General features: G+C 70.6%; 54 protein-coding genes (1 of these 54 only partly in view). 28 read left to right on the top strand and 26 right to left on the bottom strand.

The window, feature by feature from the left end; translation table 11 throughout:
- Positions 1 to 12: 12 nt before the first annotated feature.
- Both OO71_RS02790 and OO71_RS02785 read right to left on the bottom strand, forming a co-directional pair.
- Positions 13 to 477, bottom strand: a complete 465-nt coding sequence (locus OO71_RS02790; RefSeq protein WP_033287979.1) for an SRPBCC family protein — start codon at positions 475 to 477, stop codon at positions 13 to 15.
- Positions 478 to 481: 4 nt separating this feature from the next.
- On the bottom strand, positions 482 to 1474 hold the full coding sequence (locus tag OO71_RS02785) for a tyrosine-type recombinase/integrase (RefSeq protein WP_033287978.1): 993 nt from the start codon (positions 1472 to 1474) through the stop codon (positions 482 to 484).
- A gap of 675 nt (positions 1475 to 2149) precedes the next feature.
- Between OO71_RS02785 and OO71_RS02780 the strand changes: the two genes are divergently transcribed.
- The 5 genes from OO71_RS02780 to OO71_RS02760 all read left to right on the top strand — a co-directional run bounded on the left by OO71_RS02780 (position 2150) and on the right by OO71_RS02760 (position 7344).
- On the top strand, positions 2150 to 2755 hold the full coding sequence (locus OO71_RS02780; protein ID WP_033288061.1) for a TetR/AcrR family transcriptional regulator: 606 nt from the start codon (positions 2150 to 2152) through the stop codon (positions 2753 to 2755).
- Complete coding sequence (locus OO71_RS02775; protein WP_033287977.1) at positions 2739 to 4355, top strand: acyl-CoA dehydrogenase family protein; 1617 nt, start codon at positions 2739 to 2741, stop codon at positions 4353 to 4355. The genes OO71_RS02780 and OO71_RS02775 overlap by 17 nt, the downstream gene beginning before the upstream one ends.
- Positions 4356 to 4397: 42 nt before the next feature.
- Complete coding sequence (locus tag OO71_RS02770) at positions 4398 to 5039, top strand: class I SAM-dependent DNA methyltransferase (protein ID WP_033287976.1); 642 nt, start codon at positions 4398 to 4400, stop codon at positions 5037 to 5039.
- A gap of 100 nt (positions 5040 to 5139) precedes the next feature.
- The gene (gene rox, locus OO71_RS02765) at positions 5140 to 6555 is read left to right on the top strand and encodes a rifampin monooxygenase (RefSeq protein WP_033287975.1); all 1416 of its coding nucleotides are present in this window, start codon (positions 5140 to 5142) and stop codon (positions 6553 to 6555) included.
- 27 nt (positions 6556 to 6582) lie between these two features.
- Positions 6583 to 7344 carry an SDR family NAD(P)-dependent oxidoreductase gene (locus tag OO71_RS02760; protein ID WP_033287974.1) on the top strand — a complete coding sequence of 254 codons (762 nt, stop codon included), beginning with the start codon at positions 6583 to 6585 and terminating at the stop codon, positions 7342 to 7344.
- A 772-nt stretch (positions 7345 to 8116) separates the two neighbouring features.
- Here OO71_RS02760 and OO71_RS02755 read toward each other — a convergent pair.
- Together OO71_RS02755 and OO71_RS02750 are read right to left on the bottom strand one after the other, a co-directional pair.
- Positions 8117 to 8764, bottom strand: a complete 648-nt coding sequence (locus OO71_RS02755; RefSeq protein WP_033287973.1) for an SWIM zinc finger family protein — start codon at positions 8762 to 8764, stop codon at positions 8117 to 8119.
- Positions 8761 to 11229 (bottom strand): DEAD/DEAH box helicase, encoded by a 2469-nt coding sequence (locus OO71_RS02750; protein WP_245633547.1) that lies wholly within the window; start codon positions 11227 to 11229, stop codon positions 8761 to 8763. The genes OO71_RS02755 and OO71_RS02750 overlap by 4 nt, the downstream gene beginning before the upstream one ends.
- 110 nt (positions 11230 to 11339) lie before the next feature.
- Between OO71_RS02750 and OO71_RS02745 the strand changes: the two genes are divergently transcribed.
- From OO71_RS02745 to OO71_RS02725, 5 genes are all read left to right on the top strand, one after another.
- Complete coding sequence (locus tag OO71_RS02745) at positions 11340 to 12089, top strand: TetR/AcrR family transcriptional regulator (protein WP_033287972.1); 750 nt, start codon at positions 11340 to 11342, stop codon at positions 12087 to 12089.
- 86 nt (positions 12090 to 12175) lie between these two features.
- Positions 12176 to 13483: an RNA polymerase sigma factor gene (locus OO71_RS02740; RefSeq protein WP_051790944.1), complete on the top strand. Its 1308-nt coding sequence runs from the start codon at positions 12176 to 12178 to the stop codon at positions 13481 to 13483.
- The gene (locus tag OO71_RS02735; protein WP_033287971.1) at positions 13480 to 14319 is read left to right on the top strand and encodes an alpha/beta fold hydrolase; all 840 of its coding nucleotides are present in this window, start codon (positions 13480 to 13482) and stop codon (positions 14317 to 14319) included. The genes OO71_RS02740 and OO71_RS02735 overlap by 4 nt, the downstream gene beginning before the upstream one ends.
- Entirely contained in the window at positions 14319 to 14639 is a 321-nt protein-coding gene (locus OO71_RS02730) for a YciI family protein (protein ID WP_033287970.1), read from the top strand. The genes OO71_RS02735 and OO71_RS02730 overlap by 1 nt, the downstream gene beginning before the upstream one ends.
- Positions 14640 to 14664: 25 nt before the next feature.
- Complete coding sequence (locus tag OO71_RS02725) at positions 14665 to 15153, top strand: GyrI-like domain-containing protein (RefSeq protein WP_033287969.1); 489 nt, start codon at positions 14665 to 14667, stop codon at positions 15151 to 15153.
- A gap of 746 nt (positions 15154 to 15899) precedes the next feature.
- On the opposite strand, the gene OO71_RS02720 is transcribed toward OO71_RS02725, so the two are convergent.
- Positions 15900 to 16376 carry an anthrone oxygenase family protein gene (locus OO71_RS02720; protein WP_033287968.1) on the bottom strand — a complete coding sequence of 159 codons (477 nt, stop codon included), beginning with the start codon at positions 16374 to 16376 and terminating at the stop codon, positions 15900 to 15902.
- Between the two features lie 137 nt (positions 16377 to 16513).
- On the opposite strand from OO71_RS02720, the gene OO71_RS02715 reads away from it, so the two are divergent.
- On the top strand, positions 16514 to 17359 hold the full coding sequence (locus tag OO71_RS02715; protein WP_033287967.1) for an alpha/beta fold hydrolase: 846 nt from the start codon (positions 16514 to 16516) through the stop codon (positions 17357 to 17359).
- A gap of 34 nt (positions 17360 to 17393) precedes the next feature.
- A complete protein-coding gene (locus tag OO71_RS02710) occupies positions 17394 to 18329 on the top strand; it encodes an AraC family transcriptional regulator (RefSeq protein ID WP_033287966.1) in 936 nt (311 codons plus the stop codon).
- 391 nt (positions 18330 to 18720) lie between these two features.
- On the opposite strand, the gene OO71_RS02705 is transcribed toward OO71_RS02710, so the two are convergent.
- Positions 18721 to 19878, bottom strand: a complete 1158-nt coding sequence (locus tag OO71_RS02705; RefSeq protein WP_033287965.1) for an FAD-dependent oxidoreductase — start codon at positions 19876 to 19878, stop codon at positions 18721 to 18723.
- 83 nt (positions 19879 to 19961) lie between these two features.
- Between OO71_RS02705 and OO71_RS02700 the strand changes: the two genes are divergently transcribed.
- On the top strand, positions 19962 to 20651 hold the full coding sequence (locus tag OO71_RS02700) for a TetR/AcrR family transcriptional regulator (protein ID WP_033287964.1): 690 nt from the start codon (positions 19962 to 19964) through the stop codon (positions 20649 to 20651).
- 16 nt (positions 20652 to 20667) lie between these two features.
- Positions 20668 to 21405: a hypothetical protein gene (locus OO71_RS02695; RefSeq protein WP_033287963.1), complete on the top strand. Its 738-nt coding sequence runs from the start codon at positions 20668 to 20670 to the stop codon at positions 21403 to 21405.
- On the opposite strand, the gene OO71_RS02690 is transcribed toward OO71_RS02695, so the two are convergent.
- Positions 21392 to 22549: a tyrosine-type recombinase/integrase gene (locus tag OO71_RS02690; protein ID WP_033287962.1), complete on the bottom strand. Its 1158-nt coding sequence runs from the start codon at positions 22547 to 22549 to the stop codon at positions 21392 to 21394. The genes OO71_RS02695 and OO71_RS02690 overlap by 14 nt on opposite strands.
- Positions 22546 to 23238, bottom strand: a complete 693-nt coding sequence (locus OO71_RS02685; RefSeq protein WP_033287961.1) for a TetR/AcrR family transcriptional regulator — start codon at positions 23236 to 23238, stop codon at positions 22546 to 22548. The genes OO71_RS02690 and OO71_RS02685 overlap by 4 nt, the downstream gene beginning before the upstream one ends.
- Positions 23239 to 23312: 74 nt before the next feature.
- On the opposite strand from OO71_RS02685, the gene OO71_RS02680 reads away from it, so the two are divergent.
- The 3 genes from OO71_RS02680 (at position 23313) to OO71_RS02670 (ending at position 28121) form a co-directional block, all read left to right on the top strand.
- Complete coding sequence (locus OO71_RS02680) at positions 23313 to 24134, top strand: FAD-dependent oxidoreductase (protein ID WP_033287960.1); 822 nt, start codon at positions 23313 to 23315, stop codon at positions 24132 to 24134.
- Positions 24135 to 24270: 136 nt separating this feature from the next.
- The gene (locus OO71_RS02675; RefSeq protein ID WP_033287959.1) at positions 24271 to 25386 is read left to right on the top strand and encodes an FAD-dependent oxidoreductase; all 1116 of its coding nucleotides are present in this window, start codon (positions 24271 to 24273) and stop codon (positions 25384 to 25386) included.
- Positions 25387 to 25484: 98 nt separating this feature from the next.
- Positions 25485 to 28121, top strand: coding sequence for a DUF6924 domain-containing protein (locus tag OO71_RS02670; RefSeq protein WP_033287958.1), 2637 nt, complete (start codon positions 25485 to 25487; stop codon positions 28119 to 28121).
- A 9-nt stretch (positions 28122 to 28130) separates the two neighbouring features.
- Here the strand turns inward: OO71_RS02670 and OO71_RS02665 are convergent, their stop codons facing one another.
- Genes OO71_RS02665 through OO71_RS02655 form a run of 3 tightly spaced genes read right to left on the bottom strand, consistent with a single transcriptional unit; the run spans position 28131 to position 31202 of the window.
- Complete coding sequence (locus tag OO71_RS02665; protein WP_033287957.1) at positions 28131 to 28454, bottom strand: YciI family protein; 324 nt, start codon at positions 28452 to 28454, stop codon at positions 28131 to 28133.
- Between the two features lie 28 nt (positions 28455 to 28482).
- Complete coding sequence (locus tag OO71_RS02660) at positions 28483 to 29094, bottom strand: dihydrofolate reductase family protein (protein ID WP_033287956.1); 612 nt, start codon at positions 29092 to 29094, stop codon at positions 28483 to 28485.
- 53 nt (positions 29095 to 29147) lie between these two features.
- Complete coding sequence (locus tag OO71_RS02655) at positions 29148 to 31202, bottom strand: toxin glutamine deamidase domain-containing protein (protein WP_162186017.1); 2055 nt, start codon at positions 31200 to 31202, stop codon at positions 29148 to 29150.
- 484 nt (positions 31203 to 31686) lie between these two features.
- Between OO71_RS02655 and OO71_RS02650 the strand changes: the two genes are divergently transcribed.
- Positions 31687 to 32754, top strand: coding sequence for a coiled-coil domain-containing protein (locus tag OO71_RS02650; RefSeq protein WP_051790943.1), 1068 nt, complete (start codon positions 31687 to 31689; stop codon positions 32752 to 32754).
- Positions 32751 to 33548, top strand: coding sequence for a pentapeptide repeat-containing protein (locus OO71_RS02645; RefSeq protein ID WP_033287954.1), 798 nt, complete (start codon positions 32751 to 32753; stop codon positions 33546 to 33548). The genes OO71_RS02650 and OO71_RS02645 overlap by 4 nt, the downstream gene beginning before the upstream one ends.
- A 457-nt stretch (positions 33549 to 34005) precedes the next feature.
- Here OO71_RS02645 and OO71_RS02640 read toward each other — a convergent pair whose 3' ends face one another.
- On the bottom strand, positions 34006 to 34578 hold the full coding sequence (locus OO71_RS02640) for a TetR/AcrR family transcriptional regulator (protein WP_033287953.1): 573 nt from the start codon (positions 34576 to 34578) through the stop codon (positions 34006 to 34008).
- An 82-nt stretch (positions 34579 to 34660) separates the two neighbouring features.
- Here OO71_RS02640 and OO71_RS02635 point away from each other — a divergent pair, with 82 nt between their 5' ends.
- The 3 genes from OO71_RS02635 to OO71_RS02625 all read left to right on the top strand — a co-directional run bounded on the left by OO71_RS02635 (position 34661) and on the right by OO71_RS02625 (position 36788).
- Entirely contained in the window at positions 34661 to 35611 is a 951-nt protein-coding gene (locus OO71_RS02635) for an NADP-dependent oxidoreductase (RefSeq protein ID WP_033287952.1), read from the top strand.
- Positions 35612 to 35623: 12 nt separating this feature from the next.
- Positions 35624 to 36151, top strand: coding sequence for a CGNR zinc finger domain-containing protein (locus tag OO71_RS02630; RefSeq protein ID WP_033287951.1), 528 nt, complete (start codon positions 35624 to 35626; stop codon positions 36149 to 36151).
- A gap of 64 nt (positions 36152 to 36215) precedes the next feature.
- The gene (locus tag OO71_RS02625) at positions 36216 to 36788 is read left to right on the top strand and encodes a hypothetical protein (RefSeq protein ID WP_033287950.1); all 573 of its coding nucleotides are present in this window, start codon (positions 36216 to 36218) and stop codon (positions 36786 to 36788) included.
- Here OO71_RS02625 and OO71_RS02620 read toward each other — a convergent pair.
- Both OO71_RS02620 and OO71_RS02615 read right to left on the bottom strand, forming a co-directional pair.
- Positions 36752 to 37546 carry an SGNH/GDSL hydrolase family protein gene (locus tag OO71_RS02620; protein ID WP_033287949.1) on the bottom strand — a complete coding sequence of 265 codons (795 nt, stop codon included), beginning with the start codon at positions 37544 to 37546 and terminating at the stop codon, positions 36752 to 36754. The genes OO71_RS02625 and OO71_RS02620 overlap by 37 nt on opposite strands.
- Before the next feature lie 10 nt (positions 37547 to 37556).
- Positions 37557 to 38144, bottom strand: coding sequence for a TetR/AcrR family transcriptional regulator (locus tag OO71_RS02615; protein ID WP_033287948.1), 588 nt, complete (start codon positions 38142 to 38144; stop codon positions 37557 to 37559).
- A 155-nt stretch (positions 38145 to 38299) separates the two neighbouring features.
- On the opposite strand from OO71_RS02615, the gene OO71_RS02610 reads away from it, so the two are divergent.
- On the top strand, positions 38300 to 39643 hold the full coding sequence (locus OO71_RS02610; protein ID WP_033288057.1) for an MFS transporter: 1344 nt from the start codon (positions 38300 to 38302) through the stop codon (positions 39641 to 39643).
- Positions 39644 to 39749: 106 nt separating this feature from the next.
- Here OO71_RS02610 and OO71_RS02605 read toward each other — a convergent pair whose 3' ends face one another.
- The 6 genes from OO71_RS02605 to OO71_RS02580 form a co-directional block, all read right to left on the bottom strand.
- Positions 39750 to 41093 carry an SPFH domain-containing protein gene (locus tag OO71_RS02605; RefSeq protein ID WP_425388645.1) on the bottom strand — a complete coding sequence of 448 codons (1344 nt, stop codon included), beginning with the start codon at positions 41091 to 41093 and terminating at the stop codon, positions 39750 to 39752.
- Positions 41094 to 41211: 118 nt separating this feature from the next.
- Positions 41212 to 41643: an NfeD family protein gene (locus OO71_RS02600; RefSeq protein ID WP_033287946.1), complete on the bottom strand. Its 432-nt coding sequence runs from the start codon at positions 41641 to 41643 to the stop codon at positions 41212 to 41214.
- 92 nt (positions 41644 to 41735) lie between these two features.
- Positions 41736 to 42542 (bottom strand): DUF3097 domain-containing protein, encoded by an 807-nt coding sequence (locus OO71_RS02595; RefSeq protein WP_033287945.1) that lies wholly within the window; start codon positions 42540 to 42542, stop codon positions 41736 to 41738.
- A 51-nt stretch (positions 42543 to 42593) separates the two neighbouring features.
- Entirely contained in the window at positions 42594 to 43472 is an 879-nt protein-coding gene (locus tag OO71_RS02590; protein ID WP_033287944.1) for an aminoglycoside phosphotransferase family protein, read from the bottom strand.
- Positions 43457 to 44263 carry an SCO1664 family protein gene (locus tag OO71_RS02585; RefSeq protein WP_033287943.1) on the bottom strand — a complete coding sequence of 269 codons (807 nt, stop codon included), beginning with the start codon at positions 44261 to 44263 and terminating at the stop codon, positions 43457 to 43459. Before OO71_RS02585 ends, OO71_RS02590 begins: the two co-directional genes overlap by 16 nt.
- 8 nt (positions 44264 to 44271) lie before the next feature.
- Complete coding sequence (locus tag OO71_RS02580; RefSeq protein ID WP_033287942.1) at positions 44272 to 44847, bottom strand: DUF3090 domain-containing protein; 576 nt, start codon at positions 44845 to 44847, stop codon at positions 44272 to 44274.
- Between the two features lie 119 nt (positions 44848 to 44966).
- On the opposite strand from OO71_RS02580, the gene OO71_RS02575 reads away from it, so the two are divergent.
- Genes OO71_RS02575 through OO71_RS02565 form a run of 3 tightly spaced genes read left to right on the top strand, consistent with a single transcriptional unit; the run spans position 44967 to position 48199 of the window.
- Positions 44967 to 46883 carry a S9 family peptidase gene (locus tag OO71_RS02575; RefSeq protein WP_033287941.1) on the top strand — a complete coding sequence of 639 codons (1917 nt, stop codon included), beginning with the start codon at positions 44967 to 44969 and terminating at the stop codon, positions 46881 to 46883.
- The gene (locus tag OO71_RS02570; RefSeq protein WP_033287940.1) at positions 46880 to 47782 is read left to right on the top strand and encodes a S66 peptidase family protein; all 903 of its coding nucleotides are present in this window, start codon (positions 46880 to 46882) and stop codon (positions 47780 to 47782) included. Before OO71_RS02575 ends, OO71_RS02570 begins: the two co-directional genes overlap by 4 nt.
- Positions 47783 to 47785: 3 nt before the next feature.
- Positions 47786 to 48199 carry a TIGR03668 family PPOX class F420-dependent oxidoreductase gene (locus OO71_RS02565; RefSeq protein WP_033287939.1) on the top strand — a complete coding sequence of 138 codons (414 nt, stop codon included), beginning with the start codon at positions 47786 to 47788 and terminating at the stop codon, positions 48197 to 48199.
- 30 nt (positions 48200 to 48229) lie between these two features.
- On the opposite strand, the gene OO71_RS02560 is transcribed toward OO71_RS02565, so the two are convergent.
- Positions 48230 to 49444 (bottom strand): M20 family metallo-hydrolase, encoded by a 1215-nt coding sequence (locus OO71_RS02560; RefSeq protein ID WP_033287938.1) that lies wholly within the window; start codon positions 49442 to 49444, stop codon positions 48230 to 48232.
- 131 nt (positions 49445 to 49575) lie between these two features.
- On the opposite strand from OO71_RS02560, the gene OO71_RS02555 reads away from it, so the two are divergent.
- The gene (locus OO71_RS02555; RefSeq protein WP_033287937.1) at positions 49576 to 50712 is read left to right on the top strand and encodes a PucR family transcriptional regulator; all 1137 of its coding nucleotides are present in this window, start codon (positions 49576 to 49578) and stop codon (positions 50710 to 50712) included.
- Here the strand turns inward: OO71_RS02555 and OO71_RS02550 are convergent.
- On the bottom strand, positions 50709 to 51473 hold the full coding sequence (locus OO71_RS02550) for a S1 family peptidase (protein WP_033287936.1): 765 nt from the start codon (positions 51471 to 51473) through the stop codon (positions 50709 to 50711). The two genes, OO71_RS02555 and OO71_RS02550, sit on opposite strands and share 4 nt — an antisense overlap.
- Before the next feature lie 116 nt (positions 51474 to 51589).
- On the opposite strand from OO71_RS02550, the gene OO71_RS02545 reads away from it, so the two are divergent.
- Entirely contained in the window at positions 51590 to 52453 is an 864-nt protein-coding gene (locus OO71_RS02545; RefSeq protein WP_051790941.1) for an alpha/beta fold hydrolase, read from the top strand.
- 28 nt (positions 52454 to 52481) lie between these two features.
- Here the strand turns inward: OO71_RS02545 and OO71_RS02540 are convergent, their stop codons facing one another.
- From OO71_RS02540 to OO71_RS02525, 4 genes are all read right to left on the bottom strand, one after another.
- Positions 52482 to 53273: a S1 family peptidase gene (locus tag OO71_RS02540; protein ID WP_051790940.1), complete on the bottom strand. Its 792-nt coding sequence runs from the start codon at positions 53271 to 53273 to the stop codon at positions 52482 to 52484.
- 108 nt (positions 53274 to 53381) lie between these two features.
- Positions 53382 to 54950 (bottom strand): polyprenol phosphomannose-dependent alpha 1,6 mannosyltransferase MptB, encoded by a 1569-nt coding sequence (gene mptB / locus OO71_RS02535; RefSeq protein ID WP_033287935.1) that lies wholly within the window; start codon positions 54948 to 54950, stop codon positions 53382 to 53384.
- Between the two features lie 65 nt (positions 54951 to 55015).
- The gene (gene nikE / locus OO71_RS02530) at positions 55016 to 56671 is read right to left on the bottom strand and encodes a nickel ABC transporter ATP-binding protein NikE (protein WP_033287934.1); all 1656 of its coding nucleotides are present in this window, start codon (positions 56669 to 56671) and stop codon (positions 55016 to 55018) included.
- Positions 56668 to 56779 carry the 3' end of an ABC transporter permease gene (locus OO71_RS02525; protein ID WP_033287933.1) on the bottom strand. The gene runs 800 nt beyond the window's last position, so the window shows 112 of its 912 coding nt (coding positions 801-912); the start codon falls outside the window, past its right edge; the stop codon is at positions 56668 to 56670. Before OO71_RS02525 ends, nikE begins: the two co-directional genes overlap by 4 nt.

Raw genomic sequence — 56779 nt, 5'->3', positions numbered from 1 at the left:
TTCCCGCTCGGGCTAGGTCTGCGCTTGTTCGGCGGCCCTAGCGAGATTGTCCAGTGATGCCTCCAACCGGTGCGTTGTCGTGGTGCGGGCTCGGGTGATCCGCATGGTGTCGTCGGGGTTGAGGTGGGTCCAGTCGTACGTGTGCGTCACCCGGGTGCGTGCCTCGGTGAGTGGCTCCAGTTCCCAGCCCCACAGGTGTCCCGGCTGGGGCTCGCCGGGTTCGGAGGGGCGCCAGGCCACCAAGCGACCTTCCTCGAACTCCACGACGTGGTTCTCCCGGACCGTGCCGACCGTGAGTTCTGTGGTGAACACATCGCCTACTGCTCGGATGCGCTGGCCGGGCGCGGCTTCGGCCAGGTTGTCGTTGCCGTCCCAGGTCGGCTGGAGGGACGGGTCGGCGATCAGTGCGAAGATCCGCTCGGCGGAAGCGGCGATCTCACGGCTGGCGCGAACCACGCGCGGGGTCTCGTCGGTCACCCAGTCATGCAATCACATTCGCCTCCCGTTCCTCGCGCTCGCGGGCCAGTCCGTTGAGGGCGCGGTAAGTGCGGTTGCTCGCGGCGGCGGCGCGCTGTTCGCGGCCGGTTGCCTCGATGTAGTTCTGGCTCGTGGCGAGGCTGGCGTGACCGAGCAGCGTCATGATCTCCGACGCCGTCGCGCCGTCCTCGGCCAGCCGGGTGGCGAACGTGTGGCGGAGCGCGTGCAGGTTCGCGCCGGTCGGGACCCGGTCGTGCAAGCCCGCCCACCGGTAGCACGACTTCACCAGGTACTCCAGCGCGCCACGGCCGATCGGCTCGCCGCCGCGGTCCCGGAGCAGCGGTTCGCTCGCCGGGAACCGCTGCCGGGGGAACCGCCGCCGACACGACGTCACGTACTCTTCGATCAGCCGCGCCATGGCCGGTTGCACCGGGATCGACCGGTCCCGGCTGCCCTTGCCGTGGACGTGCAACCGCAGTTCACCGTCGCGTCCCACCACCGAACGTGGCGTGAGCGCCCGCATTTCCGCCGCTCGCAGACCCGCCACGAGACCCAGCGCCAGTACCAGCACGTCCCGCTCCGGCCACGGATCCCTTGCGCGGCGGGCTCCTTCGGCAGCGGCGGCCAGCAGCTGTTCGGGAGTTTCCTCGCCTCGCAAGGGTTTCGGGGTGAGCGGGGGAGTCTTGGGTCGCGCGACCGCACCCATCGGATTGCCCGGCAACAACCCGTCCGACACACAGAACGTGAGGAACTGGTTCCACGTCGACCACGCCCGCAGCACCGAACTCTTGGCGTGACTGTCGGCGAACGCACCGAATGCCGAGCGCAGGACCGGCGCGGTCAGGTCCGCGACGTCCACGTCGTCGCGACCCAGTTCGGTGAGCAGGAGAGCGGTGATCCCCGCGAGATCGCGGCGATAGGCGGCGGTGGTGTGCGGCGAGTCCTTGCGCGGCCGCCGTGCCGCGAAGAACGCTTGCTGTGCCTCGGAAACGAGCATGGACAAGGTTTATCGCACCACACCGACAATTCCTGCGCCCCGGACGCCGGTCCGATTTCATGCATAATGGCGATTATGCATGAAACATTGCTCCGGACGTGTTCCAGCAGGGGCTGAGTCCCTTGGGGGACAACACCTTTCGGCCCCAACGACTACCGCAGGACGATCGTGTTTCCGGTCGCTCAAGTCGATGGGGTACGCGCAGGCGTTCATCTGTTCGAGTGGATCTCTGCGGGACTGGGCGCCAGGCGGACCCGTTGGGCCGGAAGTTGGTGCTATGGCGGTTGTTCTGCCTCATGTCCATCATCCCGTCAGCCGTGGTCAATTCGTCACCGTGACGAATTGACCACGGCTGACGGGACATCATGCTCGGGGATTCCGGGCCCGAACCTTGCGGGCACAGCGATGACCCGGCCAGGGTGGCCCAGGCGTCGGGTCATCCACCGATTGCAGCAGCCGCACCGTCAAGGCGGCGAGAACTGAACCAGCGCGACCGCACACAGACCCGAAATCCCGTAGAAAACCCCTCCTCGGCTCACGGATCAGCAGGTCGCCAAAACGCCGATAATTTACATTATGTCAAGTTATCGCTCCAGTGCCCTGAACGTCGAGTCCCCCGCCAGGCTGGGTTCGAGGACGTTGACGGAAGTTGTGAACGGGTGGTTCACTTCTTCCGTGCCCTACCGCAGGACCCCCAAGGTGCAGGAACGTCTCGACGCGTTGCGGGACGCGATCGTCGACGCCACGGTGCAGCAGCTGGCCGAGCACGGGTACGCCGGTTGTTCCGTGGCGGCGGTCGCCGAGCGGGCCGGGGTTGCCGTGGGGACCGTGTACCGCCACTTCCCCACCAAAGCTGACCTGGTCGTACGGGTTTTCCGGCAGGTGGTGTCGCGCGAGGTCGAGGCCGTGCGGTCAGCTGCGGCCGGGCCGGAGGATCCGCTGCAGCGCGTCGTGGCGGTGTTCGAGACGTTTGCCGCGCGCGCGTTGAAGGCGCCGCGGCTTGCGTATGCGCTGCTGGCTGAGCCGGTGGACGCGGTCATCGACGCGGAGCGGCTCGAGTTCCGGCGGGTGTTCCGGGACGTCGTGGCCGAGCATGTCGCGGACGGCGTGCGCATGGGAGTGTTGCCTGCGCAGGACGCGGCAGTGAGCGCGGCCGCGCTGGTCGGGGCGGCCGCCGAGGTGCTGATCGGTCCCCTGACGAGCGGTGGGTCGGTCGAGGTCGTCGAGTTGAGCACGTTTGTCGTGCGGTCGCTGGGAGGTTCGGATGCCCGTCACGCATGAGGTCACCAATCAGGTTCCGCCGCTGGTGTACGACGTCGCGGAGGATCCGGCGCTGCTGGACGCGGTCGCGCGGGCGGACGCGTCGTGGGTGACCGGTGAGCTGCACGACCTGGGCAGGCTGGCCGGGAGCGAGCAGGCGCAGGACTGGGGACGGCTGGTGAACGAGAACGAGCCAGTGCTGCGGACGCACGACCGGTACGGGCACCGGATCGACGAGGTCGAGTTCCATCCGCATTGGCACGATCTGATGAATGTTGCCGTGTCGCACGGGCTTCAGGCCGCGCCGTGGCGAGACGAGCGGCCCGGCGCGCATGCGGCGCGGGCGGCGAAGATGTACGTCTGGGGTCAGGTGGAGGCCGGGCACACCTGCCCGATTTCGATGACGTACGCGGCGGTTCCGGCGTTGCGGGCGAATCCGGAGCTGGCCGCGCAGTACGAGCCGCTGCTGGCGTCGACGGTGTACGACTTCGGCTTGCGTGAGCCGAGCACGAAGCGCGGGTTGATCGCGGGCATGTCGATGACCGAGAAGCAGGGCGGTTCGGACGTCCGGGCCAACACCACCACCGCGCGACCCGCAGGCGACGGCACGTATCGGCTGGTCGGGCACAAGTGGTTCACCAGTGCGCCGATGTCGGACCTGTTCCTCACGCTCGCGCAGGCGCCCGGTGGGCTGTCCTGCTTCCTGCTCCCCCGCGTGCTGCCGGACGGTACGCGCAACCCGATCCGGTTGCAGCGGTTGAAGGACAAGCTGGGCAACCGGTCGAATGCGTCGTCGGAGATCGAGTACGAGGACGCGGTGGGCTGGCTCGTCGGTGACGAGGGCCGTGGGGTGCGCACGATCATCGAGATGGTCAACAACACCCGGCTGGACTGTGCGCTCGGCAGCGCTTCGGGGATGCGGCTCGGCGCGGTCCGCGCGGTGCATCACGCGACGCACCGGCACGCGTTCGGGAAGACGCTCGTGGACCAGCCGTTGATGGCGAACGTGCTGGCGGACCTGGTGGTCGAGGCGGAGGCGGCGACCACGGTGTCGATGCGGCTCGCGGCTGCGGGCGACCGGCGGGACGACGAGCAGGAGCAGGCGTTCCGGCGGCTGGGCCTGGCGGTCTCGAAGTACTGGGTCTGCAAGCGAGCGCCGATGCACGCGGCGGAGGCGCTGGAGTGCTTTGGGGGCAACGGTTACGTCGAGGAGTCGGGGATGCCGCGGCTCTACCGGGAGGCTCCCCTGATGTCGATCTGGGAGGGTTCGGGCAACGTCGCGGCGCTGGATGCGTTACGGGCGATGGCGCGGCAGCCGGAGTCGGTGGCGGCGTTCTTCTCCGAGGTCGAGCTCGCTGCTGGTGGTGACTCGCGGCTGGATGACGCGGTGGACCGGCTGAAGAAGGATCTGTCCGATGTGGACGATCTGGAGTTCCGGGCGCGGCGGGTCGTGGAGTCGATGGCGTTGGTGCTGCAGGGATCGCTGCTCGTGCGGCACGGTCCGCAGTCGGTGGCCGACGCGTTCTGCAGCACGCGGTTCGGCGGCGACGGGGGCCTGGCTTTCGGTACTTTGCCCGCCGGAATGGACACTTCTGCGATCATCGGCCGCGCGCGCGGCTAGTCCGGGTACGGTCCGGGTTCGCGCGGGCTAATGTCCTTGCCCATGACCGAACCCGCTTACGTGTCCGCCACGCGGACTGCTTACGACACCGTTGCCGAGTCCTACGCCGAGATGTTGAAGGACGCGCTCCGGGACAGCACGTGGGACCGGGCGATTCTGGGTGCGTTCGCCGAGCTGACCGGCGATGGGCCGGTGGGTGATCTTGGCTGCGGTCCGGGTCGGCTCACCGGGTACGTGGCGTCGCTGGGGCTGGACGTGTTCGGGGTGGACCTCTCCCCCGCGATGATCGAGGTCGCCCGGCGGACGCATCCTGGCCTGCGGTTCGACGTCGGCACGCTCGCCGCGCTCGATCTCGCCGACGGGTCGCTGGCCGGTGCGCTCGCCTGGTACTCGCTGATCCACACCCCGCCGGAGCAACTTCCGGTGCTGGTGAAGGAACTCGCGCGGGTGCTGCGTCCGGGTGGCCGCTTGTTGACGGCGTTCCAGGTGGGCAACGAGCGTAAGCACATCGAGCACGCGTACGGCCACGACGTTTCGGCGGACGCCTACCGGCTCGACCCGGATTTCGTGGCGGGCCTGCTCGCCGACGCGGGATTCGTGGTGGAAGCCCGGATGGTGCGGGAGGGGCAGCCGCCGCTCGAGTCGACGCCGCAGGCGTATGTGATGGCGCGCAAGGAGGACTGAAGGTCTCTGCCCACTTCAACCTATAGCGCACCCCGGGGCTTGCGGCAAGCCCCGGGTGATGCCGCAGAATCTCCCGCCGGAGCTCGATCGAGGGGGATGCATGGTGGATGTGGTCATTGCCGGAGCCGGGCCGGCGGGGATGATGCTGGCCGCGGAGCTGCGGCTGCACGACGCGCGGGTGGTCGTGCTGGAGAAGGAGGAGGTACCGCCGAAGTTCGTGCGTGCCCTGGGGATGCACGCGCGGACCATGGAGGTGCTCGACCAGCGTGGGTTGCTGGACCGGTTCCTCGCGGTGGGCAAGACTTACCCGGTCGGGGGCTATTTCGCGGCGATCCCGAAGCCCGCGCCGGAGCGGCTCGACACGTCGCATCCGTACGTGCTCGGGCTTCCGCAACCGATCACCGACCGGCTGCTGGCCGAGCACGCTGCCGAGCTGGGCGCTGAGATCCGGCGCGGCTGCGAGGTCGTCGGGCTTCAGCAGGACGACAACGGGGTGACTGTCTCGTTGGCCGACGGCACCACGCTGCGTTCGCGGTACCTCGTCGGTTGTGACGGCGGGCGGAGCACGGTGCGGAAAGCCCTCGGTATCGCGTTCCCCGGTGAGCCTGCGCGCAACGAGATGTTACTCGGTGAGATGGAGATGACTGCGGATCCGGCGGAGATCACCGCTGCGGTCATCGAAATCCGTAAGACGGAGCTGATGTTCGGCATCGGACCGCTCGGAGACGGGCTGTACCGCATGGTCGTTCCGGCCGACGGAGTCGCGGCCGACCGGTCGAAGCCGACTCTGGACGAGGTCAAGCGGCAGTTGCGTACCTACGCCGGTTCGGACTTCGGCGCGCACTCCCCTCGCTGGCTTTCGCGGTTCGGCGACGCCACTCGGCAGGCCGAGCACTATCGGGCCGGGCGGGTGCTGCTGGCCGGGGACGCGGCGCACGTCCATCCGCCGCTGGGTGGGCAGGGGCTGAACGTCGGGGTCCAGGATGCGTTCAACCTGGGCTGGAAGCTTGCCGCCGAGGTGCGCGGCTGGGCGCCGGAGGGGCTGTTGGACAGCTATGAGGCCGAACGTCATCCGGTTGCGGCTGCGGTGCTGGACAATGTCCGGGCGCAAGGTGTGCTGATGTCGTCCACTCCCGATGGTCGCGCTGTGCGGCGGCTGGTGGCGGAGCTGATGGACTTCCCGGAGGTCAACCGATATCTGCTGGAGAAGCTGCTCGCGCTGGACATCCGGTACGACTTCGAGGAGGGACATCCGCTGCTCGGCCGGCGGCTGCCGGACGTCACGCTCAAGCGGGGGCGGCTGTATGAGCTGATGCATGAAGGACGTGGGTTGCTGCTGGACCAGACCGGGTGGCTGTCGGTGGCGGGGTGGGCGGACCGGGTCGACCACGTTGTCGACGTGAGTGAGGAGCTTGACGTGCCCGCGGTGCTGGTGCGGCCGGACGGGCACGTCGCCTGGGCCGGGGACGATCAGCAGGATCTGGTGGCGCATCTGCTGCGCTGGTTCGGTTCGTAGGTCGCGGCCCCGCTCTATGGTTGGCCGATGACTCGTTTGCGTGATCGGCGAATCTTGGTGACGGGCGCGGCTTCCGGGATCGGCCGGGCGACGGTACAGCGGCTCGCAGCGGAGGGGGCGCGGGTCGTCGCGACCGACGTCTCCCCTGTCGAACTCGATGACCCCGGGGTCGAGACCGCGGTGCTGGATGTGGCCGACGAGGAGTCGGTCGTGGCCGGGGTGTCCGCGGCGGTGGCGCGGCTGGGTGGGCTGGATGTCTTGGTCAACGCAGCCGGGATCCTCGAAGCGGCGCACACGCATGAGACGTCGCTGGAACTGTGGAACCGCGTGCTGGCGGTGAACCTGACCGGCACGTTTCTCGTGACGCGGGAAGCGTTGCCGGCGCTGATCGAGTCGGGCCGCGGGGTGGTGGTGAACTTCAGCTCGACGTCGGCGTCGTTCGCCCACCCGTACATGGCGGCCTACGCGGCGAGCAAGGGCGGGATTGCCGCGCTGACGCATTCGCTGGCGTTGGAGTACAGCAAGCGGGGCGTGCGGGTGGTGAGCGTGGCGCCGGGCAGTGTGAAGAGCGGAATCACGGACAATGCGGACAGCTGGATACCGGAAGGGGTGGATTTTTCGTTGTTCGGCAAGCTGCTTCCGATCCTGCCGACGGACTTGACCACTCCGGTGGGCAACCCGGTCGGCCGTCCGGAAGCGGTGGCGGGTGTGGTGGCGATGCTCGCCTCGGACGACGGGGAGTTCATCACCGGAACGGAAATCCGGGTCGACGGCGGTACCCACGCGTGAGTCGCTGGGGTCCGTTCGAGGTGACGGCAGAGTCCGGCCCCGGCGCGTTCCGGTCCGTCTGGACGGGGTTCTGCACCGGCTCGGTGCCCGGTCCGGGCGGGTGTCGGGCCTCCACGAGTGGCCGCCGCTCCCCCGGCCCTGCGCCGGTCGGGGGCCGGGCACGCAACCCGACTCGCGGCCCCCGCGTCGGGTGTGGGCTGGCTTCGAATTTTCGGCTCACAGCAGGGAACGGTGGCTCGACAGCCGGGATCGACCGCCCGGACCCACGGCCGGTTCGGATGGCGAAACCGCCCGCCCCGGCCGTCGCTCCGGCGGTCGGGGCGGGCGGGTGCCCACAGTCGGCGGGCTCCGGTCGACCCACCGGTCGGCTTCGGCGGTCGGCGGGTCGAGCCGCCGGTCGGCTTCGGCAGGCAGCGGTCGGCCTCGGCGGGCGGCTTCAGGAGGCGCCGGTCGGCTTCGGCGGACGGCTTCGGGATGCGCCGGTCGACCTCGGTCGGTTTCGGCGGGGCGGGTCAACGGCGGGCGCGTCGAACGCGGCCCGACCAAGGCATTTCGCCCAAGTGGCCAGGACCTTCCTCCGCGTACATCGGCACCCTCGGGCCGCGCTCCCTCCGGTCCGCGTGTTGGCTCCCGGCCCGCATGGGCACGGCGTCAAGCGCTGGCGCCACTCCGCGACGGACTCGCAATCCCGCACGGGACACCAGCCCACCCCGGACGCGCCCGCCCGTCACCGATCCCTGCTCACGGCCCCGGAGCACTGGGGCGAGCCAGCTCAACGGACCCGAGGAGTGAACTCCGCAAGATCAGGCAGCTCAGGCACCTCCCGTGAGTAAGCGTCGGCGGCCGGAACTCCCGTGGTGACCCGCATTGCGGTGCGGCGGCCCAGTTCGTCGAGGATTTCCTGTTCGGTGCGGCCTCGGGCGAGGAGCAGCAGGAACGGGTCGGCGTCGAGGAGCCATGCGACCTGGAACGACAATGCGGCGGCGTGGCGGCACGGGAGTTCCCAGCCGGGGCAGTCGCAGTCGGGGTCGAGGTCGCCGATGCCGGGCAGCAGTGGGACGACGTCGGCCAGTTCGGGTGGCAGATGCCGGTCCAGGAGTGCGGCGAGGTGTCCGGCGTGGTCGGCGGCGCGGTCGAGCAGGAGGTCCCAGTCTGCGGTGGACAGTTCGGCCAGGTGTACGGCGGTGCGGTACGGGCCGTCGTCGGCGTCCTCGGTGGTGGCGGTGATCCGGCCGGGGCTGACCGTGATCGGGCCGACGAGGCCGGCTGCGGCGTAGCGGCGTCCTTTCTTCAGTTGCCGCAGGTCGAGTGCGGTGTCTGCCATGGCCTGCAGCCACGCGCGGCCCCACCAGGTGCCGGCGAACGGGCCGCGGCCGGGGCGGGACGGGAACGCGGGGAATCCGCGCACGCGGTCGGTCATCGCGGCCTCCGGAGGGTGACGAGCTCGGCCAGTTCGTCGTCGCTGAGCTCGGTGAGTGCGGCTTCGCCGGAGGTGAGGACGGAGTCGGCGAGGGCTCGTTTTTCGCGCAGCATCACGGCGATCCGGTCCTCGACCGTGCCTTCCGCGACCAGCCGGTGGACCTGCACCGGACGCGTCTGCCCGATCCGGTACGCGCGGTCGGTGGCCTGGTCCTCGACGGCCGGGTTCCACCACCGGTCGTAGTGCACGACGTGGTCGGCACGGGTGAGCGTGAGGCCGGTTCCCGCTGCCTTGAGCGACAGCAGGAACACGGGTACTTCGCCGTTCTGGAAGCGGCGGACCTGCTCCTCGCGCCGGGCGACCGGCGTGCCGCCGTGCAGCATCTGCGACCTGATGCCGCGCGCGGTGAGGTGGCGTTCGAGCAGCCGAGCCATCACCACGTACTGGGTGAAGACGAGCACGGCGCCGTCCTCGGCGAGGATCGTGTCGAGCAGCTCGTCGAGGAGGTCGAGCTTGCCGGACCGTCCGGTGAGCGGGCTGTCGGCGCCCTCGCCGAGGTAGTGCGCGGGGTGGTTGCAGATCTGCTTGAGCGCGGTGAGGAGTTTGACGACGCGGCCGCGGCGCGCCATGCCGTCGCTCGTGGCGATGTCGGCCATCAGCTCGCGCACTGTGGCCTCGTAGAGCGACGCTTGTTCGGTGGTGAGCGACACCGGCCGGTCGGTCTCGGTCTTGGCCGGCAGTTCGGGCGCGATGCCCGGGTCGGATTTGCGACGCCGCAACAGGAACGGCCGCAGCAGGCGGGACAGCTGCTCCGCGATCGCCGGATCGCCGCCTGCCTCGACCGGCTTTCCCCAGCGTTGCCGGAACTCCGCGACCGGACCGAGCAGCCCCGGCGTGGTCCAGTCGAGGATGGCCCACAGCTCGGTGAGCGTGTTCTCCACCGGGGTGCCGGTGAGGGCGACCCGCGCCCCGGAAGGCACCAGCCGCAACGCTTTCGCCGTGTCGGATCGGTGGTTCTTGACGTGCTGCGCCTCGTCGGCGACCAGCAAGTCCCACGTGATCCCGGCCAGCGGCGCCGGGTCGGTGCGCAGCGTGCCGTACGTGGTGAGCACGAAGCCGCCGCCGAGGTCGTCGAGCGAGCGCGAGGCGCCGTGGAACCGGCGTACCGGGATGCCGGGCGCGAACCGCCGGATCTCGGTTTCCCACGTACCCAGGAGCGTTGCCGGGCACACGACCAGTGTCGGACCCGCCGCGCGATGCAAGTGCAGTGCGATGAGCGTGATCGTTTTGCCCAGCCCCATGTCGTCGGCGAGGCAGCCGCCGAGACCGAGCCCGGTGACGGTGTCGAGCCACTGCAGGCCGCGTAGCTGGTAGTCCCGCAGGCTCGCGGCCAGCCCGGCAGGTTGCGGAACCGGGACGGGATCGGCCGACAGCCGCGCGCGCAGGTCTTCCAGCCACCCGTCGGTGCGGACCTCCACCTGATCGCCGTCGACCTCGGCGCGGCCGGTGAGCGCGACGCCGAGCGCCTCGATCGCGGTGAGCGGTTTCAGCGTGCGATCCCTGGCGCGATCTGCGGTCTTCCGGTCCAGCAGCACCCACCGGTCGCGCAGCCGGACGACCGGACGCTGCGCCTCGGCGAGCGCGTCGAGTTCCGCGACGCTCAGCTCACTGTCGCCGAGCGCGAGCTGCCAATCGAACTGCAGCACCTGGTCGCCGCCGAAGAACGCCCGCGCGTCGGACGGCGCGTCGCCGGGCCGGACGACCGCGCGCGCCGAGAGACCGGTGAGCTCCGCGGGCCAGTGCACGGCAAGATCGGTCGCATCGAGCGCACCGACCAGCAGCTCCGCGATTTCCCGGTCACCAAGCGGAACCGACGACGGAACGGCGGCCGACAGCAAGGGCGCGAGCGCCGGCCAGACGTCCGCGCCGTGCCGCAACGCCAGCAGAACCTCGTGCCGTGCCTCCTGATCGTCCGTGCTCCACAACTCTTCCGCATCGACGAGCGGCTCGGCACCACCGTGTACCTGGACCACCGCGCGGAACCGCCCGCCGGCCAGATCGTCGGACTCGATGCGCAACGAGACCCGCAGGTGCGGCCGCACCCCAGTGACGTCGCCGAGGAACCGCATCAGCAACGGGTACGGCTCGGGCAGCCGCGCCGGATCACCGGGGATCGGCACGGCGTGCGCATGCGGTGGCATCGCGTCGGCCAGCCGCCGCAGCCACTCCTCCTCGGCCGGGTCGAGCGGACCGGCCCACCCGGCGTCGGCGAGCCGTTGCCCGGATTCCGCGGCCAGTGCCCAGAACCGGCCCGACGGGCTCGCCAGCGCTCGGAGCACCGGTACCGCCTCCGCGGTCGGCAACCGCAACGCGGGCACCGTTCGCAGCCCGTCGGGCAGCACGACCTCAACCGTGCCGCGTACCCCGGGCCCTTCCGGTTCCGCACCGTCCGGTCTCCAGAACACGACCCGGCCCGGCTCCACCACTACTGCGTTGTTCAGCGCTCCGCCCTCCCCTGGCAGCTCCGTCCGGGATAGTGTACCTGAAAACTCTGTACCATGTACGAGGAGCGAAAATGGGCACAGACGAGCCCGAAGATCCACGCCGGACCATCGAACTGCTGTGGGGCGTGCCCGGTCCGGCGCGGCGCGGGCCGAAACCGCGGCTCACCGTCGCCCACGTCGTCGCGACGGCGGTCCGGCTGGCCGACCTCAACGGCCTCGCCGCGGTCACCATGCGCCGGGTCGCCGACGACCTTGGTGTGGCCACGATGTCGCTCTACACCTACGTTCCCGGGCGCGACGAGCTACTGGAACTGATGGTCGACCACGCCAACGGCGAGCTCCCCGGCGAGCTGCCGGAGGGCTGGCGGGCCGGGCTGGCCGCGGTCGCGCAGGACCTGTGGTGGCTCTACCACCGGCATCCGTGGCTCCTGGAAATCCCCCGCGGCCGTCCGACGCTGGGTCCGCATTCCTTCGCCAAATACGAACGCGAACTGGCCGCGATGGACGAGCTGAACCTCGGAGACGTCGAGCTCGACGCGATCGTCAGCCTGGTCAACGGCTTGGTCGAGGGTGCCGCGCGAGGTTCGCTCGATTCCGCCCGCATAGCCCGCCGCAGCGGGCTGTCCGACGTCGACTGGTGGGATCGCTCTTACCCGGTGCTGGCCGAAATCCCCGCCGCCGACCCCGTGCACTTCCCGCGCGCGAGCCGCGTCGGGACCACTGCCGGGCAGGCCTACGGCGGGTCGTCGGACCCCGAACACCACTTCCGGTTCGGGCTCGCACGCATCCTCGATGGCATAGAGCAACTTGCCGGTCGCTGAAAGTGTCGGTGGTCCCGGTTACGGTGCTGAGGTCGGTTTCGGTCGTACCCGTTCGTCGGGTGGGTACGAAGAGGAGGGAGCGCAGGGTGACCGGGCAGAACGACGCGGTGGACGCCGCAGTCGCGCAGGCGTTCCGTGATGAGTGGGGCGCGGTCGTGGCCACCCTCATCCGGGTCACCGGCGACTGGGATCTCGCGGAGGAATGCGCTCAGGACGCGTTCGCGCTCGCGGTGCGCACCTGGTCGCGGGACGGCATTCCCGCTCGCCCGGGTGCCTGGCTCACTACCGCCGCCCGTAACCGCGCAGTCGACCGGATTCGGCGCGAAGCCACGGGAGCGGGCAAGCTCAAGGAGGCCGCGCGCATGACCCCGAACCCACCCGACCCTGACGAAAGCGGAGTGCACGACGACCGGCTCCGGCTGATCTTCACCTGCTGTCACCCTGCGCTCGCGGTGGAGGCGCAGGTTGCGCTCGCATTGCGCACGCTGCTCGGCCTCAGCACCGCAGAGATCGCCCGCGCGTTCCTCGTGTCGGAATCGACGATGTCGCAACGCCTCGTCCGGGTGAAACGCAAGATCCGTGCCGCGGGTATCCCGTACCGAGTACCGCCTGCGCACCTGCTGCCCGAGCGCACCGCCGCTGTGCTCGGGGTGCTGTATCTGCTGTTCAACGAGGGGTACTCGGCCAGCGAGGGCGACGACCTTCAGCGGCCCGACCTGGCGAGCGAGGCCATCCGGCTGGCCCGGGTGCTGGTCACGCTGATGCCGGACGAGCCCGAGGCCGTGGGGCTCCTTTCGCTGCTGCTTCTGCAACACGCTCGCCGCGGCACGCGCAGCGGTCCCGATGGCGAGCTGGTGCCGCTCGAAGAACAGGATCGCGGTCGCTGGGACACCGCCGCGATCACCGAAGGCACCACGCTGCTCGAAAATGTGTTGCGACGTCGCAGTCCAGGGCCGTACCAGGTGCAGGCCGCCATCGCCGCGTGTCATGCCACCGCGGTGCGCGCCGAGGACACCGACTGGGCACAGATCGCCGGTTTGTACGCCCAGCTGCTGCGGTTCCGGCCGGGACCGGTGGTGGAGCTGAACCGGGCGGTGGCCGTCGGAATGGCTTTCGGGCCCGAAGCCGGGCTCGAGCTGGCCGACCGAGTGGCCGGGGAGCTGGTGGGGTACCACCTCCTGCCCGCGACCCGTGCCGACTTCCTCCGCCGCCTCGGCCGCAGCACAGAAGCGCAGGTCGCGTACACCGAGGCGCTCGAACTCGCCCGCACCGGAGCCGAGCGGAGCTACCTGCGGCGACGGCTCGCGGAAATTTCTCCGCACGGGGTGTCTGTTCCGGCGCCACCCGTTCGTCGAGTGGACGAACCGGCTCGAATCCCGGAAGGACAGTCATGATCACCAAGACACTGCGCGTACCCGGTGCGGAGATCCACTACGACGTGGCAGGCGCCGGGCCGCTGCTCCTGCTCGTCCCCGGCGGGCCTGCGGACGCCACCGCCTTCACCGCACTGCGGCCACTGCTCGCCGGCCGCCACACGGTGGTCACCTTCGATCCGCGCGGCATTTCCCGGAGCCCGATCACCGGCGACCCCGGCCCCGATCTCGTCGGCCAGCACGCCGAGGACGTGCAGCGGCTGCTCACCGAGCTCGGCGGTGGACCGGTGTCGGTGTTCGCGAACAGCGGCGGTGCAATCACCATGCTGGAGCACACGATCCGGTACCCGGGCGTGGTGCGCACGCTGGTCGCGCACGAGCCGCCGGTGAGCCGTTACCTGGGCGAACTGCTCGGTGACTACCCGGACATCCCGGCAATCCACCGCGAGCAGGGCGTCGATGCGGCGCTGGCGGCATTCCTCGGGGCGTCCGGGTTCGAGCCCCCGCCCGCGGAACCCGCCGCCGCGGAACCGACTCCCGCGGAAATCGAGCAGGGCAAGCGGATGCGCAGCAACTTCGAGCTGTTCTTCAGCCGGCTCATGCCCGACATCGGAGCGTGGGAACCCGATCTCGGCGCGCTCACCGCGTCGGCCACGCGGATCGTCGTCGCGGTCGGGACTGCGGCCGGAACTCCGGCACACACTGCTGGGGTCGGGCTGGCCCACGCGCTCGGCGGCGAGCCTGTCCAGTTTCCCGGCGACCACGGCGGGTTCTCCGGCGAACCGGGGCCGTTTGCCGCCCGGCTCACCGAAATCCTCGACCAAGATGTACAAGATGCCCAAGACCAGGAGAAGTGATGCGTTACCTGCTGATGATCGCCGGTCCCGAACCCACCGAGGAGCAGAAGACCGCGGGCTGCGAAGGGTGGTCCGAGGACCTGCTGGAACGCGGCGTCCTGATCGGCGGAGGCGGCCTGCACCCGCCCTCCACGGCCACCACCGTGCGCGTCCGCGACGGCGACGTCCTCCTCAGCGACGGGCCGTTCGCCGAGACGAAGGACCAGATCGGCGGCTACGTCGTGCTCGAATGCGCCGATCTCGACGAAGCTGTGGAACACGCTTCCCGGCACCCCGCCGCCACGTACGGCACCATCGAGGTCCGGCCGCTGCTCGGCTGAAACCCCTTCTCCCGAAAGGAAAGTCATGCCATCCATTGTGGACAGAGCCGAGCAACCGTACGTCGGCTACCGCGCCACGATCCGGTTCGACACGATGCCCGAAGTGGCCCACCGGATCGCCGCCATCATCGGTGAGCTCGCCGGCCGCGGCATCCAGCCCGCGGACGCGCCGTTCCTGCGCTACCTGGTGCTCGCGCCGGGCATGGCGACGATCACCGTCGAGGCAGGCGTACCGGTCGCCGCCCCGGCACGCCTGGGCGGCGACTACTTCGACGACGTCGTACCCGGCGGCAAGTACGCCATCGCCACCCACCGCGGCACCCCCGACGGGCTGTTCGCGGCCACCGCGGACCTCCTCGCGTGGGGCGAAAAGGAAGGAGTGCGCTGGGATCGCACCACGAAGTCCGACGGAGAACACTGGACCGCGCGGCTGGAGGTGTACCGCACCGACCCAAGAGAGGAACCCGACGCGAGGAACTGGGACACCGACCTGTGCTTCCGGCTGGCCGACTGACGCTCGCTCCGGCTTTGCCAGCGCGACGGTGCGGCAGTGCGTCCGGGGTGGCAGTGCGTCCGGGGTGGCAGTGCGGTTTGGCTGGCGGGCTGGGCTGGCGGGCTGGGCTGGCGAGCGGTGGCGGGGAACGCGGGTGATGGCCCGGGTTGGTTGCCTGTCACCACGATGGGGCTCGGTCGCGCTTGAAGGCGGTCGGAGGAGCGCCCGGAGGAGGCGCCCGTTGGCGACCCGGCTACGGCGCGGGCGACCGCGTGCTCCTGGGTGTGCTCCTAGGTACGGCTTCGGGCCCGGGTTCGGCCGCCGGTTGTTGCGGTGTCCGGCCTTCGTCGCACGCAGTTTTGAACGCCGGTTGCTGCATCGTTCAACGGCGGTCGCACCCGGTTGGTCGCCGCTGTGGCGGCGTTCGACCTTCGTCGGACCCGGTGGTTGCTGCTGCGGCGTTCGACCCCGGTTTGGTCGCCCGCGACGGCGGCGTTCGACCCCGGTAGACCCGGTCGCGCCTGGTCGACCCCGGTTGACCCGGTTGACCCGGTCGCGCCTGGTTGACCGCCCGCTGCTGCAGGATTCGACCACGGTCGCCCGATCGCTCGCTGCTGCAGTGTCCGACCTCGGTCGAGTCCAGGGTTGGCCCGCAACTGCAGCGCCTGCCTTGGTCGCACCCGGGTCGCCAGCCCTACCGAGGGCGCGTGCCCAGGGCGGCCGTTGGTCACTCCACCGTCCCGCGCCCACCGCCGAGGTTGCGCCGGTCAGGCAGCCCTGGTCAGCAGTGCCCCCACCAGGCAGCCGAAACCGGCGGTGCACAGCACCGTCCGGGCGGTGTTCCAGCGCACCCACCGCTTCTCGAACCTCGTGCGCAGCGTGGTGAAGTCGGCGGTGTCCTGGTCGAGGGCGTTGTTCATCGGCACGTTGATCGCTCCCGTCACCACCAGCATTGCCACCAGCAGCACGGCACCCGCGACCAGCCACGGCAACCCGCCCGCGCCGTCCGTGACCAGATGCAGCACGACGGCGGCGACGGCAAGTAACGGTGCGCCCAGGAAGGAGAGCATGAACCGGCCGTTCAGGATCGCGATATTGATGCCGCGCATTGCGGTCACGAACGTGCGGTCGTCGGCGCGGGCCAGGCCCGGCATCACCGACACCGTGTACGCGTAGAACAACCCCGCGATCAAGCCCGCCGCGAGCACCGCCGCCACCAGGACCACGTCCGAAAAGATTCCCATCGCCCCTGCCCTCCACCCGATCCCGAATCCGATCCGGCATCCCATCCGAAGGAAACCCAGTCAACCCGCTCAACCCGAGACGATCCATCGCTTATCCACTCGAAACCATGCGTGACCGTCTCACCTGGAGGTAACCCGTGAACTCCCCAGTCCGCATCTCCGACGACGTGCAGCTCGGCGTCGAGCATTTCGGCGACCCCGCTGCTCCCCTCGTGCTGCTCGCCGGCGGCACCACCATGCTCTCGTGGCCGGACGCACTCTGTGAAGAACTCGCCCGCGGCGGACGGCACGTCGTGCGCTACGACCTCCGCGACGCCGGAACCTCGACCACAATCGACCCGAGCGCCCCGGGCTACACGCTCCGCGATCTGGCCGCCGACGCCGCCGCGCTCGCCCGCGAACTCGACGCCCGGCCCGCGCACCTGGCCGGCATCGGCGTCGGCGGGATGGTCGCGCAGGTCGCCGCCCTCGATCATCCCACCGCATTTTCCCGGCTCACCCTCGTGGCGACGCGGCCCGTCGCGCCTGGCCGGGTCGACGCGGACCTGCCCGACCATGACCCGTCCGCGATGAAGAAACTCTTCGCCCTGCCGATGCCGCGGTGGTCGGACCGCGCCGCCGTTGCCGATCGTGCCGCGGCCGGTGCGGAAATCCTCGGGAATGACCCGGACGCCGCCCGCTCCATCGCCGCGCGCATCTTCGATCGCACTCCCGGCACCACCGCCGACGTCCAGATGGCCAACCAGCTCGGCATGGTCTTCGCCAAGCTCGACTGCACGCCGCGCTGGCGGGAACGGCTGCCCGAGCTCGCGATCCCGACCCTCGTCGTGCACGGACGGCACGACGTGTTCTTCCCCGTCGGCAACGGCGAAGCGCTTGCCCGCGAAATCCCCGATGCACGCCTGCTCGTCCTCGAGGGAGCCGCAAGCGCGATTCCCGACGCCGCCGCCGGCGAAGTCGCCGCAGCGATGCTCGCACCGTGACCGTTTTTCCTTGCCACAGCGCTACTCTCGGGCGGTGGACCCGCTCACCGCGTTGCTCGAAGGCCCCCGCGCGCACGGCGCGTTCCTGCTGCGTTCCGTCCTGCAGCCGCCGTGGTCACTGCGCATCGAGGACGAGGCACCGCTCACCGTGGTCGCCGTCGTCCGCGGTGACGCGTGGCTCGTCCCCGACAGCGGTACCGCGACGCGGCTCGACACCGGCGACGTCGCCGTCGTCCGCGGACCCGAGCCGTACCTGGTCGCCGACGATCCGGCCACACCGCCGCAGGCGATCATCCGCCCCGGCCAAGCGTGCGTCACCCCGGACGGCGGGCACCTCACCGACCTGACCGACCTCGGCGTCCGGACCTGGGGCGCCGCCACCGACGGCCCGACCGTGCTGCTCACCGGTACGTACCCGGCGGTCGGCGAGGTGTCCCGCCGCCTGCTCGCCGCGGTCCCGGCAGTGGTCACCTTCCGCGCCGAACCCGAGCCGAGCCCGCTCGTCGGCCTGCTGGCCGCGGAAATCGAACGCGACGTCCCCGGACAGGAAGCCATCCTCGACCGCCTGCTGGACCTCCTGCTGGTCACCGTCCTGCGCGAATGGCTCGACCGCCCCGCCGCGCCCGCCTGGTACCGCGCCCACGGCGACCCGGTGGCCGGGCACGCACTCCGGCTCCTGCAGGACCAGCCGGACCACCCGTGGACCGTCGCCGGCCTCGCCACCGCGACCGGCGTGTCCCGCGCCGCACTGGCCCGCCGGTTCACCGAAGCCGTCGGCGAACCCCCGATGACCTACCTGGCGACCTGGCGCCTCGCCCTCGCCGCCGACCTCCTGCGCCAGCACCCCGACGCGACCCTCGGCGCGATCGCCCGCCAAGTCGGCTACCGCAGCCCGTTCGCGCTCAGCGCCGCCTTCAAACGCGAGTACGGCCGGAGCCCGCAGCACTACCGCCTCCGCGAACCAGCCTGACCACGGCCGCGGGTGTCGGCTTTCCCCGCTCGCGACAGTGGCACGGAGCGGTGAGCAGATCGGCCGCCGTCCTCCGGCCCGGCGGCATCGGCCGGGCGGGTAAGGCTCGCGACGAGAATCGCGCGATCGCCGACGCCCCCGGTCCGGCGCTACCACCCGGCAAGCACACCGGCCGCGATCCGCGCGGAAGACGCCCGGACTTGCACACCACAGAGCCGACCCGACGGCCAGCAGAACCAACGGGAGGAACCCGAGTCCTTCGACCCGCATCACGCAAGAGATCGGGCGGAACCGCCGCCGGATGGAGATCGGGGAGCTACGGCAGCCGAAACTCGGCGCAATACTGCCCTGCCCGCTACCTCATGGACCACGAACCAGGGCGCGTCGATCATCACCGGCGGTCGTCGCCAACCACCGCCTCCCCGGCAAACGACGCGAACAGATCCCGCACCGCTTCCGCGGCCCCGTCGGACAGGAACAGCTCCAGATTCTCCGCCGACATCCGTGCCGAAGCCGCCGCCCGCTCGAGCATCACCTCCTCGAACTCCCGCACCTCCCCACCCCTGGCCAGCACCAACGCCAGCTCCGCCCCATCCCGCATCGCCAGGTTCGCGCCCTGGCCCGCGAACGGCGACATCAGATGCGCGGCGTCCCCGATCAACGTCACCCCCGGCTGGTGGTCCCAGCGGATCCCGACCGGCAGCGCGGCCAGCCGCATCGGCGTCACCGGTCCGGACGTGGCATCCAGCAGCGCCACGAACTCCGGCGCCCACCCGGCGAAGAGCTCCTTCAACGCGACCCGGGCGCGATCCGGTGCGCCGAACGGGATCCCCGACGTTTCCACCCAATCCTCCGCACCGCGCAGCGCCAGGTGCACCCGGATCGTCCCGTCGCCGTTGCGCTGCGCCGAAAGCACCCGCTGCTGCCCGAGCGCCGAGAAACTGCCGCGCCCCACCAGCGCCGACGCCGCCGGATGCGCGCGGTCCGCGTCGTGGATCACCAGCTCGACCGAGTTCACGCCGGTAGGTACGGGTTCCGCCGGCGTCAGCAGTGGCCGGACCCGCGATCGGGCCCCGTCGGCGCCGACCAGGAAATCGCAGTCCAGCGTCTCGCCGCCGTCGAGGTGGACGCGGTACCGGCCGTCGGCCGACCGCTCCGCGCGCGTTACCGCGTGTCCCCAGTGGACAGTCCCGGCCGCCAGCGCGTCGAGCAGCAGCTTGCGCAATGCGGGCCGGTCGGCCTCCGGGCGGCTCCATCGCGCGTCCCCGGTGTCCGGCGTGATTTCCCGTCGCAGCAACGTTCCCGAGGCGTCGTAGAGGACCATGTCCTGCCCCTCCGGGCGGGCGATCGCCCGGTACCCGGCCGCCAGCCCCGCCTCCTGCAACGCCCACTGACCCTCGTCCACCGTCAGGTCCAGCGTTCCACCCTGCACGCGCGCACCAGGTCCCGCGTCGCGTTCACACACCACCGCCTCGACGCCGTGGACCTGCAGCACCCGCGCACACGTGAGACCGCCCAGACCTCCGCCCGCAATGACAATGCGCGTCATGACCTCCCCCTTCGATACACTGTATTAGATAGATACACTGTATCGCAGCGGCGACGGTACTGTCCTCCGAAAAAGGAGCGTGCATGGACCTGGTGTGGGAGCGGCCGGAACCGCCGGAGCGGGCGGCACCCGTGCCGCTCAGCCGTGCCCACATCGTCGAAACCGCCTGTGCGCTCGCCGATTCCGGCGGGCTGGAAGCGGTGTCCCTGCGCAAAGTCGCGGCCGCGCTCGGGGCCGGTCCGATGCGGCTTTACGGCTACCTCGGCACCAAGGAGGAACTGCTCGACCTGATGGTCGACGCCGTCTACGCCGAGATTCCCCTTCCCGATCCCGCCACGGGCTGGCGACCCGCTTTGCGCGCGCTCGCCCATGCCTGCCGTGCCGCGGCCCAGCGGCACGAATGGTTCGCCGACCTGCTCGGCGGCCGTCCCAGCCTCGGGCCGCACGCGCTCGCGTACCTCGAGGCGTCCCTCGCCGCGGCCGCCGACCTGGCCGAGCTCAACGACGCCATGATCGCGGTCTTCACCGTGCACGCCTACGTCGCGGGCGCCGTGCGCAGCGAGATCGTCGAACGCCGCCTCGCCCGCGAAACCGGCCTCGACGAGGAAGCCTGGCAACGCGCGTCCGGGCCCTACCTGGAGCGGATGTTCGCCACCGGCCACTACCCCGCGCTCGCCCGGTCCGTCCGCGATGCCGACCACCTCGACCCGGACACCATCTTCGACGCCGGTCTCGACCGGATCTTCACCGGGCTCGCCACCGTTACCGCTTAAGCGGCAAGATGGCCGTATGACGACCACCGGGCTCGGCCCGACCACCCGCGTCATGCACGCGATGGAACAGCTCTGGGCCGAGGTCCGCCGTCGCCACCCGGACGTTCCCGAAGCCATCCTCGTGCTGGCGTCCGGGACGATGGGCACCACCACCGAGATCCACGGGCACTTCGCCCGGTCGCGCTGGCACGTCGGCGACGGCGTCGACGCGCGGGCCGAGTTCTTCCTCGGCGCGGAAGGCCTGCGGCGCAGCCCGGCCGAGATCCTGTCCACCACCCTGCACGAAGCCGCGCACGGGCTCGCCGTCACCCGCGACATCGTGGACGTCAGCGACGGCCGCTACCACAACAAACGCTTCGCCGCCCTCGCCGCCGAGATCGGGTTGCGCGCCGACCAGGCCGACCGGATCGGCTGGTCCGCCACCACCGCGCTCCCCGCGACGATCACGTCGTACCAGGACGAACTCACCCGCCTGGAAACCGCGCTGACCGTCTGGCGGCACACCGAACAGGAGGTCGCCAGACGCGCCACCGGCTCGACCGCACTGCCCGACCCGGAAGGCGAGCAAGAAGAGCCGCTGCCACCCGTGTTCATCGCGCCGGTCGACGGCCGTGGCGCACACCGCGGCGGCCCGAACTACGTCGCGGCGATCTGCCGCTGCGAACCACCCCGGCGGATCCGCGCCGCCCGCTCCAGCCTCGAACTCGGCCCCATCACCTGCACGTTGTGCTCGGAACCGTTCATCGAGGCGTGACCAGCCATCCCCGGTGCAGCGCCGGAGCCAGCTCGTGCGCGGCCGAATCGCGGATCGCGTTCTCGTCGTGGAGGTACCCCTCGGTGGTCGACAACGCCGCGTGCCCGAGATCGCGCTGTACCTGACGCGACGGGACCCCGCGCTCGATCGCGTGTGTCGCGTACGAATGGCGTGCGGAATGCGGATGGATGTTGCCGCACAACGGTTCCAGGTGCGTTGCGACGAACCGCGCGTCGGCGGTCTCCAGCACTTCCCGGAGCCGCGCGGTCTTCGGCGGGCTGCAGAACGTGCTACAGAGGCGGCGCAGCAACGCTGTCACGTGCGAGACGTGCACTCGGGCACCCGTGCTGGTGACGAAAAGCGGCTCCGCCTTAGCGTTGACCTGCCCGCGCAGAGCCGGAACCGGTGGCGTGACCCGGTGCTCGAGGTAGGCGTCGAGCGCGTCCGACACCGGCGCGGCCAGCGCGACTTCCCGGTCTTTCGCGCCCTTTCCGTGTACCCGCAGCACCCCGACCCCGCCCGCGGACGGCCGCCGGTAGTCCCCCAGATCCACGCCGACGAGTTCCTCCGCCCGCACGCCTGTGCCGATCAGGATCTCGGCCATCGCCCGGTCACGGCGGCCATTGCGGCTGTGCTCGACCAACAGCCAGGCCGCGAGCAACAGCGCCCGGCACGCCTCGAACGACCAGCGCGCCGTCTGCGACGGAACCCCGGACGGACGGTTGAGATGCTGGGCCCGCCGGTCCACGAGCGCGGCCGGATTGTGCCCCGCCAAGCCTTCCCGCAGCAGGTACTTGCGGTAGAACGCCGACACCGCCGACAACATCCGGCCGCGCGTCGCGTCGCGGTACCCGGCTTGCGCCAGCTCGTCCAGCCACTGCTCGACGTGCTGGACCCGGATGTCCGCGAACGACGTGAACCCGTTGCGCAGGCACCACGGCAGCCACGCCAGCCCGCCCGGATCGGCCCGCCGCGCCCGGCCCCGGCGGCGTCCCGGGTCAGGCGGTTCGTACCCGGGTACCCAGTCGAGCGGAATGCCGAGGTCGGTCGCGTACGCGAGGCGGGTGTTGAGGGACGCGTAGACCCGCAGGAACTCCGCAAACCGTTCCCGGGCACCTTTTTCTCCGACCAGCGCCAGGGTCACTCCGGACTGCCCGGGTACTGCGCGGTGATGCCGGCGAGGACCAGGTCGATCCCGGCGAGGAACTGCTCGCGGTCGTCGTGCTCACGCATCTGGCCCGCCATCGCCCGGGTCGTCTCGTACCCGACGGGATCCAGCTTCTCCCACGCTTCGGCGGTGGCGGCGAGGAATTCGGCCCGGTTCGCGTCCGGCTCGGTCACCTGGCTGTTCGCCGCGTTCTGCGCGGCCGCGCCCAGCACGTAGTGCATCAGCACGGACGTCGCCGTGAACCAGTGCCGCTCGGGCACTCCGAGGGCGCGGACCCGGCGGCCGAGGCTTTCGAGGATCCGCGGCGTCACCGGTCCGCCCGGGTTGCCGGACTGCTGGAGCAGCAACTGCGTGGCAAGCCACGGATGCGCGTCGATCGCGGCGAACAGTCCCAGCGCGACCGCGTGCGTCTGCTCCCGCGGCGACCCCTTCGGCTCCGCCAGCGCGTCCGCCACCACTGCCTCGGTCGCGGCGACCAGCAGCTCACCCTTGTTCGCGACGTACCAGTAGATCGCCCCGGGCCCGGTGGCGAGACGTTCGGTGAGCACCCGGAACGTCAGGCCGCGCTCGCCCACCGCGTCCAGCAGTTCCACCGCCGCTTCGACGATCCGCTCCCGGGAAAGCGCCTTGGTGCGCCGTTGCTCCCGGCGCGTTCGCGTTGTCATGTGCCCATCTTGACATATCTGGAGCGCCGTTCCACGATGGAACGGCGTACCAGAACTCTCGAAGGAGCCGTGTCATGACCACGCCCGTCACGATCGTCGGCGCCGGGCTCGGCGGTCTCGTCCTCGCCCGCGTCCTGCACGTCCGTGGCATCCCGGCCGCGGTCTACGAGGCCGAACCGTCCCCGGCCTCCCGCGCGCAGGGCGGCCTGCTCGACATCCACAACGGCCAGCTCGCTGTCGACGCCGCCCGGCTGACCGCCGAATTCCGCAACCTGGTCCTGGACCGGAGGCAAGAACTGCGGCTCCTGCGCCGGGATGGGACGGTGTTGTTCCACCGGCCCGATGACGGCACCGGCGGCCGTCCCGAAGTGCACCGCGGCGAGCTGCGGCAGCTGCTGATCGACTCGCTGCCGGAGGGCACTGTCCACTGGGGACACAAGGTCAGTGGTGTACACGCGGTGGCCGAGGGCTACGAGGTCGCTTTCGCCGACGGCATCACAGTCACGACGAACCTGCTGGTCGGCTACGAGGGCTGGTCGACGGCGTTGACCACCCTGATCACCGGAAGCGACACCTCACCTGCCCTCCGGCCGCATTACGGCCTGCCGATCGGACATCAATGGGACCGAGTACCGGGCGTGACCCTCATCGGCGATGCCGCACACCTCGCCGCACCGAACGGTGAAGGCGCGAACCTGGCCATGCTCGACGGCGCCGAACTGGGGATCGCGCTCGCCACGCATCCCGGCGACGTGGAGGCCGCGCTCGCCGAGTACGAGCAAGCAATGTTCCCGCGCGGCGCGAAAACCGCAGCTGAGGGCGCGCGCCTGCAACAGCAGATGTACGGCCCCGACGCACCGGAGGGCATGCTCGCCGAATTCGTCCCCGCGACATAGGTCGCCCTGGCCTGCTGACCATCCATAACGGAGGGTCAACGCTCCCGAAGCATCCGATTGATGATCAGCGCCTCACCCCCGGACCGGCGGCGAGGCGCTTGAAACGACACACCAGACAGCTACCCGAGGAGCCCTCATGCCCACACCCGTCACGATCGTCGGCGCCGGGCTCGGCGGTCTCGTCCTCGCCCGCGTCCTGCACGTCCACGGCATTCCGGCGACCGTCCACGAGGCCGAACCGTCGCCGTCCGCGCGCACGCAGGGCGGCATGCTCGACATCCACGACTACAACGGTCAGCTCGCCGTCGAAGCCGCCCGGCTGACCGCCGAATTCCGCGGCCTGGTCCTCGAAGGGCGGGAAGAACTCCGGATCCTGAACCGCGACGGCACCGTGCTTCTCGAACAGCCCGACGACGGCACCGGGAGCCGCCCCGAAGTCCAGCGCGGCGAGCTGCGGCAGCTGCTGATCGACTCGCTCCCGGACGGCACCGTCCACTGGGGACACAAGGCCACCGCTGTCCGCGCGCTCGGCGAAGGCTACGAAGTGACCTTCGCCGACGGCTGCACGGTCACCACGCCGTTGCTGGTCGGGGCAGACGGCGCGTGGTCGCGGGTGCGGTCACTGGTCTCGGCTGCGGAGCCGGCATACGCGGGCTCGGCGTTCGTCGAGACCTACCTTTACGACTCCGACAACCGCCACCCCGCAACCGCGAAAGCCGTCGGCGGCGGCTCACTGATGACGCCGTCACCGGGCAAGGCGATCCAAGCGCACCGCGAGACAGGCGGGACCCTGCACGCGTACGTCGTGCTCGTCCGGCCGCTGGATTGGTTTGCTGCGATCGATTTCACCGACCCGGCTGCCGTTGCTGCGCGCGTCGTGGCGGAGTTCGACGGATGGGCGCCGGAACTGACCGCACTGATCACCGAAAGCGACACCACGCCGGTCTTCCGCCCGCACTACACGTTACCGGCCGGGCATCGGTGGGAACGCGTACCCGGCGTGACGCTGGTCGGCGATGCCGCGCACCTCGCTCCCCCGAACGGCGAAGGCGCCAATCTCGCCATGCTCGACGGCGCAGAACTCGGCAAGGCCCTCGCCGCGTATCCGGACGACGTCGAGGCGGCCCTCGCCGAGTACGAACAGGCGATGTTCCCCCGCGCCGCCGCCATCGTCGCCGAAAGCAACGAGATGCAGGATGTCATGTTCGGCGAGAACGCACCCGACGGTTTCGTCGCCCGGTTTGCCGGATAGGGCACTTCCCGTGCACCGTTCGGCAGTCGTCGGCCGCTGGCGGTGGGATGCACGATCCGGGGCCCTTACGGTCGGTGCGCATCGGCGAAGGAGGATCGGTGCGGCCAGTATCGGAAGAGGCATCCGGGTTCACGTTCCGGATGTGGCGGCGCAACGCGGAGCAGTGGGTGCCGGAACCCGAGCTGCGCGTACGCCTGGACGACGGCGTGAGCCGGGTGCCGGCACAGCTGTCGTGGGTCACCGAGGACGGTACGCAGAGCGCGCTCGCCTTCTCCCCGGACATGACCGGCTGCTACGGCCATCGCCGCACCACCGGCGGCGACCTCCTGGAACTCCGCGGCGAACTCGCCGGCCGCCCGGACGGCGAGAGCCGCTACGAGTTCGTCACGACCGAAGAGCGGTTGCGGCTGCTCATCGACGACGGCAGCTCGGCAGCCATCCGGTGGGTGACCTGGCACGACCACTCCGGCAACGCGGGTTCGGTCGCCTTCCGCGCGGCGGTCACGTCCGGCAACCCGGACGTGACCGGTCTCGTGACCGCCGTGCAGGCCAGCGCCGAGCATCGCGACGCGGGCGAAGTGGCGGCCAATCTCGTGGACCCGTCGGGCAGCAAATGGCTTGCCTTCCACGACTGGGCTTGGCTGAACTTCCATCTGTCCGAACCGGTTCCGGCAGACCGGTATGTGCTGACGTCGGCGAACGATGCACCCGATCGCGACCCGGCGGCATGGGTCCTGCGTGGCTCGGCGGACGGGGCACAGTGGCGGGTCCTCGATGTCCGCACGGGGCAGTCGTTCCCCGGACGGCACCAATCCCGGACCTACCGGATCGCCGAGCCCGCACCCTGCGCGCATTACCGGCTGGAGATCACCGCCACCAACGGCTCGCCGGATGTGCAGCTCGAAGCCGTCCGGTTCCTCACCGGCATCGGCGGATTCTCCGGATACCGGCAGCAAGCGGGCCAGGCACCCGTCGCGTACCAGGGCGTCGTGGTCGAGCAAACCGGGCAGCACAGCGGTTCCTGGCTTCCCCTCGGCGGCAAGCTCTCGATGGAATCCCTGACCTCGCCGTCCGGCCGGTTCACGTTTCTCGCCGGCGTGTACAGCCCGCAGCTGTCGATCCGGGACAACCTCACCCGGGAATACGTCTGGGTTTGGGACGCGCAGCGGGCGTCCGTGCTGTCATTGGGCCCCGACGGAGACCTGGTCGCGTGGGACCACAACGGCCAGCGGGTGTGGAGTACCGGCACCGCATGGCAAGGCGTGCAGCGGCTGGACCTCCACGACACCGGCGAGCTGGCGCTCACCGACGCCGACGGCCGAGTTCGGTGGAGCTCCGGCATCCCCGAGGTACCCGCAGCTCCGGGTGAGGTGCGCACGGTGGCCCGGGGATCGACGATGCGCCCGGGCGAAAGTCTCTCCGGGCAGTCGCTCACCAGCGACGACGGGTCGACCGTGCTCTTTCACGACGGCCGCGTCCTCTTCTGCATCGTGAAGGGCCGCACCTCGCATTTGGACCGGTTCTACGATCGTGACAACGTCCTCGAACTCGGCACCGACGGCTATCTCCGCACGCTGGCCCTCGACGGATCCGAAATGGAGCGCATCGCCGGGCCGGGCAGCGAGCTGGTCGTCGCCCGGGGAGCGGCAGAGTTGCGGGACGAGGCGGGGGCCGTTGTCTGGGCGTCCGTCAACCGCTCGACCCGGATCGCTTCGCGGGCAGTGCGGGAGCCGGCCATGCCGCTCAACGAAACGCTGGCCGCCTGGTTCGCCGCGTTATCGGGGCAGGGTCAGGGATTCTGCGTTGCGGTGGTGAAAGACAGCACGCCTGCCGAGGTGCTCGAAGGCGTCGGTGTCGCGCCGGGCTCGGCGGTGCACGGTACCTGGCGCGAACTCCGGCAGCAGCCGGGCGGCAGCGTCGCCGCCGCGATCGCGGTGGGGCCGGACGTCATCCTGCTCAGCGAGGATGCCGAACTTCCGCCGGCGCCTTGGCCGTGGTGCGCGGCTCTGCAGGCGCCGTCCGGTGGAGCCGGCTACGGGACGCGGTTCACCCTTCACCACCACGGCAAGCTGGTGAGCGAGTTCGCGGACCAGCCACGCCGGGCGAAGGGCGCCAAGGTACCCGAGGTGGCTGCCGCGCTGGCCGAGAGCGTCCATCCCTCGCACCGCTTCGAGCTGCTGTTCCGGGTCGCCGGGGTGGTACCCAGCGCCGCTCAGCTCGGCGGCGTCCTGCTGGGCGGGGTCACCCGACCGGCGCCCGTCGCGCCCCCCGACCCCGGGAGCGACCTGCCGCACCTGGTCATCGGCGATCGCGACGAGCTGAGCCCGCTGGTGATCCGTACCGACTTCACCGACGACTACACCTGGAACCGGGTGCTCGCCGAACTCCGGGAACCGTGGGGCGACAGCGAACCGGAGCCGTACCTGATCTCCGTGCCCGCCTACGACGGCGTACCCCCCGAGCGGATCCTCAAGGCTGTCCGCGCGGCCATGCCCGAACTGCCCGGAGCGATCTTCATCGCCGACACCACCACGATGCGAGCGGAGAAGTACCCGCTGCTTGCCGTGTCCACCCAATGGGACGGCGAACCCTTCGGGCCGGACGAGGACGCCTTCGCAACGCAGTTCCGCGTCCGGCCCAACGCGGCCATCGAGATCAGCTGCAACCTCGGCATCGCCAACATGGACTTCGAGGACTTCGCCAGCGACGAGGTGGGCGAACGGATGGACGGCTGAGGGCTGGCGTCACAGGAACGGGCGCACCTCGACCCTCCGGTTGCAGGCTTTCGATCCCTCGGCTGCGAGCCGGAGCGTGACGTCGAGGTCGGTTGCCTCGATGATCCAGAAGCCCGCGAGATACTCCTTGGTCTCCAGGAAGGGCCCGTCGGTCATGATCGCCGCCCCGGCGCGGTTGTCGATCACGGTGGCCGTGTCGGGAGCGGCGAGGCCGCCCGCGAAGACCCAGTGTCCCTGGGTGCGGAGCCGGTCGTTGAACACGTCGATGGCCGCGTCCTCTTCCGGAGTGGCGAGGGTCGGCTGGTCGTGGAGTACGGAAATCAGGTACTGCATGCGAAGGTCCTTTCCGAGGATGGCCTGATCACGCGGCCGGGTACTGCGGGCGCCCGGCGGGACGATAGACCTGGATCGTGACGCCCTTCGTGTCGGCGCGCGAGGCGACCAGGTCCAGCGCAAGGTCCGGACCGGCGGCAGGGAACAACCGCGCGCCCTGGCCGAGGATCACCGGGACCACGATCACCGTCATCTCGTCGACCAGGCCGTTCTCCAGCAGCCACCGGACCAGCGTGCCACTGCCGTGGACCTGCAGTTCGCCGCCGGGCCGGGCCCTCAGCTCCGCGATCGCCGCGGCGAGGTCGCCGGACAGGACAGAAGTGCCCGTCCACGCGGGTTCCGCGAGCGTCGTCGAGGCGACGTACTTGGGCCGGGTCGCCAGCGCCTGCGTGACGGCCTCCCAGCCGGGGACCTCTCCCGCGCCCCAGGAGCTCGCGAACAGCTCGTAGGTCCGCCGGCCGAACAGGAATCCATCGGCGCGCCGGTAGGTGTCCTTGATGAAGGACGTCGTGTCGTCATCGCCTTTCCCGAGGGCCCAGCCGCCGCGGACGAATCCGTTCCGGCGGTCCTCCTCCGACGCGCCGCCGTTGCCCTGCACCACGCCGTCGAGTGTCATCTGGGTCATCGTCGTCAGTTTCATGATCGCGGTTCCTCCGTGCCGGTGCCGCCCTTCGGCAGGCGGCCTCACCCCCGCTACGAACGCCCTCGCCGCGATTCGACACCCGCCTCCGAAGTTTCTTGGACGCCGCGGCCGGATGCGTTCACGAGGGCGCGGAACTCCCGGGCGAAGCGCTCTTCATGTGACTCGGGCTCCGGGTAGCGGCCGTGGATCTTCGTGACCTCGCGGCCGTGAACGAGGGAGCTGACCGTGAAACCCGCGTTGTCGGTGACGGACAGCAGCGGTCCGGTTCTCTGGCTGTACACGACGATGTCGCTGCGGGCACCGATGAAGGTGTTGGGCAGGGTGAGGTACCGAGCCGCTTGCACCGCCGACGTGAGTACGCGTGCGCCGTCCTCGCCGGTGCCGCAGATGATCAGCAGGAACCGGCTGTGCGGGTTTGCGGCGTACATCTGCTGGAACTGCGGCAGTTGCACCAGCAGGCCGACCAGGGTGTCGCCGCTGACACTGAGGTGGGTTTCGTTGCCACCGCGCTCGATCGTGATGCGCACGGCACGCGAGTGGCCGTGCGCGATGATCGCGTTGGGTGTGCCCGGCTGCCACGGCACCGGCACGAGACGGCGGTCCGGGTCGTGTACGTGCAGCCGGTCCCGCTCGGAGCGGCGGACGTGGCGGCCGGTCTCGCCGGGAAAGGTCCGTACGACGTGGGTCATCCGGTCGAGGTTGGCCACCATGTCCCACAGCAGCTCTTCGTGGTCGCCGGTGAGGTCGATGCCGTTGATGCGCGTGGTCCCGGCGCTGGTCAGGCCGACGTGGGCGACCTCGTGCGGGAAGAAGTCGACCACCTCGCCGTGCCGGTTCTTGCCCTGCAGCGGGACCTCGGCACCGGGGTCGGCATCGGGGATGTACCTGGCCGCCGGCAGGTGTGTCTCGAAGAACGCGATGTTGCCGACGTTGCCGCGAGAGTAGACGCCGAGCAGCCGATGCTCCGGCCAGTACCAGCCCCGGGGCCGTGGGCCGGGCAGGTGGATGCTCCAGCCGCGGTTGTCGTCGACGCCGAAACGCCCGTCGCCCAACTGGGACAACGGGCCGTTGTTGGTCAGCACGGACACGGTCATCCCCTCCCGCGACAGGCCGCGGCCGGTGTTCTTCGCGTCGTGATCTCCGGAGGAGAGCAGCACGACGGTAAGGCGGGGATTGGCCTGGTACCAGGCCCGCAACGGTTCGACGGAGGAGAGGACCGTGGCGAACTCGCGTGGCTGGAGGGTTGCGTGGGTCCCGTCACGCAGCGGTACCACGAACCCGTCCCGGCCGCCCTCGGCGTGCACGTGGAAGTCCCCGTCGAGCCGCAGTCGTGGCCGGGGCCGGTGGGTACGCCGCACGGCATCGTGCACAGTCTCGCCGGGCAGCGTCGTGATCGCGATGTCGTGGCGGCCGGTGAGCTGGAAGCGGTGGTTACGGGTGAACGTGACACCTGGCGCCGTCCCTGGCATGACCTGGCAGACGATGTCGCTCAGCGGCACCGTGATCGGCTGCCCGTCCGGGCCGGTGGCGCGGACCGTCCGTGCCGGGGAGGAGAACATCGAGCCGGTCGGCGCGGGAGTCGGGTGGCCGCCGGACCGCCGCGGGAAATGCCACCCGTAGCGGGAATCGGTGCTGGGGTGCAGAAGCCCGTCCACGGAGCCGGACGGTTCCGCGGACGGCGCCACCGCCCGGCCCGCCGGGGCAACCACGAGCACCCGGGCATCGACCAGCAGCGGCGGCGTAGTCCGCACCCGGGAACCCGCCGGGGCCTGGGTTTCGATCCACCGCACGGTGCCGTCGTGGTTGCGCAGCACAACGCCGTGGGGTTCGCCGCCGGGAGTCTTGGTCAGCACGAACGCCATTGCGCCAGGACCCAGGTCGCGTACCTGCTCGACGACACTTGAGATCGAGCCGCGCACCGGGCGCCATACCCCGCCGACAGCCATTGCCAGCGCAAGCTCAGGCCTCGCCACCGCGGCAGCTACGTCGTCGCGGGTCGCGTGCGCTGTGGCCCAGAAGTGCTGGCGCACAGCGTCGAGCCGTATTACGCAGTCCCGCGCCGTCCCATCGTGCGGCGGCAGCGCGGTGTGCAGTTCTTGTTCCAACGCTTTGTCCGGAGATAAGGCCTTCGCCGTAACAGCGGGAACTGCACGTCCCCCGCCGACCGCGGCCAACCAGGCACCTGGCGTGGCGTCAGACAGATCATCGGCTGGCTTCATGACCAACGGTTCGCTCACCGCCGATCGCCGGGTGGGCGCCGTCTCGCTTCCACTGAACCGCTCGCCGGAACCGCTTCGGGATGTCCATCGCCTTCCTCAGCCGTCGTCATCAGGAGCGGACTCATCCCAGCCGATCGATCGTCCCTGGCCGGACCGCCTGACGAGACATTGACGATCGCCCGCCGAATCCGAGCGCGGCGTTGACGGCTCCACGTCCGGCCGCCGCGACTCATATCAATAATCTCAGTTATCCATATAGTTAATGCTCGCGGCAGTGCTCCTTATGTTTTGGTTTTAAATCGAGAAGTGCAGGTTTTAGTTGTGTAACCAATACTGATAGGGTGCTGTTCACCTGCGGAAAGGGGTGTTGATGGAGACGACGGGGCCACCGATCCGGCGAGTGAGCCGGGAGGAACGGCGGGAGGCGACCGTGCGTGCGCTGGCGGCCGGGGACGAGGCGGGGTGCGCTTACTGCGGTCAGCCGTTGCCGCCCATCCGCCGGCAGGGCGGGCGGCCGACGCCGTATTGCCCGGCCGACCCCGAGCGGTACGGGCGGTGGGGCGCGAAGGTCATCACCTGCGCGATGCTCGACGAGCAGCGCGAAATCTGGGTGACCGTCTACGGGCCCGACCAGCCGATGACCCTCCTCGACACCCAGGCGCTCGACGACCAGCTCGGTTCCGCACTGTCCGCTTTGGACCCGCTGCACGCCGAGCTCACAGCGCTGCGCACGCACGTCACCGACCAGACCGCCGCGGCGCTCTCCGCGCGGGCGGCGGCCGAGGAAGCCCGCGACGAGGCGCTGGGACAGGCCCGCGCGGCCAAGGTCGAGTGCGCGCAGGCACTTGAGGCAGCCGACGAGGCCCGCGAAGCCGAGAAGGCGGCTCGCCAGCAGTCCGACGCAGACCGGGCAGAGCGTGACACAGCCCTCGAAAACGCCGTAGCAGCACGGAAAGCCCAGGAGGCGGCGCTGGCCGTGCGGGACGAAGCGGAGAACAACCGGCAGCGGGCGCTGGAGCAGGCGTCCGCCGCGCACGACCGGGTCACCGCGTTGCAGCGCGAGATCTCGGCGCTACGGGCAACCGCCGTGGACGACCTGGAGCAAGCGCGCCGCACCGCGCAACAGGCGCAGCAGGAACTCCGCGCGTCGTTGATTGCCGAGCACGAAATCCGGGTCCGGGAGCTGGAACAACGCCAGCATCAGCAAGTCGCCGAGGCGGACGAACGGGTACGGGCGGTGCAGCAAGCGGCAGACAAGCGGGTCGCCGAGTCTGCGGCGCAGTTGAGCCGGGCCACGCGGGCATACGCGGAAGCACTTTCGCCATTGCATTCCGAGCTGGGTGAACTGCGGACCCGGGTCACCGAACAGGACGCCGAACTGCAGCGGCTCCGGGAAGAAGCCGAGCAGGAACCGCCCGATACCCTGCAGGAGAGATGACGCCCGACCCCCGCACATTGACCGCCGACTGCTCGCGCTGTTTCGCGCTTTGCTGTGTCGCGCTCACCTTCGCCCGGTCCACCGACTTCGCGATCGACAAGCCAGCCGGCGACCCGTGTCCGAACCTCCAGCCCGATTTCGGCTGCGGGATCCACGATCGCCTGCGCACCAAGGGTTTCCCTGGCTGTGCGGTGTACGACTGCTTCGGCGCCGGGCAGCAGGTGTCCCAGGTGACCTTCGCCGGTCGCGACTGGCGAAGCGCGCCGGAGATCCGCAAGCGGATGTTCGCCGCGCTCCCGGTGATGCGGCAGCTGCACGAACTCCTCTGGTACCTCACCGAAGCCCGGTCCCTCGCCGTGACCCGCGAGATCCACGCCGACCTCGACACCGCGCTCGCCGAGGTCGAGCAGCTCACCACAGGCGACGCGGACGCGGTGCTGACCGTCGACCCGGATCTCCAGCGGGCGCGCGTGAACCCGCTTTTGGTGCGGACGAGCGAACTCGTGCGCGGCAGCAACAAAAAGGACCGGCGAGGGGCCGACCTGATCGGTGCGAAACTCGCCGGTGCCGACCTCCGGGGCGCAAACCTGCGCGGCGCGTACCTGATCGCGGCGAACCTTCGCGGGGCCGACCTCCGGCAGACGGACCTGATCGGCGCCGACCTCCGTGACGCCGACGTCCGCGGAGCCGATTTCACCGGCAGCGTTTTCCTCACCCAGTCCCAGGTGAACGCCGCCCGCGGAGACGTCGCGACCCGCCTGCCGCCACGGCTGGCCCGGCCCGCGCACTGGTAGCACGAGGTCAGCGCTCGACAGTGCCGAGCAGCACGAGGTCAGTGCCGGTCGGTGCTGGTTGGTGCTGGTTGGTGCTGGTCGGTGCTGGTCAGTGCTGGTCAGTGCGGGCGGGTCGCGCCCACCACTACCCCACCGAACCGGGCGATCCAGCTGCCGCACACGCACCTGAGGTAATCCGCGCGGCTGCCCGCCGAGGCGGGGACGACAGCCGAAGCGGGCAGCTCGGCCAGCGGCCAGCCGCATCGAGGACAACGGTTTTCTTCCATACCTCGATCTTGCGGTAATGGTTCAGTGCGGTTCAACCCTTACGCGAACCGGCCAGACAATGTGGGGTCTCCGGCAGGGTGGGTGCGGTCGAGCTGCTGCTTCGCCGCGCACCAGGTGAGCCAGGAGCCGACGGTTGCGGTTCCAGGCTGACGTCGCCACCCGGACGCGAAAAGCCGGCTCGGCAGCCGATTCAGCGGACTGTCGGAGCTGGCAGGGTGACCGCCTCGCGCAGTTCGGCGGCGGCTTCGGCCATGAGCTGGGCGAGGGTGGTGTCCGGCTCGGCCAGCCAGCGGGGCATGACCCGCCGGTGGATCGCCAGCACCACGTCGATGATGAAGCGTGCCTTGCCGGGCTCGACGCCGCGGCGCTCGAGGGCGGGCGCGAGCGCGTCGGCGATGTCGGCGAGCTTGATCAGCTCACGTTCGGCCAGTGCCGGGCTGGCGGCGATCACTCTGCCCCGGCGCAGCAGGAACTCGCGTGGGCGGAAGATCTCCTCGGCGGTTCCCAGCGCGGTCAGCAGCACCTCGATCGGGGTGAGGTCCGGATCGGCCGCCTCGACCTGGGCGACGAGGTGGGCCTCGAGTTCGTTGCCGGCGAAAAGGACCTCCCGCTTGTCGGAGAAGTAGCGGTAGAAGGAGCGCTCCTTCAGACCGGCGGCGCCTGCGATCTGCGCGACCGTGGTGCGCTCGAACCCCTGCGTCTCGAACAGCTCGAGCGCGGCGCGCTCGAGCCGGCCCTGTGCGTCGGCTTCCCATCTCGGCATACCCACCAGGGTACGACAACAGGAGCTGTCGTCAGCTGGTACGGTCGATGACAACAGATGCTGTCATCATGAGGAGACCGCCATGAAGGCTTTGCAGTTCGACCGGTTCGGTTCCCCGGACGTGATCGTGCTCCGCGACGTCCCACGGCCGGAGCCGGGCCCCGGCCAGATCCGGATCGCCGTGCAGGCGTGTGGGCTGACCCCGGCCGACTGGCACGTCGTCGACGGTCTCCTCGCCGACCACCTGCCGCCGCTGCCGCGTGGGCTCGGCCTCGAGGTCGCGGGTACCGTCGACGCGCTCGGCGAGGGCGTCACCGGCGTCCGGATCGGCGACCGCGTGTTCGGTCCGGCCACCTTCGACGGCCCGACAGCCGGCGCCGCCGAGTACGCGCTGATGCCGGCCTGGGCGCACATTCCCGAGGGTCTCACCGCCGAGCAGGCCGCCGCGCTGCCGATGGCAGCCGAGACGGCGTGGCGCGCGCTCGACGACCTCGGCGTCCAGCCGGGTGAGCAGCTGCTTGTGCACGGCGCGGGTACCACCGTGGGTGAGGCGGCGGTGCGCTTCGCGCGGCACCGGGGTATTCGGGTGATCGCCACCGCCGGGCCGACTCGGGCCGCCGCCCTGGAAGAGATCGGCGCCGAGGTGACCGCTTACGGCGAGGGCATGGCCGACCGTATCGCCGCCCTGGCCGGAGGTCCCGTGGACCGCGCCCTGGACACGGCCCCGACCGGGGGCCGGATCGACCGCGCCGACCAGCCCAGCCCGGCCGGCGGCTCGCTCCCGGCTTTGATCGAGCTCACCGGGGATCCCGACCGGGTCCTCACCGTCTCGGACTTCGCTGCCGCGGCCGAACTGGGCGTCCGGATCACCACCGAGATCCGCTACGACCGGATGCACGAGTTCGCCCGGCTCGCCGGGGAAGGCATCCTGGTCGTACCGGTCGCCCGCACGTACCGCCTCGCCCAGGTCCGGGAAGCGGCCGAGCTCAGCCAGTCCCGCCGCACCGGCGGCAAGCTGATGCTCGTCCTGTGATGTAATGGTCAAGTGCACTTCAATCCTTACGGTGGGGCAGGCGCGCAGGTAGCCGCCGATCTCGCCACGCTGTCCCAGCGCGATGGCGCGACGGCCGACGACGTGCTGGCCGTCGGCCGTGCGCACGGCATGGCCCTCCCCCGGATCGACCATGCGCAGGCCGAGCGCATTCTCGCCTGGGGCAGGCAAGTGCACCGGGTCTTCACGGCCACCACGCTCGCCGAACGGGTCGACCTCGTGAACCATCTCCTCGAGGTCTCAGCGTGCCGTCCGCACATCTCGCGCCACAACGGGAAAACTCCGCATCTGCATTACTCGTGCAGTGGCGCCGAGGTGGTCGAGCGGTTCAGCGCGTACACCGCGGGCGGGCTCGCGCACGTCGTGTGTGAGGACTCGGACCGGCTGGGCGTCTGTGCGCGCGAAGGCTGCGACGTCGCGTTCGTCGACACCTCCCGCAACGGGCGGCGGCGGTTCTGCTCCACCCGGTGCGGCACGCGGGTCAACGTCGCCGACCATCGGGCACGGCAGCTCACTGCTTGACCCGGGAGGGGTCCCGTCGAAGGCGAGTAGAAAGATCACCACACCTTCGACGCGGGCGGGGCGGATGCGGAAAGCGTGGCAGGCGATCGCCGGTTACCGGTTGCTGCTGCTGGGCGCTGTTCTGCTCACCCTCTGGTTTGCCCTGTTCCGGCCGCTGCTCTCCGGACGGCCCGGCGAACTCCCCGATTTTGCCGCCCTGTGCGGCGCCGACGGGCAGGCGTTCGACAAGGCGGCCGCGTACGAGGGCCCGGCGCCGCATCCGATTATCGTGTTCGAGGGCGGCAGCACCGTGAAGCACGCCGACAACGGCGCCGGTGACCGGCCGCAGCCAGACCAGGTGCAGCTCGTCGGATGCCTCCGCTCCCTCGGCGTCGGCGCCGAACTGGACGGCTGTTCCTACCGCGACGGCAGCGTCCGGACCATGCGCCAGGGGCGGTGGCAGATCGAGGTGCACGAGGCGCGTACCGGTCGCGTGGTGTCCACAGTGGACCTCAACGGGCGCACCGGCGAATGCCCGACGGTCGTATCCCGGGAACACGAGAGTCCCGGCGGAACGGTGGCACCGTCGGACATCCGCGGGACCGAACCCGACGAGACGGCTTACCGCGAAGCGCTGCGGTCCGCCGTCAAGCCCTGACTGTCGTCGAACGGCTCCAGCTCCGGGCGTTTCGGGCTGATCGTGTCACCGGAGGACTCGCCCCGCAGGCGGCGGCCGACCCACGGCAGCGCGTGCTCCCGGCCCCAGCGCAGGTTGGCCGCGCGTTGTTCCCGCACCGACAGCCGCGGGCGGGAGCCGAGGACAACGGGAGCGAGGTCGTGCGGAACACCCAGCGCAGCCAGCACCGCGATGGCGATCTCCGTGTGCCCGGAAGCGTTGAGGTGCAAGCGATCCGGCGCCCACATCCGGCGGTCACGCAGCTGCCGCATCGACCACATGTCCACCAGCAGCGTCTCGTGCCGCGCGGCGATCCCGCGGACGTGCTCGTTGTAGATCGCGACCCGGCCGCGCATGTGCCGGAACAGCGCGTCCTCGACGCCGTCGACCCCGGTGAACAGCAGCACCTGCGCTCCGGCGGCCCGGAACCGGGCGATCGCGCGCTCGTAGGAATCGGTGAGCGCGTCGATGTCGACCCGCGGGCGCATCAGGTCGTTGCCGCCCGCGTAGATCGTGACCAGGTCCGGCTTCATCGCCAGCGCCGGTTCCACCTGCTCGTTCAGCACCTGCGGCAGGAGTTTCCCGCGGACCGCGAGGTTGGCGTAACGGAATCCGGGCTCCCGGGCGAGCACTGCGGCGGCGCGGTCGGCCCACCCGCGGACCCCGTTCGGCGCGGACGGGTCGTCGTCCCCGACGCCCTCGGTGAACGAATCGCCGATGCAGACTAAGCGGTTGGTCATGATCAAGAGTCTAGAACCGCGCCGGAACCGCCGGACGGAGACCGTCGAACAGGATCGCGATGGTCCGGTCCCGCAGCGCACGATCGGCGCCGACGTGCTCAGCCGCCTTCGCGGTGCCGATGATCACCGGGATCAACTCGGTGGTGGTGACGTCACGCCGCACCGCACCGCTGTCCTGCGCGCGCTGCAGCAGCACACCGAGTGACTCACGCAGCCGCTCCCCGATCACCGAACCCGCGTGGGGCACGCACACCCCGGCTGCGGACAGCGCTTCGAAGTACGCGGTCTTGGCACTGGACATCTCGATCCAGCTGGTGAGGAACGTGAAGAAAGCCGCACCGGCGTCGGCATCGTTCTGGGCCACGACCGCGTCGGCCTCGTCGACGAACCGGTTGAGCCGGGCGTAGAGCACGGCTTCCAGCAACGCCTCTTTTGTGGGGAAATGCCGGAATACCGTGCCGATGCCCACCCCGGCCGCGCGCGCGACCTCCTCGGTCGGCGCGCCGGTGCCCTTGGCCGCGAACACCGTCTCGGCGGCTTCGAGCACCTTCGCCCGGTTTCGCCGCGCATCGGCGCGCAGCGGCTTCTCCTCCATCACAGCTGCGATGGTAGTCGCGCTGCGGCAGCCGGTCCGGGCGCCTGGCAGCGGTCAACGGTGGGAAACAACCCGTCCGGAGCAGCAGACAGGAATCGTCAAACCATCGCGCGTCCTTCACACTATGGTGTGACACCCGTCACGAGAGGTGCGTGAAGATGGTCTTAGGCGACAACGAGGTCACCCAGTCAGTGCAAGCCACGTCCGGCGACCGCCGGGTGCAGGTACGGCGAGCGGCCCTCGCCGGGTCGATCGGAACCACCATCGAGTGGTACGACTTCTTCCTCTACAACACGGCTGCGGCCCTCGTCTTTCCGCATCTGTTCTTCCCCGAGTCGTCGAGCTACGCGGGCGCCATGCAGTCGTTCGCGACCTATGCGGTCGGGTTCGCCGCCCGGCCGATCGGCGCGGCGATCTTCGGGCACTGGGGTGACCGGCTGGGCCGGAAGGCGACGCTGATCATCACGCTGCTGCTGATGGGGCTGTCGTCGGCGGTGGTCGGCCTGCTGCCCGGGACCGCGACGATCGGGTTCGCCGCGCCGCTGGTGCTCGTGCTGCTGCGGCTCGTGCAGGGCATCGCGATCGGCGGCGAGTGGAGCGGGTCGGTACTGCTCGCGATGGAATGGGGGGACCAGCGCCGCCGTGGGCTGCTGGCGAGTTTCGCGCAGGTCGGGGTTCCGGTGGGGCTCGTGCTCGGCACCGGCGGGATGACGTTGCTGTCCGCGACGCTGTCGCCGGCCGCGTTCGAATCGTGGGGCTGGCGGATTCCGTTCCTGCTCAGCCTGGTGCTGGTGGCGATCGGGCTGGTGATCCGGTTGCGGATCATGGAAACCCCGATGTTCGCCGCGGTGGTCGCGGCCGGGCGCACGGCGAAGGCGCCGGTGAAGGAGGTCGTGCAGCACCACTGGCGGGAGATCCTGCTGTCGGCGGGGCTGCGGTTCAGCGAGCAGATGCCGTTCTACCTCTTCACCAGCTACGTGCTCGTGTACGTGGTGCAGCGGCCGGAATTCAGCAAGACGTTCGTGCTCAACGCGGTTCTCGTGGGCGCGGCCGCGGAACTGCTGCTGATTCCGCTGTTCTCCCAGCTCTCCGACCGGATCGGGCGCAAACGGGTGTACCTGACCGGGGCGGTGCTCACCGGGGTGATCGCGTTCCCGTATTTCGCGGTGCTGTCGCACAGCGGGCACGCGCTGGTCTTCGTCGCGATCATCGTGTCGATGGTGGCGCATTCCCTGCAGTACGGGCCGCAGGCCGCGTTGATCGGCGAGAGTTTCCCGACGCATCTGCGGTACGGCGGCGCGGGGCTGGGGTACCAGCTGGCGTCCGTGTTCGCGGGTGGTCCGGCGCCGCTCTTGGCGACCTGGCTGCTGCACCTCACCGGGACGCCGTACTCGATCTCGATCTACATCGTCGCGTCGGTGATCATCACGGTGCTGTGTGTGGTGGCGTTGCCGGATCGGTCGAAGGCCGACATCGACGACGTCCGCATGTACGCGCGCTGAACACCACCCCAATGTGGCATTGGGTGCATCTGACGCACCCAATGCCACATTGGTTGCGTCGCATGCACCCAATGCCACATTGGGGTTGTTTGGGGGCGGAGGGAGGTCAGGGGCGCTGCGGCGGCGGTCCGCCCTGCGGGCCACCGAACGGGCCCTGCTGCGGGAACGGGCCACTGCCCGGACCCTGCTGGCCGCCTTGCGGGCCACCGAACTGCGGTGGCGGCGGACCCTGGTGCGGACCGCCCTGCGGCGGGGCCGGGGGCTGCTGCGGTTGCGGGAGCTGTTGCTGCTGGGCACCCGGCGGCGGGGAGGACGGCGGCGGGGTCGGCGGCTGCGGCGGTTCCTCCGCGGTTTCGGCGGGCTTCGGTGCCCGTGCGGCACCACCGCCGATGGCGCGGCTGGCGGCCGGGGCACCGAGCGGGCCCTCGACCTCCTTGCGGGCCACCGCTTCCGCCGCGGCAACCGCTTCGGCGACCTTCGGGTCGGTGCTCGTGTCGAACCAGCCGGCGACCTCGTCGTCGTCGAGGTCCGGCTTCGCGGGTGTGTCGTCCTTGGGCGGTTCGTAGCGGAAGACGCCGTCGTCGCCCGGGGCACCGAGAGCACGGGCGAAGCCTTCGAGCGCCTTGCCGTAGTCGCTCGGGATCATCCAGACCTTGTTCGCGTCGCCCTGTGCCATCTGCGGCAACGTCTGGAGGTACTGGTACGCCAGCACTTCCGGCGTCGGGCGGCCGGCCTTGATCGCGGCGAACACCTTCTCGATCGCCTTCGCCTGGCCTTGGGCCTGCAGGTAGCGCGCGGCCCGTTCACCCTGTGCGCGCAGGATCCGCGACTGCCGTTCCGCCTCGGCGGCGAGGATCGCGGCCTGCTTCTGACCTTCCGCGGAGAGGATCTGGCTCTGCTTCTGGCCTTCGGCCGTCTTGATCGACGATTCCCGCTGGCCTTCCGCGGTGAGGATCATCGCGCGCTTCTCGCGGTCCGCGCGCATCTGCTTCTCCATCGAGTCCTGGATCGACGCGGGCGGCTCGATCGCCTTCAGCTCGACGCGGGCGACCCGGATGCCCCACCGGCCGGTGGCCTCGTCGAGCACTCCGCGCAGCTGGGTGTTGATCGCGTCGCGGGAGGTCAGCGTCTCCTCCAGGCTCATGCCGCCGACCACGTTGCGCAGCGTGGTGGTGGTGAGCTGCTCGACGCCGATGATGTAGTTGGAGATCTCGTACACCGCGGCGCGGGAATCGGTGACCTGGAAGTACACGACCGTGTCGATGTTCACCGTGAGGTTGTCCTCGGTGATCACCGGCTGCGGCGGGAACGACACGACCTGCTCGCGCAGGTCGATCCGCGCCCGCACCTTGTCCAGGAAGGGCACCAGGAACGTCAGGCCCGGCGACGCGACGGTGCGGAACCGGCCGAGCCGCTCGATCACCGCCGACTGGGCCTGTGGCACCACCATGATCGCCTTGACCACCGTGACGATGACGAACAGGGCCAGCAGCGCGACCACGACGATCGCTATTGTCGACAAGAGCGTCTCCCCTTACCTAGTACCGTTTTTCCCGGATTGCGCCTCACTACACGACGTCCACCACGGCGGTGGCACCGGAGATCTCGACGACCGTGACGCTGGTGCCCGGCGCGATCGGCGGGTGCGCCTCGTGCACCGCGCGCGCCGACCACACCTCGCCGCCGATCTTCACCTGCCCGGCGTCGAAGTCCACTGTGGACACTACGACGGCACGGGCGCCGATGAGCGCGTCGGTGCCCGTGGCCACCCCGGCCCCGGCGAGGAAACGGCGCTTGAGCGCCGGGCGGACCAGCGCGAGCAGCCCGACCGAGCTCACCGCGAACACGGCGACGTCGATGAAGATGTTGCCGGTCAGCGCCTGCGACCCGGCTCCGAGCAACGCGCCGATCCCGAGCATGATCAGCACGAAGTCGCCGGACACCACTTCGGCGATCATCAGCACGATGCCGATGATCAGCCAGATCAGAGCCGCTGCCATGCCCTCATGCTCTCAGACTGCGCCGGTTCGCACCGGGCAGGTGACCCGACGTGACCGACGCGTGACCTTGGAACTTTCCGACATTCCGGACACTATTCGGAGGGTTCGGTGACGAAGTCGATGAGCCGTTCGACCGCGCCGAGCAACGGGGTTTCGAGGTCCCGGAAACTGCGCACCCCGGCGAGCACGCGCTGCCAGCCTTCATACGGTTCGCCCCAGCCGAGCGCGTCGCAGATGCCGGCCTTCCACTCGACCCCGCGCGGGATCTCCGGCCACGCGCGGATGCCGACCGACGCCGGTTTCACCGCCTGCCAGATGTCCACGTACGGGTGGCCGGTGACGAGGACCTGCTCGTCCCGGATCTGCGCCACCAGCCGGGATTCCTTGCTGCCTGCGACGAGATGGTCGACGAGCACCCCGAGGCGGCGCCCGGGCCCGGTACCGAACTCGGCGATCCGGCCGGCGAGCACGTCGACGCCGTCGAGCGGTTCGACCACGACGCCTTCCACCCGCAGGTCATGCCCCCAGACGCGTTCGACGAGTTCGGCGTCGTGCTTGCCCTCGACCCAGATCCGGGAGTCCCGCGCGACGCGCGCCTGGAGGCCCTGCACCCGCACCGACCCGGACGCGGACACCTGCCGCGCCGGTGCTTTCCCGGCCTTGGCCGGAACGAGTGTGACGGGCTTGCCTTCGAGCAGGAACCCGGCGGGCGCGAGCGGGAACACCCGGTGGCGGCCCTTGGCGTCTTCGAGGACCACGTTGCCGTATTCGATCTTCACCACGGCACCGCAGTAGCCGCTGGCCGGGTCCTCGACCACGAGCCCGGGTTCGGCAGGGACCTCCGGCACCTTCCGCTTGCGCGGGCCGGCGAGCACGTCGTCATACGATCGGGAGCGCACGATCGGGCAAGGTACCCAGGGGAACGGGTGCGCGTCCCGCCGCCACGCCGGTCAGCGGGCCATCTCCAGTACCGCGTCTGTGAACGGGGTCGGTCCTTCGCGGCGCAGCGGGCCCATCGCGATGAGCGGCGCGAGTGCGATGCACCACGCTCGTACCCGGTCGCCGTCCAGATGGGGCAGGTGGGCGATGCCCTCCTCGAGCGTGCCGCCTTCGGTCAGCGGCAGGACCGCCCAGTCGACGCCGTCGAAGGCCGGGTCGCCGACGCACGGTCGCGGGTCGATGGCGACGGCACCGCGTTCCGGACCGGCGTCCAGCACGTTGCCCGGGTGCAGGTCGCCGTGGACGAGGGCGGTCGGGCCGCCCACGGCCAGTGCTTCGGATCGCGCCAGTCCGGTGCGCAGGAGGTCCAGCGGCAGGTGGTTTTCGGCCGGGGTGCCGCGCAACCGGCGTTCGGCGAGGTCGTACATCGTGCGGACGCGTTCGAGCTGGGTCGGGAACGGGCCGGCGGCCCGGACGCTGTGGAGGGCCGCCAGCAGGTCGCCGATCTGTGGCCACGGAACGTCGGCGCCGCGGTCGGTGAGGGTGGTGCCGGGTTCCAGGCCTTCGAGCAGGATCGCGCCGTGGTCGAGGTCGGTGTCGAGGACTTGCACGACCCGCGAGAGCCCGGTCCACGAGCCCAGCGCGGTCGCTTCCGCGGTGGCGATCGAGCGGTCCGGGCAGAGTTTGAGCACGTGAAGGTGGCCCGCGCCGTCGTGGCACAGCAGGGTGCGGCCGGTGTTGCCGGGCCGAGCCTCCGTGACGGTGAGGTGCCATCGGCGGCACAGCTGCGCGGTGAGGGCGGGCAGCGCGTCACACCACGCCTCAACAGATGGGCCGAAACGGTCGACGAGCCGCGCGCGGGCTGCGTCGTCGATCAGAACAACGGCCACGGGATGGCGCGCCAGTCGTCGCCGGGTTCCGGGTACACCGCCTCGGCGAGCAGGAAGTCGGTGCGCTGCGCGAGGGCGCGGATTTCGAACGTGGTGAGGTGTTCGGTGAGGTCGGCGCCGAGGCGGCCGTCGAGGTCGGCGCGCAGTTTCTGCAGCTTTTCGACCGCGTCCTCGGGCAGTGGCTCGCCGATCCAGCCCCACAGGACGGTGCGCAGCTTCGGGTCGGGGTGCAGGCAGATGCCGTGGTCGACGCCGTACACACGGCCGTCGGCGCTGGTGAGCAGGTGCCCGCCTTTGCGGTCGGTGTTGTTGACCACGATGTCGAGCACTGCCAGCTCGCGCAGCCCGGGGTGGTCGGCGTGCACGAGGACGGCCGGTTCGCCGAGCCGGTCGTGCGCGTGCAGCACGGTGCGCCAGCCTTCGGGGACCTCCGCGGGCGCGCAGACGTCGACCACTTCCTCGTCGGTGGTCTCGACCCACAGCTGCACCATGCCCGGCCCGAACGGACCCTCGCGCAGCACGGTGGGCGGGATCGCGCCGAGGCCGCTCGCGTCGGAGATCATCGCGGTGGCCACCTCGCGCCCGGCGAGGGTGCCGTCGGGGAAGTCCCACAGCGGCCGCTCCCCCGACACCGGCTTGTACACCACGCGGCCGGTGACGCCGTCGAGCTCGATGGCGCAGAACAGGGTCACGTTGGAGGCGTCGACCAGCCTGCCCTCGACGTCGATGCGGCCGCGGGTGACGAACTCGCGGGCGGCCGGGTCGGCGGGCCCGGGCGGGGTGCTCGGCACGGTGCGCCTCAGTCCTCGGAGACGTCGGTGTCGCGCCGGTAGCCGTTCTGCCGTGGGCAGATGTGCCCGGCGGGGTCGAGCGGCTCGCCGCACAGCGGGCACGGTTTGCGGCCCGCGTTGACCACGCGGTCGGCGCGCTCGGCGAAAGCCCGTGCGGCGACCGGGGTGAGGAACACGCGGACCGCGTCGGGGCCTTCCTCGGTGTCGTCGAGCACCACCGTCTCGTCGACCTCACCCTCGGTGATCGCGAGCAGCTCGACGACGACCGCGCCGGAGTCCGCGTCCCAGCCGAGCCCCATGGTGCCGACGCGGAACTCCTCCTCGACCGGCACCGCGAGCGGTTCGACGTCGACCAGGTCGTCGGGGGCGGTGTCGGGCACGTCCGCGCCGAACCGGCTGGCGACCTCCTCGAGCAGCGACCCGAGCCGCTCGGCGAGGACGACGACCTGCTGCTTTTCGATCGTGACGCTGATCGTCCGCACGTCCTCGGTGGCCTGGAGGTAGAAGGTGCGGTCGCCGGGCTCGCCGACCGTGCCGGCCACGAACCGGTCGGGCTTGCGGAAGACGTGGATTACGCGTGACATAGCAGGTTCGACCCTAGGCCACGGGCGCATGATCGGCATCTGCCGCCCCGGGTTGGCGGAATTTCCTGCGCGGTGCGTGCGGATCCGGATACGCAGCGGATCGTCGTTAGTCTTTCCGGGTGGCGACGATCTCTCCATCCGGAACCTGGACCTCACCCATTTCGGCCGCGGACGCGGCAGCGGCAGGCGGTGGCGCGCAGTGGCTCGCCGCGGTCGGCGGCACGCTCTGGTGGGCGGAGGCGAGGCCCCGCGAAGGCGGCCGGGTCGCGCTGGTGCGGGAGCTGCCGGGCGGCGATACCGAGGACGTCCTGCCATCGCCGTGGAACGTCCGGAACCGGGTGCACGAATACGGCGGGCGGCCGTGGCTCACGGTCGGCGATGTGGTGGTGTTCACGCATTGGGCTGACCAGCGGGTATACGCGCTGAAGGGCGGCGAGGTCTCGGCGTTGACGCCGGAACCGGCCACACCGCAGGGCGTCCGGTACGGCGACCTCCGGCCCGGTCTCGACGGCGAGGTGTGGGCCGTTCGGGAGCGCAGCACCGGGCCGCAGCGCACTGACATCTCCCGTGAGCTGGTCGCGATCCCGCTGGACGGCGGCGCCGAGCGGGTCCTCGTCGGGGGGCACCGGTTCTTCACCGCGCCGCAGCTTTCCCCGGATGGTGCGCACGCGGCGTGGCTGGCGTGGGACCACCCGGCGATGCCGTGGGACGGGACGGAGCTGTTCGTCGCACCGGTCGCGGGTGACGGTTCGTTCGGTGAGGCGCGGGTGCTCGCGGGCGGGCCGGACATCGCGGTGTGCCAGCTGGAGTGGGAGACCCCGGACCAGGTACTCGTGCTGGCCGATCCGGACGGGTGGTGGAACCTGCACCGCGTCGGGCTCGACGGTGCGGTCACGAACCTGGCGCCGGTGCAGCGGGAGCTGGGCGGGCCGCTGTGGAAGCTCGGCTCCGGCTGGTTCACGCCACTGGGCGCGGGCCGGTATGCGGTGCTCGACGCCGGGCGGCTCGCCGTGCTGGACGAAAACGACGGTTCGGTGACGCCGGTGGACACCGAGCTGACGGTATGGGGGCCGGGCGGGCTGGTGGCGACGCCGGACGGGATTGCCGGGATCGCGGGTGGTTCGCGGCGGGAAAGCGCGGTCGTGGTGCTGGACCCGGCCGATGGGTCGGTCCGCGAGGTGACGCCGCAGCCTGCCGAGCTGCCGCCGCCGGAGTACCTGCCGGTGCCGCACGAGCGGGTGTTCACCGCGGCCGGCGGGGCGGAGGTCCCGGCGTACGTGTACCCACCGGCGAACCCGGATTTCGCTGCGCCGGAAGGGGAATTGCCGCCGTACCTGGTCCACGTGCACGGCGGGCCCACCGGGCGGAGCACCGGCTCGCTGGATCTGGACATCGCGTATTTCACCAGCCGCGGGATCGGCGTCGTCGCGGTGAACTACGGCGGTTCCACCGGGTACGGGCGGGCGTTCCGGGAGCGGTTGCGGGAGCAGTGGGGCGTGGTGGATGTGCGGGACTGTGCCACGGTCGCCGAGGCGCTGGTCGCGGAAGGGACTGCGGACGGTGCACGGCTGGCGATCCGCGGCGGCAGCGCGGGCGGGTTCACGGCGGCGGGGTCGATCACCACCACCCGGACGTACGCGGCGGCGACGGTGATGTTCCCGCTCCTCGACTTCACCGGCTGGGTCGGCGAGACGCACGATTTCGAGTCGCAGTACCTGGTCAGCCTGGTCGGGCCGTACCCGGCGGAGGCGGAGCGGTACCGGGAGCGCTCGCCGATGACGCACGTCGGGTCGCTGGCCGGGCCGGTGCTGTTCCTGCAGGGGCTCGAGGACGAGATCTGCCCGCCGGAGCAGGCGGACCGGTTCGTCGCGGCGATTTCCGGGGTCCCGCACGCGTACCTGCGGTTCGAGGGTGAGCAGCACGGGTTCCGGAAGGCGTCGACGATCGTCACCGCGCTGGAGGCGGAATTGTCGTTCTACGGGCAGGTGTTCGGCTTCGCGACGCCGGACGTGCCGCGGCTGGAGCTGACCCGATGAGACCTGCTCGGCTCACGGCCGGGGACACCGTCGCGCTCGTGGCGCCGTCGGGTCCGGTGCCGTGCGACCTGCTCGACGCGGCCGTACCGGTGCTGCGCGGCTGGGGGCTGAAGGTGTGGATCGGGGCCGCGGTGCGCGCGGACGATGGTCCGACGTATCTTTCGGCGCCGGACGAGATGCGGGCGGCGGAGTTCACCGAGGCGTGGCTGGACCCGGAGGTCCGGTGTGTGCTCGCGGCGCGCGGTGGGTATGGCGCGCAACGGATGGTCGACCTGGTGGACTGGCGCGCGTTGCGTGCGGCGGGGCCGAAGGTGCTGGCCGGGTCGAGTGACGTGACCGCGCTGCACCGGGCGGTGCACACGCATCTGGGCTTGGCCACGGTGTTTTCGCCGATGCCCGCGAGCGTGCTCTTCGACGCCGACGCGGCCGAGCACCTGCGGCGGACGTTGTTCGACCCGGACCACACGCGGGTGCTGCGGGCGCGCGAGCCGGACGTGCTGGTGCCCGGGCGCGCGCTGGGGGTGCTGGTGGGCGGGAACCTTTCGCTGCTGGCGGCGGGGATCGGGACGGCGGAGCAGGGGTCGGCTCGGGGCGGGATCGTGCTGCTGGAGGACGTGACGGAGAGCCCGTACCGGATCGACCGGATGGTGACCCAGCTGCTGCGGTCCGGCTGGTTCGCCGGGGTGCGCGGGATCGTGCTGGGGTCGTGGGCGGCGTGCGGTGACGAGGCGGCGATCCGGGCGTTGCTGCGGGAACGGTTGTCGCCGCTGGGGGTTCCGGTGCTGGGCGGGTTCGGGTTCGGGCACGTCGCCGGTTCGCCGACACTGCCGCTGGGGGTGTCCGCCTCGCTGGACACCGAGCTGGGCACGCTCACCCTCGACTCCCCCGCGCTGGACTGACCCATGCGACTGTCCACTGTGGAAACCCGAACCCGCTTCGCGGCGGCACGCGTGGCCCGGTTCGCTTCGGCGGACAGTCGCGGGGTCCCGCATCTGGTGCCGGTGACGTTCGCGGTGCGGGACGACACCGTGGTGTTCGCAGTCGACCACAAGCCGAAGAGCAGCACGGCATTGCGGCGGCTGGCGAACATCGCGGAGAACCCGGCGGTGTCCTTTCTGGCCGATTCCTACGACGAGGACTGGACCCGGCTGTGGTGGGCCCGCGCGGACGGCGTGGCCCGGGTGGTCGCGGATGCCTCTCGGGAGGAGTTCGTGGGGTGGCTGGTAGAGAAGTACCCGCAATACGCGGAGCACCCGCCGGAGCATGCGGTTGTCGCTACGGAGGTCCACACCTGGCGCGGCTGGGCTGGGTCGTAACACCGGGACGCAGGATTGCCCGGCGCTCGATCAGGACTGAAGCTCACCGGCGGTGAGGCGGGTCAGGACCTCGGTCAGCAAGTCCGCCCCGGCGGAGACATCTGCGTCCTGGGTGAATTCGCGTTCGTTGTGGGAGATTCCCTCCACGCTCGGGACGAACAGCATGATCGCGGGCGCGATGTCTTTCAGGTGCACCGAATCGTGTCCGGCCAGCGTCGGCATCGTGCGGTAAGGGAGCCCGAGAGTATCCGCGGCGCGCCGGGCGAGTTCGACTCCGGCGGGCGGGAACGGCGCGACGCCCCAGCTGTGCGTCAGTACTTGGTCGATGGTCACCGAGGCGCGCTCGCCGAGCCCGGCGATGGTGCCGGTGAGCTGCTTCGCTGCGGCGTCGAGCGCGGCTTCGTCCGGGGCGCGCAAGTCGGCGTGCAGGCGGACCTCGCGGGCGACCACCACCGGCGAGTTCGGCTCCACGTCCAGCTCGCTCACCGACGTGTGCAGCCCGTGCTGCGCGGCCAGTTCCCGCAAGGCGACGATCACCAGGGCCGCGCCGTACAGGGCGTCGTGCCGGTCGGCCATCGCGGTGGAACCGGTGTGGGACTGCTCGCCGTGCACCACGATCCGGTACTTGCGGGCGGCCCAGGTCGAGTCGACGATGCCGATCGTGGCACCGGAATTCTCGAGTTCACGACCTTGTTCGATGTGGATTTCGGCGTACGCGGCAACGTCCGGCCCCGGGTAGTCGCCGATGGTGCCGATCTCCCGCAGTGCCCCTTCCACCGGAGTTCCGGCGCGGTCGGTCGTCGCCAGTGCGGTGTCGAGCGGGAGCTTGCCGGTGAAGACGGCGCTGCCCATCATGCTCGGCTTGAAGCGCGAGCCTTCCTCGTTGAACCAGTTCACCACCGCGAGGTTGTATCGCGGCGATTCCCCCGTCGCCGCCCAATGTTCGACCACGCGGTGCGCGGCGTGCGCGGAGGCGAGGACACCGTACGCGCCGTCGTAGCGGCCGCCGAGGGGCTGGCTGTCGAGGTGCGACCCGGTGAGCACATAGGGCGCGCCCGGGACGAGGGTGGCGAGGCCGAACTGGTTGCCGACGGCGTCGTAGCGGACGTCGAAGCCGTGGTCGGACAGCCAGCCGTGCAGCCAGGCGCGCTGCTGCCCGTCCGGGACGGTTGCGGCCTGGCGGTCGACTCCGCCGCCCGGGGTGGCTCCGAAGCCGGACAGGGTGTGGAAATCGTCGAGCAGCATGCGCGGTCCTCTCGGGTCGGGAAAGGGGTGCTCGACCATGGAATCCGACCTCGTCGCTGGGCGACATTGCGGAGCGTCCGGCAAAACGTCATTCTTCGTGTGCACTTGCACAACGCCCGAGGGAGGTGGCCGTGACGGACCTGGACAGCCGTCAACGCGAATCCCTGCCGCGGTGGCGGGAACTGGTGACCACCCTCGACGTCGGTGCCCTGGTGGAGACGTTCCTGGCGAAGCTGCCGTCGATCTCCGGCTACCGCACCGGCGCGGTCCGCGAGGACGACCTGCGCGCGGCCGCCCGCGATTCCCTCGCGCTCATCCTCAGTGCGAGTGCCGCCGATTCGACCACCCGGTCGAGCTCGTTCCCCGGCGAGCTGGGGCGGGTGCGGGCCCGGCAAGGTGTGTCCGGGGACGATCTCGTCGCCGCGGTCCGGCTGGATTTCCAGGTGATCTGGTCCGCGATGCTGACGCAGGCCGAGGCGCACGGCGACATGTCCGTGCTGGCGCTGCACGCCGAGCGGCTGTGGTGGGTGATCGACGACTACGCCCGCGCGGTGCAGCAGAGCTACCTCGAGGAACGTGCCGTGATGGCCGCGGCCGCCCGTGATACGCAGCAAACCTATCTGGCGGAGCTGTTCGGACCCGACGGCCGCGCGCCCGGCAAAGTCCGCACCATCGCCCGCGCGCTCGACGTTGATCCCGACGCCGTTTTCCGCGTCGTGGTCGCCGATCCGGCCGCGGCCGACCGGGTGGACCGCGCGGCCGCGCATCTCACGACGGCCGGGCAGCGGGTCTTCGTGCTGAACCGGCCCGGGCGGGTCACGGTGCTGTGGCCGGCCGGCCCGGGACGGGATCCGCACTTGGCCGAGCTCGGCGACCTGACCGGCGGTTACGTCCCGGCGGCCGCCGGGCTGGGCGCGGTTCCGGCAGCCGCCGAGACGGCGTACGAAATCCTCCGCGTGCTCCGCGAGCCGGGGCTCGTGACGCTGCGGGAAGCGTGGGCGCGGGTTACGAAAAGCACCCTCGACGAGCGGCACGGCTTCTCCGCTGCGGTACTCGGCGGTCTCGACCCGCTGGCGCCTGCGGACCGTGAGCTGGTGATCGAGGCAGTGCGCACGTACCTGGCCACCGGGAGCGTGTCCGGGACGGCGGAATTGCTGTACTGCCACCGCAATACGGTGCTGAACCGGCTGGGCCGCTTCCGGAAGCTGACCGGGATCGACGTGACAGTGCCGGCGCAGGCCGCGCTCGCGGTGGTGACCCTGGCTTAACGCGTGATGGTGGCGATGATCCACTTCCGGGCGGCGTGCACCGAGGCGAAGATCCCGTTTTGCTCGGTGCTGCCGTGGGAAACGGCGCCGTGGACAGTCCAGCGGCCGTAGGTCTTCGTGAGCAGCGGTCCGCCGGAGTCTCCGGCCCGGGACGTCTGGGGCCACTTGCTGCCGTTCGCGGGCGGCAGGGCGGCCATGCAGAGCTCGTTCGCCGCCATCGGTTTCCCGTTCATCTCGGTGCAGTGGTCGGCGCCGGTGGTGTGGGTGTCGAGCTGCCGCAGCATGTTCGGGGGCGCGGGCCACGGGTCGCCGGGGTGGTCGGGGAGGTCGTGGTCGCCCCAGCCGATCGTCCGCACCGCGGTGCCGGGCTTCAGCTCGGTCCGGGGCAGCGCGGCCGGGGTCCGGTAGGCCGGGGTGGCCAGCTTGAGCAGCGCGATGTCCGATGCGGAGTCGCCCGGGAGCACCTCGACGCGGGAGCCGCGACCACCGGTCCGGTGGTCGCGGCTCCCGAGCCGGACCTGGAGCTGTTTCCCGTCGGTCTGTTTCCCGGTGGCGCTGACGACGCAGTGCCGTGCGGTCACGATCCACCGGGGTGCGATGAGGGTTCCGCCGCAGAGGTGTTTCCCGGTGAGGTCTTGCAGCGAGGCCATGAACGGGTAGCTCGCGGTGGCTTCTTCACCGCCGCTGATCGCGGCGGCGGGAGTGGCTCCCATGATCAGCGCCGTCGCGGCCAGGCAGGCTGATGCGTGCAGGGTTTTCATGTCGTGAGCCAACCAGGTGAGCAGTTGCCAAAAAGTTAACGACGGTGCCCTATCGCACTTCCGGCGGCCGGTGTCCACGCCGGTACCTATAGTGCGAAACGACGAACGGAGTGCACGTGACGGAGCGCAGTGTCCAGACCACCTCGGTGTCGTTTCGCGGCGACGGGGTCCGCCTCGCCGGGGATCGGTGGGATCCCGACGGCGGCGCGGCCGGCACGGTGCTGTTCCTGCACGGCGGTGGGCAGACGCGGCATTCCTGGGGGCGTGCTGCCGAACGGGTCGCGCGCAATGGCTGGGCCACGATCACCGTCGACGCGCGGGGGCACGGGAACAGCGAATGGGCGCCGGACGGCCGGTACTCGCTCGATGCGTTCGTGGAGGATCTCTACGGCGTCCTCGATGCGCTCGACGAGCTTCCGGTGCTGGTGGGCGCGTCACTGGGCGGGATCACCGCGCTCGCGGCGGCCGGTGAGCGGCCGGGTTCGGCCGCGGGGCTGGTGCTGGTGGACGTGACGCCGCGGATTTCTCCGGAGGGGCGGGCGCGGATCGTCGAGTTCATGGCGAGTGCGCCGGACGGGTTCGCGTCGCTGGCCGACGTCGCGGACGCCATCCACGCCTACAACCCGCACCGCCGTCGTCCGCGCAATCTGGACGGGCTGCGCAAGAACGTACGGCAGCGCGCCGACGGCCGCTGGTACTGGCACTGGGACCCGCAGTTCCTCGACTTCGGCGACGAGCCGAGCCGGGACGCGGCCGAAGACCGGCTGGCCGACGCCGCACGCGCACTGAAGATCCCGGCGATGCTGGTGCGCGGCAGCGAGTCGGACGTGGTGACCGACGAAAGCGTGGCGGACCTGCGGCGGCTCGTGCCCGGGGCGCGGTTCGAGGAGGTCGCAGCGGGGCACATGGTCGCGGGCGACGACAACGACGTGTTCACCGCGCACCTGGTGGACTTCCTCGGCGAGGTGGGCGCCCGTTAGCACGCGCCGTACCTGAGCTGTCCGGGTCTCAGCGGCTGATGGTGTCCTTGATCCACTGCAGGTCGCGGTAGACCGAGGCGTGCACTGTGTTCTGCTCCTTGAAGCCCCGCGAGACCGCACTGTGTACGGTCCAGGTCCCGTTGGCTTCGGTCAGGAGCGGGCCGCCGGAGTCGCCGGCACGAATGGTCTGGGGCCATTTGCTGCCGGGCTGGGGCGGGAGGGGGGCCATGCAGATCTCTCCCGGGCGGGGCAGCTCGTCGCTCATGCCGTGGCACGTCTCGCGGTCGATGGTGTGGCTGTCGAGCTGGCGCAGCATGATCTCGGGGCCGGGCCATGGGTCGCCGGGGTTCTCCGGGATGTGGTGGTGCCCCCAGCCGAGTGCCCGGACCACGGTGCCGGGTTTCAGCTCGGCCTGCGGCAGAGCGGCTGGTGCGGCCTTGACCGGGGCGTCGAGTTCGAGCAGCGCGATGTCCGGAACGCGGCCACTGATCCCGGGAAGCACTTCCAGCCGCGTCCCGCGCCGGACCTCACCGCCGGTAGTGCGGTTGTTGCTGTCCAGCCGGACCTGGATGTCCTGCGGGTCGGCACGCTTCTCGTCCTTGTCGACGACACAATGCCGGGCCGTGACGATCCACCGGGGAGCGACCAGAGTGCCACCGCAGAAGTGTTTCCCGGTGAGGTCTTGCAGTGACGCCATGAACGGGTAGGCCTGAGTAGCCTCCTGCCCTCCGTTGATCGCGGCTGCGGGGGTGGCCCCGGCGACCATCGCGAGCGCGCCGATGCCTGCTGCCAGCCATGCCTTCCGGCGGTGTATGCGCATGGCGCGAGTCGACCAGGGCGGACGTTTCGGCAATGTTGCCGTGCCTCGGCGTTGCCGGTGGCCTGCCCCGTCGGCACCCGGACGCTGCCCGTTCGGCCCCGGTCCGGGTCAGCTTCGTTCGGCGGAGGTTACGGGTTTCCCGGGGAGGAATTCGTCTTTCGGCTTCCTCCGCCACGCTGTGATCAGGCCGAGCGGGTCCGGGCGCAGCAGGGACGCGGCGGCGTACAGGCTGACCACGACGACGATCGCGATGAACCACCAGTCGTAGAGGGCCTGCTCCCCCGTCGGGTAGTACACGAGGGTGACGAACACCGAGATCGCCACGATCGCCGACAGGTTCCGCCGTTCCCACGGGAACGCCGAGATCAGCACGAAACCCCAGGTGAGGTACCACGGCAGGGTCGGCGGCATGAGGATCGCGACGGCCAGCAGCGTGATGGCCGAGCGGTACACCGCTTCCTTGCCGCCGCTTCGGGCGAGCCACCACTGGCGGATGCCGAACGCGACGAGGCCGATCATCGCGATCGCGCGGGCGACGGTGACGAACGGGGACGCCTTGACGTCGACGAGGAGGTGGACCAGCGTGTAGACCGCTTCGCCGATGCCGCTGGGGAAGTTGAGCCAGTTCGTGATGAGCTGCGGCGCCTTGAGCCCGGACCACCAGCCGAGGTTGAGCGAGCCGAGCGACACCCAGGTGCCCGCGACGAACACCGGCAGGAAGAGCGCGACCGACGCGATCCCGGCCTTGAAGAAGTTCTTCACCTTCGACGGGCCCGCCATGTCCGCGGCCCACATCCAGACCAGGAACGGCAGCGCGACCGCGGCGGTGGGCTTGATCAGCATCCCGACGGTGACGAGCACGACCGCGATCACGTGCTTGCGTTCCAGCGCGGCGAGGGTGCCGAGGGTGAGGAACCCGAGCATCATCAGGTCGTTGTGCGGGCCGCCGAAGAGGTGGATCACCATCATCGGGCTGGCGACCGCGACCCACAGCGCCACCGGCAGCTTCCCGCCGAGGTGCCGGACCAGCCGCGGCAGCGCCCACAGCGTCATGCCGAGGCCGACCAGCAGGACGGCGCGGGTGAGGATGACCCCGGCGATCATGTGGTCCTGGGTGAGAGCGACGATCCCCTTGGAGATCAGCAGGAACAGCGGCCCGTACGGGGCTGGCGTGGTCTGCCACAGCGGGTGCACGTTCTGCACGACGTTGGGCAGCACGTTGAGCTCGGCCGGGCCGTTGGCGTACGGGTCGAGCCCGTACAGCAGCTGGGCGCCCTGGCCGAGGTAGGAGAACACGTCGCGGGTGAACAGCGGCGGCGACACGAGCAGCGGCGCCATCCAGCACAGCGCGGCGATGAGGATCGGCCTGCTGCCGATGCGCCCGGCGAGCGCGTACCGGCCGAGGCGGACCCAGGCCCAGACGACGAGCCCGAACCCGCTGTACAGCAGTCCGTTGGCGAGGGCGCGGCCGTGTCCGTAGCGGATCCACGACAGCGGGCCGTGGCCGAGGACGGGGTCGCGGATGAGGATGCCGCCGGCGCCGAGTGCCGCGAGCATGAGGAGGGCGCTCCCGACGGTGCCCATGGCGATGGTGCGGTACGGGAAGCGCGAAGTCGCCAGGAACCGCCGGTCGAGGGTGCCGGCGTTCGGCTGCGCGGTGTCGGTCGTGGTGGCCATTTCGATTCAGGAGATTACCGGGTGAAGCCGGATGGGCCCGCACGGGCTCCGGCAGGACGTGACGGTCAGTGTGCGGTGGTGCTGCGCTGTGCGGTGCCGCCGGGGAGCGCCTGCAGGAGCGACTTCGTGTACTCGTGCTGCGGGTCGAGCAGGACCTGTTCGACGGTACCGGTTTCCACGAGCTCGCCGCGGTACATCACGGCGACGCGGTCGGCGATGTTCCAGGCCAGTCCGAGGTCGTGCGTGATGACCAGGGCGGCGAGGCCCAGCTCACGGCGCAGCCGCAGCAGCAGCGCGAGGATTTCGCCGCGCACCGAGGCATCCAGGGACGCCACCGGTTCGTCGGCCACGAGCAGCGCCGGGCCGAGCGCGAGCGCACCGGCGATCACGACGCGCTGGCGCTGGCCGCCGGACAGTTCGTGCGGCAGCCGGTCGAAGAACTTCTCGGGTGGCCGGAGTTCGGCGGATTCGAGTGCTTTGCGCACGATGTCGTGTTCGCCGGGGAGGCCGTGGATCCGCGGGCCTTCGGCCACTGCTTCGTACACCGTGTGGGCCGGGTTGAGCGCACTCGCCGGGTCTTGGAGCACGAGCTGGACCTGCCGCCGGTACGCACGCAGCCCGGCGCCGCCGGACGGGAGCGGCGAACCGGCGTAGCGGACCGTGCCGGAGTCGGCTTTCTGCAGGCCGAGCAGGGTGCGGGCGAGGGTGGTCTTGCCGGAGCCGGACTGGCCGACGAGCGCGACGATCTCGTCCCGCCGCACCGCGAGGTCGACCCCGTCGACGGCGTGGATCCGCTTCCCGGTGCGGTCACGGAACGTGACGTGCAGGGCTTCGGCGGCCAGCAGCGTCGGTTCCTCGGTGCGGTCGGCCGGCTCCGGCGGGAGCGGGGTCGCGGTGGCCGGGGCGAAGCGGGACACCGGGTCGCCGACGGTGGGGAACGCGGCGGCGAGGGCGCGGCTGTGGTCGTGCTGCGGTGCGGTCATCAGCTCGTGGCTCGGCCGTTCCTCGACGACCTCGCCGTCGTACATCACCGCGATCCGTTCGCAGGTCGCGGCGAGCACGGACAGGTCGTGGCTGATCATGATCAGCCCGATGCCGCGTTCGGCGACCAGTTTCGACAGCACCGACAGCACCTGGGCCTGCACGATCACATCGAGCGCGGTGGTCGGTTCGTCGGCGATCACCAGATGCGGTTCGCAGGCCAGCGCCATGGCGATCATCACGCGTTGTTTCTGGCCGCCGGACAGCTCGTGCGGGTACGCACCGGCTCGCGACGGCGGCAGGTCCACCTGTTCCAGCAGCTCGGTGACCCGGGCGTGGAGCTGCGCTTCGGTGGGCGGCTTGGCGCCGGGCGGGTGCAGCCGGATCGGTTCGGCGATCTGCTCGCCGATGCGGCGGACCGGGTTGAGCGCGTGCATCGCGCCTTGGAACACCACCGATGCCTCGGCCCAGCGGACCGCGCGCAGCCGTCCCCAGCGCATGTCGCCGACGTTCTCGCCGTCGAGCAGGATTTCGCCGGTCACCTTCGCGCTGCGCGGCAGCAGCCGGAGCACGCTCATCGCGACCGTGGATTTCCCGGACCCGGACTCCCCCGCGACCCCGAGCGTGCCGCCTGCGTCGAGGCGCAGGTCGACGCCGCGGACCGCGGGCACGTCGCCGCTGCCGGTGCGGTAGGTGACGCCGAGGTTCTTCAGCTCCAGCAGTGTCGTCTGCGGGGTCACGAGTGCCGTCCTTTGAGCCGCGGGTTCAGCACTGTCTCGAGTCCCCGGCCGACGAGGGTGAACATCAGCACGACGGCGACGATCGCGATGCCCGGCGGGAGCAGGTTC

The sequence above is a fragment of the Amycolatopsis jejuensis genome, from assembly GCF_000717335.1.
GTDB classification, from domain to species: domain Bacteria; phylum Actinomycetota; class Actinomycetes; order Mycobacteriales; family Pseudonocardiaceae; genus Amycolatopsis; species Amycolatopsis jejuensis.
This window is presented reverse-complemented; position numbering and strand designations above follow the sequence as displayed.

Coding starts and splice junctions, on each gene's coding strand:
- OO71_RS02785 (WP_033287978.1), bottom strand. CDS start 1,474: ATGCTCGTTTCCGAGGCACAGCAAGCGTTCTTCGCGGCACGGCGGCCG.
- OO71_RS02775 (WP_033287977.1), top strand. CDS start 2,739: ATGCCCGTCACGCATGAGGTCACCAATCAGGTTCCGCCGCTGGTGTAC.
- OO71_RS02770 (WP_033287976.1), top strand. CDS start 4,398: ATGACCGAACCCGCTTACGTGTCCGCCACGCGGACTGCTTACGACACC.
- rox (WP_033287975.1), top strand. CDS start 5,140: ATGGTGGATGTGGTCATTGCCGGAGCCGGGCCGGCGGGGATGATGCTG.
- OO71_RS02760 (WP_033287974.1), top strand. CDS start 6,583: ATGACTCGTTTGCGTGATCGGCGAATCTTGGTGACGGGCGCGGCTTCC.
- OO71_RS02755 (WP_033287973.1), bottom strand. CDS start 8,764: ATGACCGACCGCGTGCGCGGATTCCCCGCGTTCCCGTCCCGCCCCGGC.
- OO71_RS02745 (WP_033287972.1), top strand. CDS start 11,340: ATGGGCACAGACGAGCCCGAAGATCCACGCCGGACCATCGAACTGCTG.
- OO71_RS02735 (WP_033287971.1), top strand. CDS start 13,480: ATGATCACCAAGACACTGCGCGTACCCGGTGCGGAGATCCACTACGAC.
- OO71_RS02730 (WP_033287970.1), top strand. CDS start 14,319: ATGCGTTACCTGCTGATGATCGCCGGTCCCGAACCCACCGAGGAGCAG.
- OO71_RS02725 (WP_033287969.1), top strand. CDS start 14,665: ATGCCATCCATTGTGGACAGAGCCGAGCAACCGTACGTCGGCTACCGC.
- OO71_RS02720 (WP_033287968.1), bottom strand. CDS start 16,376: ATGGGAATCTTTTCGGACGTGGTCCTGGTGGCGGCGGTGCTCGCGGCG.
- OO71_RS02705 (WP_033287965.1), bottom strand. CDS start 19,878: ATGACGCGCATTGTCATTGCGGGCGGAGGTCTGGGCGGTCTCACGTGT.
- OO71_RS02700 (WP_033287964.1), top strand. CDS start 19,962: ATGGACCTGGTGTGGGAGCGGCCGGAACCGCCGGAGCGGGCGGCACCC.
- OO71_RS02695 (WP_033287963.1), top strand. CDS start 20,668: ATGACGACCACCGGGCTCGGCCCGACCACCCGCGTCATGCACGCGATG.
- OO71_RS02685 (WP_033287961.1), bottom strand. CDS start 23,238: ATGACAACGCGAACGCGCCGGGAGCAACGGCGCACCAAGGCGCTTTCC.
- OO71_RS02680 (WP_033287960.1), top strand. CDS start 23,313: ATGACCACGCCCGTCACGATCGTCGGCGCCGGGCTCGGCGGTCTCGTC.
- OO71_RS02675 (WP_033287959.1), top strand. CDS start 24,271: ATGCCCACACCCGTCACGATCGTCGGCGCCGGGCTCGGCGGTCTCGTC.
- OO71_RS02665 (WP_033287957.1), bottom strand. CDS start 28,454: ATGCAGTACCTGATTTCCGTACTCCACGACCAGCCGACCCTCGCCACT.
- OO71_RS02660 (WP_033287956.1), bottom strand. CDS start 29,094: ATGAAACTGACGACGATGACCCAGATGACACTCGACGGCGTGGTGCAG.
- OO71_RS02650 (WP_051790943.1), top strand. CDS start 31,687: ATGGAGACGACGGGGCCACCGATCCGGCGAGTGAGCCGGGAGGAACGG.
- OO71_RS02645 (WP_033287954.1), top strand. CDS start 32,751: ATGACGCCCGACCCCCGCACATTGACCGCCGACTGCTCGCGCTGTTTC.
- OO71_RS02640 (WP_033287953.1), bottom strand. CDS start 34,578: ATGCCGAGATGGGAAGCCGACGCACAGGGCCGGCTCGAGCGCGCCGCG.
- OO71_RS02635 (WP_033287952.1), top strand. CDS start 34,661: ATGAAGGCTTTGCAGTTCGACCGGTTCGGTTCCCCGGACGTGATCGTG.
- OO71_RS02625 (WP_033287950.1), top strand. CDS start 36,216: ATGCGGAAAGCGTGGCAGGCGATCGCCGGTTACCGGTTGCTGCTGCTG.
- OO71_RS02620 (WP_033287949.1), bottom strand. CDS start 37,546: ATGACCAACCGCTTAGTCTGCATCGGCGATTCGTTCACCGAGGGCGTC.
- OO71_RS02610 (WP_033288057.1), top strand. CDS start 38,300: ATGGTCTTAGGCGACAACGAGGTCACCCAGTCAGTGCAAGCCACGTCC.
- OO71_RS02605 (WP_425388645.1), bottom strand. CDS start 41,093: ATGGTGGTGCCACAGGCCCAGTCGGCGGTGATCGAGCGGCTCGGCCGG.
- OO71_RS02600 (WP_033287946.1), bottom strand. CDS start 41,643: ATGGCAGCGGCTCTGATCTGGCTGATCATCGGCATCGTGCTGATGATC.
- OO71_RS02580 (WP_033287942.1), bottom strand. CDS start 44,847: ATGTCACGCGTAATCCACGTCTTCCGCAAGCCCGACCGGTTCGTGGCC.
- OO71_RS02570 (WP_033287940.1), top strand. CDS start 46,880: ATGAGACCTGCTCGGCTCACGGCCGGGGACACCGTCGCGCTCGTGGCG.
- OO71_RS02565 (WP_033287939.1), top strand. CDS start 47,786: ATGCGACTGTCCACTGTGGAAACCCGAACCCGCTTCGCGGCGGCACGC.
- OO71_RS02560 (WP_033287938.1), bottom strand. CDS start 49,444: ATGCTGCTCGACGATTTCCACACCCTGTCCGGCTTCGGAGCCACCCCG.
- OO71_RS02550 (WP_033287936.1), bottom strand. CDS start 51,473: ATGAAAACCCTGCACGCATCAGCCTGCCTGGCCGCGACGGCGCTGATC.
- OO71_RS02540 (WP_051790940.1), bottom strand. CDS start 53,273: ATGCGCATACACCGCCGGAAGGCATGGCTGGCAGCAGGCATCGGCGCG.
- mptB (WP_033287935.1), bottom strand. CDS start 54,950: ATGGCCACCACGACCGACACCGCGCAGCCGAACGCCGGCACCCTCGAC.